General features: G+C 61.9%; 35 protein-coding genes and 3 pseudogenes (1 of these 38 cut by a window edge). 25 read left to right on the plus strand and 13 right to left on the minus strand.

Annotated elements, in window-relative coordinates; all coding sequences use genetic code 11:
• Positions 1-39 precede the first annotated feature (39 nt).
• From JH25_RS01430 to JH25_RS01420, 3 genes are all read left to right on the plus strand, one after another.
• Positions 40-780: a hypothetical protein gene (locus JH25_RS01430; protein ID WP_005789034.1), complete on the plus strand. Its 741-nt coding sequence runs from the start codon at positions 40-42 to the stop codon at positions 778-780.
• Positions 781-912: 132 nt separating this feature from the next.
• On the plus strand, positions 913-1,182 hold the full coding sequence (locus JH25_RS01425) for a hypothetical protein (RefSeq protein ID WP_050549417.1): 270 nt from the start codon (positions 913-915) through the stop codon (positions 1,180-1,182).
• Positions 1,183-1,317: 135 nt separating this feature from the next.
• Positions 1,318-3,435, plus strand: a complete 2,118-nt coding sequence (locus JH25_RS01420; protein WP_032880723.1) for a TonB-dependent receptor family protein — start codon at positions 1,318-1,320, stop codon at positions 3,433-3,435.
• 1 nt (position 3,436) lies between these two features.
• Here the strand turns inward: JH25_RS01420 and JH25_RS01415 are convergent, their stop codons facing one another.
• The gene (locus tag JH25_RS01415; RefSeq protein WP_032880724.1) at positions 3,437-5,251 is read right to left on the minus strand and encodes a sigma-54-dependent Fis family transcriptional regulator; all 1,815 of its coding nucleotides are present in this window, start codon (positions 5,249-5,251) and stop codon (positions 3,437-3,439) included.
• A gap of 351 nt (positions 5,252-5,602) precedes the next feature.
• Here JH25_RS01415 and JH25_RS01410 point away from each other — a divergent pair, with 351 nt between their 5' ends.
• From JH25_RS01410 to JH25_RS01360, 11 genes are all read left to right on the plus strand, one after another.
• Positions 5,603-6,697, plus strand: a complete 1,095-nt coding sequence (locus JH25_RS01410) for an ABC transporter ATP-binding protein (RefSeq protein WP_032880725.1) — start codon at positions 5,603-5,605, stop codon at positions 6,695-6,697.
• Positions 6,697-7,794, plus strand: a complete 1,098-nt coding sequence (locus tag JH25_RS01405; RefSeq protein ID WP_032880726.1) for an ABC transporter ATP-binding protein — start codon at positions 6,697-6,699, stop codon at positions 7,792-7,794. Before JH25_RS01410 ends, JH25_RS01405 begins: the two co-directional genes overlap by 1 nt.
• Positions 7,791-8,657 (plus strand): carbohydrate ABC transporter permease, encoded by an 867-nt coding sequence (locus JH25_RS01400; protein WP_005789024.1) that lies wholly within the window; start codon positions 7,791-7,793, stop codon positions 8,655-8,657. The genes JH25_RS01405 and JH25_RS01400 overlap by 4 nt, the downstream gene beginning before the upstream one ends.
• Before the next feature lie 10 nt (positions 8,658-8,667).
• On the plus strand, positions 8,668-9,468 hold the full coding sequence (locus tag JH25_RS01395) for a carbohydrate ABC transporter permease (RefSeq protein ID WP_003232361.1): 801 nt from the start codon (positions 8,668-8,670) through the stop codon (positions 9,466-9,468).
• Positions 9,469-9,479: 11 nt separating this feature from the next.
• The gene (locus JH25_RS01390) at positions 9,480-9,752 is read left to right on the plus strand and encodes a DUF2160 domain-containing protein (protein ID WP_003192011.1); all 273 of its coding nucleotides are present in this window, start codon (positions 9,480-9,482) and stop codon (positions 9,750-9,752) included.
• A 32-nt stretch (positions 9,753-9,784) separates the two neighbouring features.
• A complete protein-coding gene (locus JH25_RS01385; protein ID WP_003192009.1) occupies positions 9,785-11,527 on the plus strand; it encodes an ABC transporter substrate-binding protein in 1,743 nt (580 codons plus the stop codon).
• A 148-nt stretch (positions 11,528-11,675) separates the two neighbouring features.
• Positions 11,676-11,870, plus strand: a complete 195-nt coding sequence (gene relB, locus JH25_RS01380; RefSeq protein WP_032880727.1) for a type II toxin-antitoxin system RelB family antitoxin — start codon at positions 11,676-11,678, stop codon at positions 11,868-11,870.
• The gene (locus JH25_RS01375; protein WP_032880728.1) at positions 11,870-12,145 is read left to right on the plus strand and encodes a type II toxin-antitoxin system RelE/ParE family toxin; all 276 of its coding nucleotides are present in this window, start codon (positions 11,870-11,872) and stop codon (positions 12,143-12,145) included. The genes relB and JH25_RS01375 overlap by 1 nt, the downstream gene beginning before the upstream one ends.
• Positions 12,146-12,331: 186 nt before the next feature.
• A complete protein-coding gene (locus JH25_RS01370; protein ID WP_032880729.1) occupies positions 12,332-13,711 on the plus strand; it encodes an iron-containing redox enzyme family protein in 1,380 nt (459 codons plus the stop codon).
• Positions 13,712-13,722: 11 nt separating this feature from the next.
• A complete protein-coding gene (locus JH25_RS01365; protein WP_032880730.1) occupies positions 13,723-14,667 on the plus strand; it encodes a methyltransferase in 945 nt (314 codons plus the stop codon).
• A gap of 6 nt (positions 14,668-14,673) precedes the next feature.
• Positions 14,674-15,792: a carboxylate-amine ligase gene (locus tag JH25_RS01360; RefSeq protein ID WP_032880731.1), complete on the plus strand. Its 1,119-nt coding sequence runs from the start codon at positions 14,674-14,676 to the stop codon at positions 15,790-15,792.
• 29 nt (positions 15,793-15,821) lie between these two features.
• Here JH25_RS01360 and JH25_RS01355 read toward each other — a convergent pair whose 3' ends face one another.
• Together JH25_RS01355 and JH25_RS01350 are read right to left on the minus strand one after the other, a co-directional pair.
• A complete protein-coding gene (locus JH25_RS01355; RefSeq protein WP_032880732.1) occupies positions 15,822-16,253 on the minus strand; it encodes a hypothetical protein in 432 nt (143 codons plus the stop codon).
• A gap of 92 nt (positions 16,254-16,345) precedes the next feature.
• On the minus strand, positions 16,346-17,134 hold the full coding sequence (locus JH25_RS01350; RefSeq protein WP_032880733.1) for an AraC family transcriptional regulator: 789 nt from the start codon (positions 17,132-17,134) through the stop codon (positions 16,346-16,348).
• 85 nt (positions 17,135-17,219) lie between these two features.
• Between JH25_RS01350 and JH25_RS01345 the strand changes: the two genes are divergently transcribed.
• The 3 genes from JH25_RS01345 to JH25_RS01335 all read left to right on the plus strand — a co-directional run bounded on the left by JH25_RS01345 (position 17,220) and on the right by JH25_RS01335 (position 19,964).
• Positions 17,220-18,218 (plus strand): bile acid:sodium symporter family protein, encoded by a 999-nt coding sequence (locus JH25_RS01345; RefSeq protein WP_032880734.1) that lies wholly within the window; start codon positions 17,220-17,222, stop codon positions 18,216-18,218.
• Between the two features lie 86 nt (positions 18,219-18,304).
• Complete coding sequence (locus JH25_RS01340) at positions 18,305-18,667, plus strand: type 1 fimbrial protein (RefSeq protein WP_032880735.1); 363 nt, start codon at positions 18,305-18,307, stop codon at positions 18,665-18,667.
• Between the two features lie 112 nt (positions 18,668-18,779).
• Complete coding sequence (locus JH25_RS01335) at positions 18,780-19,964, plus strand: sugar transporter (RefSeq protein ID WP_032880736.1); 1,185 nt, start codon at positions 18,780-18,782, stop codon at positions 19,962-19,964.
• 152 nt (positions 19,965-20,116) lie between these two features.
• On the opposite strand, the gene JH25_RS01330 is transcribed toward JH25_RS01335, so the two are convergent.
• The 3 genes and pseudogenes from JH25_RS01330 to JH25_RS28835 all read right to left on the minus strand — a co-directional run.
• The gene (locus JH25_RS01330; protein WP_032880737.1) at positions 20,117-20,338 is read right to left on the minus strand and encodes a hypothetical protein; all 222 of its coding nucleotides are present in this window, start codon (positions 20,336-20,338) and stop codon (positions 20,117-20,119) included.
• Between the two features lie 248 nt (positions 20,339-20,586).
• A pseudogene (locus tag JH25_RS29155) lies at positions 20,587-20,739 on the minus strand (NAD(P)/FAD-dependent oxidoreductase); the annotation flags it as partial.
• Between the two features lie 35 nt (positions 20,740-20,774).
• Positions 20,775-20,921 (minus strand): annotated as a pseudogene (locus JH25_RS28835) (ABC transporter substrate-binding protein); the annotation flags it as partial.
• Positions 20,922-21,386: 465 nt separating this feature from the next.
• On the opposite strand from JH25_RS28835, the gene JH25_RS01325 reads away from it, so the two are divergent.
• The 4 genes from JH25_RS01325 to JH25_RS01310 all read left to right on the plus strand — a co-directional run bounded on the left by JH25_RS01325 (position 21,387) and on the right by JH25_RS01310 (position 48,889).
• Positions 21,387-34,304: a non-ribosomal peptide synthetase gene (locus JH25_RS01325; protein WP_032880738.1), complete on the plus strand. Its 12,918-nt coding sequence runs from the start codon at positions 21,387-21,389 to the stop codon at positions 34,302-34,304.
• Entirely contained in the window at positions 34,301-45,628 is an 11,328-nt protein-coding gene (locus tag JH25_RS01320) for a non-ribosomal peptide synthetase (RefSeq protein WP_032880739.1), read from the plus strand. Before JH25_RS01325 ends, JH25_RS01320 begins: the two co-directional genes overlap by 4 nt.
• A 147-nt stretch (positions 45,629-45,775) precedes the next feature.
• Complete coding sequence (macA, locus tag JH25_RS01315) at positions 45,776-46,927, plus strand: macrolide transporter subunit MacA (protein WP_032880740.1); 1,152 nt, start codon at positions 45,776-45,778, stop codon at positions 46,925-46,927.
• A gap of 3 nt (positions 46,928-46,930) precedes the next feature.
• Entirely contained in the window at positions 46,931-48,889 is a 1,959-nt protein-coding gene (locus JH25_RS01310; RefSeq protein ID WP_032880741.1) for a MacB family efflux pump subunit, read from the plus strand.
• A 131-nt stretch (positions 48,890-49,020) separates the two neighbouring features.
• Here JH25_RS01310 and JH25_RS01305 read toward each other — a convergent pair whose 3' ends face one another.
• Positions 49,021-49,692 carry a helix-turn-helix transcriptional regulator gene (locus tag JH25_RS01305; protein WP_177327439.1) on the minus strand — a complete coding sequence of 224 codons (672 nt, stop codon included), beginning with the start codon at positions 49,690-49,692 and terminating at the stop codon, positions 49,021-49,023.
• Between the two features lie 228 nt (positions 49,693-49,920).
• Positions 49,921-51,165: a methionine gamma-lyase gene (locus JH25_RS01300; RefSeq protein WP_032880742.1), complete on the minus strand. Its 1,245-nt coding sequence runs from the start codon at positions 51,163-51,165 to the stop codon at positions 49,921-49,923.
• Positions 51,166-51,288: 123 nt separating this feature from the next.
• On the opposite strand from JH25_RS01300, the gene JH25_RS01295 reads away from it, so the two are divergent.
• Positions 51,289-51,759 carry an Lrp/AsnC family transcriptional regulator gene (locus JH25_RS01295; RefSeq protein WP_005788981.1) on the plus strand — a complete coding sequence of 157 codons (471 nt, stop codon included), beginning with the start codon at positions 51,289-51,291 and terminating at the stop codon, positions 51,757-51,759.
• A gap of 29 nt (positions 51,760-51,788) precedes the next feature.
• On the opposite strand, the pseudogene JH25_RS29280 reads toward JH25_RS01295, so the two are convergent.
• Positions 51,789-51,893 (minus strand): annotated as a pseudogene (locus tag JH25_RS29280) (outer membrane lipoprotein carrier protein LolA); the annotation flags it as partial.
• Complete coding sequence (locus tag JH25_RS01290) at positions 51,884-53,320, minus strand: aminotransferase-like domain-containing protein (protein WP_032880743.1); 1,437 nt, start codon at positions 53,318-53,320, stop codon at positions 51,884-51,886. The pseudogene JH25_RS29280 and the gene JH25_RS01290, both read right to left, overlap by 10 nt.
• Before the next feature lie 172 nt (positions 53,321-53,492).
• Here JH25_RS01290 and JH25_RS01285 point away from each other — a divergent pair, with 172 nt between their 5' ends.
• From JH25_RS01285 to JH25_RS01275, 3 genes are all read left to right on the plus strand, one after another.
• On the plus strand, positions 53,493-54,125 hold the full coding sequence (locus tag JH25_RS01285; RefSeq protein ID WP_032880744.1) for a LysE family translocator: 633 nt from the start codon (positions 53,493-53,495) through the stop codon (positions 54,123-54,125).
• A gap of 80 nt (positions 54,126-54,205) precedes the next feature.
• Complete coding sequence (locus JH25_RS01280) at positions 54,206-55,264, plus strand: diguanylate cyclase (protein WP_032880745.1); 1,059 nt, start codon at positions 54,206-54,208, stop codon at positions 55,262-55,264.
• A 46-nt stretch (positions 55,265-55,310) separates the two neighbouring features.
• On the plus strand, positions 55,311-56,540 hold the full coding sequence (locus JH25_RS01275; RefSeq protein WP_032880746.1) for a M20/M25/M40 family metallo-hydrolase: 1,230 nt from the start codon (positions 55,311-55,313) through the stop codon (positions 56,538-56,540).
• Between the two features lie 155 nt (positions 56,541-56,695).
• Here the strand turns inward: JH25_RS01275 and JH25_RS01270 are convergent, their stop codons facing one another.
• The 3 genes in view from JH25_RS01270 to JH25_RS01260 are tightly spaced (at most 44 nt apart) and all read right to left on the minus strand, a layout consistent with a single transcriptional unit that may run on beyond the window.
• Complete coding sequence (locus JH25_RS01270; protein WP_032880747.1) at positions 56,696-57,112, minus strand: hypothetical protein; 417 nt, start codon at positions 57,110-57,112, stop codon at positions 56,696-56,698.
• Entirely contained in the window at positions 57,106-57,390 is a 285-nt protein-coding gene (locus tag JH25_RS01265) for a hypothetical protein (RefSeq protein WP_032880748.1), read from the minus strand. Before JH25_RS01265 ends, JH25_RS01270 begins: the two co-directional genes overlap by 7 nt.
• Before the next feature lie 44 nt (positions 57,391-57,434).
• On the minus strand, positions 57,435-57,671 hold the 3' portion of the coding sequence (locus JH25_RS01260) for a hypothetical protein (RefSeq protein WP_032880749.1). It continues 120 nt past the right edge of the window; the window shows 237 of its 357 coding nt (coding positions 121-357); the start codon falls outside the window, past its right edge — the gene reads right to left on this strand; its stop codon occupies positions 57,435-57,437.

Here is a 57,671-nt window from a genome sequence, read left to right on the forward strand (position 1 = left end):
GACTCCCGCACGTGGCCCACAGAATCAGACCCGGTGCCGATGGATCGAACGTCAACTGTTTTTACCTCTCTATGGCCGCTGTTGCTGGCTGCGCTGCTCGCGCTCTGCGCAGTGGGTTGCAGCCAGCAACAAGGCCGCGATATCGCCAGGCAATTCAGCGATGGCAAGCCCGATGAGTTCTTCCAGACCAGTGTCGATCGCATGGCCACCCTGGGGATGCGCGACAACCTGCAAAGCCTCTACCTGCTGATGAGCAAGCTTTACCTGCGCAATCCCAGCCAGTGGCGTCAGTCGGGCTATCCGGATGCGGTGAGCGCCGCCCGGGTCATTCGCCAGGCCATCGAAAACCGTCAACCCTTGCCCGCACTGGGAGACCGGCGTGATCTGGCCGCCCTGAGCTACTCCCTGAGCCCCGACTTTCGTGGCGACCGTGTCGGCGCGTTTATCTACGCGATTGGCAGTATGCTCGTGACCGCCCACGGCGGGCGTACGCAGTTTTATGTGACCGACTCGATCAACCCGCAGTTTGTCAGCAATGCGGCGCGCAATATCGAAAAGGCCACTTGGCTGCTCAGCCAGCGCCAGGATGCCAACGGTGTATTGCTGTTGTTCTCCAATGAAATATCGGAGGAGGGCAGTAACCTCAGTTTTGCCGTTGAGTTTGGCAAGATCGTTGCGCGCCTGGACTTACTTACCCAAATCCTCGATGAGCGTTACCGACGCATTGGCCTCAATTACGCGCAAAGTTTATTGCTGATGAACTTCCTGCCGGTGCAGTGAGGCGCATCCATCGAACAATCAGTGGGGTGTTTCCCTTTCTGCTGTAGGAAGGTGCCTATCTTGCCTCTCGCTGCTTGAAACGCTTGCCTGCGAGCAATAGCCTCGGATTTTTCTTAAACACGAGGCCCTCCCTTGGGTAAACGAAAAACGGTTTGGCCCACGGATCGCGAAATACGTTTGCGGTTTATCCTGTTCGCGGTCATCGACGCCGCGACTGCTCAGGGCGTCTCTGCCGAGTTGCTGTTGCCGGCGCACACGCTGCTGCGCAACTCACCCTCGCAAGCCCAGTTGCTGGATGCCCTGGACGAGATTCTGGCTACCGATGAAATGTACGGTTTCCGCTTTGCGCCGGGTTCCGATGCGGATGATCTGATGCGGGAATTGGCGAAGCCGGACGGCTGAAACCTGTCTGGTACTGTTTTGCCAGGGTCATGGTTCGTCAATAAGGCGTGACCTGACGGGCGTGCCTGCCTTCCCATCACTGTTCGCGTGGTGGGCCTGGCCTGCCACGTTCCGTAATCCCAAGGACCCGCCCCAATGCTGCTGCGCCACCCGCCCTTTCTTTTTGCCGCCCTGACTCTCAGCTCGCTGGTACAGGCCGAAGGCCTGCAACTGGCGCCAGTCGAAGTCACCACCACTGAAGCCAGTGCCGGCGAAATTGCCCAGGCACAGCTACAGCGCGTGCCCGGCGGCAGCAATTACATCGATATGAGCAGCGTGCAACAGGGGCGGGTGAGCAGTAACGAGGATGTGTTCAAGTACCAGGCCGGGGTGTACGCCAAGGCGGCGAATAACGAAGGCGTGAAGCTGTCCATTCGCGGTTCGGGCCTGAACCGCAGCCCGGGTGCCCACGCGTCCGGCCTGTATGAAATGTTCGACGGTCTGCCGCTCACGGGCCCGGGCGGTACACCTTATGAGCTCAAGGACCCGCTGTGGCAAAGCCGCGTGGAAGTGCTGCGGGGCGCCAATGGCTTCGATCAGGGCGCGTTGGCCCTGGGCGGTTCGGTCAATTACGTGACCCACACCGGCTACGACGCGCCCAAGCTGCAAGTGCGCTATGAGGTCGGTAGCCGCGGCTATGCTCAGCGGGAGGTCAGTTCCGGCCAGGTGCTGGGGGATGCCGATTACTACATCAGCCTCACCGATTCCGAGTCCGACGGCTACCAGCACCAAAGCGCGGGAACCGGCAAGGGCATCGCCGCCAACTTTGGCTACCGCTTCAACCCGGACCTGGAAACGCGCTTCTACCTGCGCTACCGCGAAACCACCAACGATTCCCCCGGCAAGCTCACGCGCTACCAGATCAGCCATGACCCGCGTGCCGCCAACAGCCTCAACGCCGCCCGCGATTCAAAACGCCTGCAACCGGGCTCTACCTGGATCGCCAACAAGACCACCTTGCAACTGGACGACAACGCCCGAGTGGAAGTCGGGCTGGCCTATCACGACTACCCGATGGATCTGCGCGAGGGCACCAACCGCCTCAAGGTCGCCTACACCGATATCAGCGGCACCCTGAACTACATCCGTCAGGACAGCCTGTTCGGCCATGCCAGCAAAACCACCTTCGGCCTGCGTACCACCCAGGCGATGCCCAATAACGGCGCGTCGGAATATGTACGCATCCCCGCAGGCAACACCGCCATTTATGCCCCCGGCACCAAAACCCGCGACTACAGCTACCTGGGCTCCGACACCGTGCTGCATGTAGGCAATGAGCTGGAACTGCTGGAGGATCTGTGGCTCACCACCGGCCTTGCCGCGATCTACACCCGCCGCGAAACCCAGGTGACTTACCCCGATGGCCAGGCGCCGCTCAGTCAACATGACTGGGATTACGCACCGCGCATCGGTCTGCGTTACGACTTCACCCCGCAATTGCAGGTATACGCCAACCTGAGCCGCTCGGTAGAACCGCCGCACGCCTGGTCGATGATCTGGGGTTCCAACAAATACTTCGGTCCGGGCAGCGGCGCGGCTACGGGGCTACAGCGCGAAGGTGTGAAGTTACGCAATCAGACCGCCACCACCCTGGAAATCGGCGGGCGCGGCGAAGCGTGGCTCGGCCAGTGGGACCTGGCCCTCTACCGCTCTGAAGTACGCCACGAACTGCTTTCCGTGGAAACCCAGGCCCAGACTGCCAACAGCAGCGCGATCATCGCCGAATCCAACGCCAGCCCCACCATGCACCAGGGCGTGGAACTGAGCCTGCTCAGCCCGCTATGGGACGGCGGCCGCAACGGCAAGCTCGACCTGCGCCAGGCCTATACCTTCAGCGACTTCCACTACCGTGACGATGACCGTTTCGGCGACAACACCTTGCCCGGCATCCCCAAGCATTACTATCAGGCGCAGGTGCGCTACAGCCACCCGACGGGTTTCTACACCAGCCTCAACACCGAACATGCCTCGCGGGTAGCGGTGGACTACGCCAACTCCTACTACGCCGCGGCCTACACCACCCTCGGCGCCACGTTCGGCTATGACGCGCCCAAGCAAGACTGGCAAGCCTGGGTCGATCTGCGCAACCTGACCAACCGTCGCTATGCCAATACCGTTACGCCGGGGTACGACGACAAAGGCGTGGACGCAGCACGTTCTACCCCTGCCGATGGGCGGGGTATCTACACCGGCGTGTCGTGGAGCTGGCGTTAAATCAACCTTCGTGCTGGCGCAGGCGCTTGTACAGGGTGTTGCGGCTCACTCCCAACTCCCGCGCAAGGTGGGAAATATTGCCGCCCACGGCTTGCAGGCGTTGGTTGAGGTCAAGGTTTTCATCCAGGCGCTCGCAGGTGGGCAGCGGCGCCGTTTGCTTCAAATCGGTAAAAAAATCATCGGGCAGATGTTCTGCGCGGATCGGCTGCTCCTCGGCCATCGCCAGCGCCACCTGTAACACGCTGCTCACCTGACGCAAATTGCCCGGCCACGGATGTTGCTCGAATAAGCCCAGCACCTCGGCACTCAGCCCGGCCCACTGGTTCGGCTCGCGATGTTGCTGCCACAGTTGCTGGAATAACGCTTGCTTGTCGGTGCGCTCGCGCAATGGCGGCAACTCCAGGGTCAGGCCACCGATGCGGTAGTACAAATCCTCGCGAAAGCGCCCGGCCTGCACCAGCTCGCGCAGTGCGCGGTTGGTCGCCGAGATGATGCGCAAATCCACCGGGAACACCTCACTGCTGCCCACCGGTTGCACACAGCGCTCCTGCAACACCCGCAACAGGCGGGCCTGGGTCGGCAAGGGCATATCACCGATCTCGTCGAGAAACAGCGTGCCCTTGTCCGCCTTGCGAATCAGGCCAATGCTGCCTTTCTGATTGGCGCCGGTGAAGGCGCCTTTTTCGTAGCCGAACAGTTCCGATTCCACCAGCTCAGCGGGAATCGCCGCACAGTTCACAGCGATCAATGCCTGTCGGCTGCGCGAGCTGGCCTGATGCAGGGCTTTGACGAACACCTCTTTGCCCACCCCAGTCTCGCCGTGAATCAGCAATGGAATGTCCTTTTCCAGCAGGCGTTCGGCCTGGCGCACCGCTTTCTCCATGCGCACATCGCCAAAGTGCAGGGTCTTGAGGTTGATCGAGGGCAGCGCTGGCGGCGGTTGGCTGAACACCCGGGCCTGCACTGGCATCTGCCTGGGTCGCTTCAACAGGCACTGGAAGCGGTTGCGCCCAGCCGCCTGCAACGCAAAGGGCAACCCTTCGGGCTGGTTGAGCAACTCCAGCAGCGACACCTTGAACAGACTGTCGATCATCACCCGCGACAGGCTGATGCCCAGCAGGTTATCCGCACGCCGATTGGCTGATAGTACCTGGCCGCTTTCATCAAAGATCAGCAGGCCGGCCCACTGGCTGTCGAGGTTGCTCAAGCCGGTGTTGAAGGTCAGTTGGAAATGTTCGCCACGGAACAGGTTGAGGATCAGCCGGTTTTCCACGGTCTGACTCATCATCTTGACCATGCCCAGGGTATGGGAGGGCGGCAGGTAGCTGTCGCTGGACACATCCAGCACCGCGATGATTTCGCGCTGGGCGTCGAAGATAGGCGCCGCTGAACCGGTCATGAAACGGTTGGCCTTGAGGAAGTGTTCATCGTGCTCGATATGCACAGCCTGGGCGCAGGCCAGTGCGGTGCCGATGGCATTGGTGCCGCTGGCACGTTCCATCCAGCTGGCGCCGGGGCTGAAGCCACGGGCCAGCTTGGGTTCGATAAACCGCTGGGTGCCCCACGACGTCAGGACCTGGCCCTGATTGTCAGCCAGCATGATCAGGCAGTTGGAGTTGCTGAGGATGTTCTCGTAGTAGGGCAGTACTTCCTGGTGCGTGGTCTGCACCAGTGAATGCTGGCTTTCCAGGAGTTGACTGATGCCTTCGGCGGGCAGTTGGTCAAAGCTTGGCGTGCTCTGGTGGTCCAGGCCGAAGGCGCGGCAACGGCGCCAGGATTCCTGGATAAGGGTGTCGTGTGCCAGTGGTTCGGCCATGGTGCGACCTTCATTTTTATTGTTATTGGATGTGCACATTCAACCATTGAAATGGGTTCAAGTGTGGGAGGGGGCTTGCTCCCGATAGCGGTGTGTCAGTCAGCATTTTTTCACTGACACACCGCTATCGGGAGCAAGCCCCCTCCCACATTTTTATCTTGTGTTGGTCATGAGAGTGTTGTTCAGAACTGTTCATTGTCAACCCCGAAAGTGTTCAGTTGTTCAGCCACTTTGTTCACTCCTGAACATCACCATTAACCCATTCCCTTACGCATCAAGCGCTTGCAGTTTTGGCACGAAACTCGCTCTGACACCTGGCCAGATTCATTCCAATAATAAAAAGGTCGTGTCATGTCATTGACCCTGGAACATGTCTCCCGCGTTGTCGACGGCCAAACCTGGATCGACGACGCCAACCTGCGTTTTGAAGCCGGCTCTTTCAACGTCTTGCTCGGTCGCACCCTGTCCGGCAAAACCAGTCTGATGCGCCTGATGGCCGGTCTGGACAAGCCCGACAGCGGCCGCATCCTGATGAACGGCGTAGACGTTACGCAAAAGCCGGTACGCCTGCGCAATGTGTCGATGGTCTACCAGCAGTTCATCAACTATCCCACCATGACCGTATTCGAGAACATCGCCTCGCCGTTGCGCCAGGCCGGTGTGTCCAACGAGCTGATCCAGAGCAAGGTGCTGGAAACCGCCAGGATGCTGCGCATCGAGAAGTTCCTGCAACGCCACCCGCTGGAACTGTCCGGTGGCCAGCAGCAGCGCACCGCCATGGCCCGCGCCCTGGTCAAAGACGCCGAACTGATTCTGTTCGATGAGCCCCTGGTGAACCTGGACTACAAACTGCGCGAAGAGCTGCGTCAGGAAATGCGCGAACTGTTCAAGGCGCGCCACACCATCGCCATTTACGCCACCACCGAACCCAACGAGGCTCTGGCCCTGGGTGGCACCACCACCATTCTTCACGAAGGCCGGGTGATCCAGAGCGGCAGGGCCGCCGAGGTCTATCACCAGCCGCAAACCGTGCTGGCCGCTGAGCTGTTCTCCGAACCGCCGATCAATCTGATGCCAGGGCGCATCAGCGGCAACGAAGTGAGCTTCGCCAATTTCGTGCATTTCCCACTCAACGTCGACCTGCGCCCCATCGGCGAGGGCGAGTTCCGTTTCGGCGTGCGTCCCAGCCATATCAGCCTGGTACCGAGCAATGACGATGACCTGGAGTTGGCGGTGACCGTGGAAGTCGCCGAGATCAGCGGCTCGGAAACCTTCCTGCATGTGCGCAGCGAGCACTTCCTGCTGGTGCTGCACCTGCCGGGGGTGCATGAGTACGATGTGGACGCGCCGATCCGCGTGTATATCCCCACCCATAAACTGTTTGTGTTCGATGGCCAGGGCCGTTTGGTCCAGGCCCCCGGGCGCCGTGTTGCGAGGGTTGCCTGATGGCCGAGATCCATTTGCGTAACCTTGCCCATAGCTATAGCCCCACGCCAAAAGGGCCTGACGACTACGCCATTCGGGAAATGAACCATGTGTGGGAGCAGGGCGGTGCCTACGCGTTGCTCGGGCCTTCGGGCTGCGGCAAGTCCACGCTGCTCAATATCATCTCCGGCCTGCTCAGCCCCTCTGAAGGCCAGGTGCTGTTCGATACCCAGGTGGTCAACGACCTCACGCCGGAGAAACGCAATATCGCCCAGGTGTTCCAGTTCCCGGTGGTGTACGACACCATGACGGTGTTCGACAACCTGGCCTTCCCGCTGCGAAACCAGGGCATGGCCGAGGCGAAAATCCACAGCAAGGTGCAGGAAATTGCCGAAGTGCTGGACCTGGAAACCCTGCTGAGCAAAAAGGCCCGCAACCTCACCGCCGACGAAAAACAGAAAGTCTCCATGGGCCGTGGCCTGGTGCGCGATGACGTGTCGGCGATCCTGTTCGACGAGCCGCTGACGGTGATCGACCCGCACCTGAAATGGAAACTGCGGCGCAAGCTCAAGCAGATTCATGAGCAGTTCAATATCACTATGGTCTACGTCACCCATGATCAACTGGAAGCCTCCACCTTCGCCGACAAGATCGCGGTGATGTACGGCGGGCAGATTGTGCAGTTCGGCACCCCGCGTGAATTGTTCGAGCGGCCGAGTCATACCTTTGTCGGCTATTTCATCGGCAGCCCTGGGATGAATCTGATCGAAGTGCAGGCCAAGCCTGGCGGCGTAGGCTTTGCCAACACACTGCTGCCGTTGTCCGACGCGTTGCAGCAACGTATCCATGCGACCGACTGCAAAAAACTCCAGGTTGGCATCCGCCCGGAATTTATCCATGTATGGGATGACCACAACCCTGACGCCCTGCAAGCCGACGTCACGCATGTGGAGGACTTGGGCACCTACAAGATCATGACCCTCAACCTCGACGGCGCCACGCTCAAAGTGCGTCTGGCCGAAGACAAACCGGTGCCGGAGGGCAGGGCGTCCATCAGCTTCCCCGCGCAATGGCTGATGCTTTACGCCGACGATTACCTGCTGGAGGTGGCGCCATGAACAAGGTGCAGAACAACAAGGCCTGGTGGCTGGTGTTGCCGGTGTTCCTGCTGGTGGCGTTCAGTGCGGTGATCCCGATGATGACCGTGGTCAATTACTCGGTGCAGGATATTTTCGACCAGTCCAGCCGCTACTTCGTCGGGGCCGACTGGTACAAGCAGGTGCTGCTTGATCCGCGCCTGCACGACTCGTTGCTGCGCCAGTTCATCTACTCGGCCTGTGTGCTGCTGATTGAAATCCCGCTGGGCATTGCCATCGCCCTGACCATGCCGACCAAAGGACGCTGGTCATCGCTGGTGCTGATTATCCTCGCCATTCCGCTGCTGATTCCATGGAACGTGGTCGGCACCATCTGGCAGATCTTTGGCCGTGCCGACATCGGCCTGCTGGGTTCGACCCTCAACGCCATGGGCATCAGCTACAACTATGCGGCCAACACCATGGACGCCTGGGTCACCGTGCTGGTGATGGATGTGTGGCACTGGACCTCGTTGGTGGCGCTGCTGTGCTACTCGGGTTTAAGGGCCATTCCGGATGTCTACTACCAGGCCGCGCGGATTGATCGTGCATCGGCCTGGGCAGTGTTCCGACATATCCAGTTGCCGAAGATGAAAAGCGTGCTGTTGATCGCGGTGATGCTGCGCTTCATGGACAGTTTCATGATCTACACCGAGCCTTTCGTACTAACGGGGGGCGGGCCGGGGAACGCCACCACCTTCTTGAGTCAGACGCTCACCCAGATGGCCGTAGGCCAATTCGACCTGGGCCCGGCAGCGGCGTTTTCGCTGGTGTATTTCCTGATCATCCTGTTGGTGTCCTGGCTGTTCTACACCGCCATGACCCATTCCGACGCCAACCGCTGAGGCCGCCAACATGAGCAAGCGCAAGCTTATTCCGTTACTGATTTATATCCTGTTCCTGCTGGTGCCGATCTACTGGCTGCTGAACATGTCGTTCAAGAGCAACACCGAAATCCTCGGCGGCCTGACCCTGTTTCCCCAGGATTTCACCCTGGCCAACTACAAAGTGATCTTCACCGACCCGAGTTGGTACACCGGCTACCTCAACTCGCTGTACTACGTGAGCCTGAACACGGTGATCTCTCTGAGCGTGGCGCTGCCGGCAGCCTATGCGTTCTCGCGCTACCGCTTCCTGGGTGACAAGCACCTGTTCTTCTGGCTGCTGACCAACCGCATGGCGCCACCTGCGGTGTTTTTGTTGCCGTTTTTCCAGCTGTATTCCTCTATCGGCCTGTTCGATACGCACATCGCCGTGGCCCTGGCTCACTGCCTGTTCAACGTGCCGTTGGCGGTGTGGATCCTTGAAGGCTTCATGTCCGGCGTGCCCAAGGAAATCGACGAAACCGCCTACATCGATGGCTATAGTTTTCCCAAGTTCTTCGTGAAGATCTTTATTCCGTTGATCGGCTCCGGCATCGGCGTCACGGCGTTTTTCTGCTTTATGTTTTCCTGGGTCGAACTGCTGCTGGCGCGCACCCTGACCTCGGTCAACGCCAAGCCCATCGCGGCGGTAATGACCCGCACGGTCTCTGCGTCGGGTATTGATTGGGGCGTACTGGCGGCAGCGGGGGTATTGACTATCCTCCCGGGCATGTTGGTGATCTGGTTTGTTCGCAACCACGTGGCCAAGGGCTTTGCCCTGGGCCGGGTCTAGAGGAATCGATGATGGAATGGATGGCCTGGACCACCCCCACTGCGCTGTTCTTTGGCGGCATCGCCTTGATTCTGGCGGGCATGACCACCTGGGAACTACGCTCGCCGAGCATCCCACGGCGCGGGTTGCTGCCGATCAGCACCACCCGTGGTGATCGCTTGTTTATCGGTCTTCTCGGCAGCGCCTACCTGCATTTGCTGGTCATCGGCGTTACCGACTGGAGCATCTGGGTGGCGTCCGCGCTCTCCCTGTTATGGCTGTTGAGTGTGATGCGTTGGGGCTAATGCCCTTATGAATAAACAACCAGGAGGTCTCTATGTTGAATAAAAACAATAAGCTGCGACATAGCATTTCATTGGCCGCCGTACTGGCCCTCAGCGGTTTGAGCGCTTCGGCCTGGGCCGATGCGTATGAAGATGCCGCGAAAAAATGGATCGGCAGCGAGTTCAAACCCTCGACCCTCACCGAAGCCCAACAGCTTGAGGAGTTGAAGTGGTTTATCAAGGCGTCGGAGCCCTTCCGTGGGATGAAGATCAACGTGGTGTCGGAAACCCTCACCACCCACGAGTATGAATCCAAGGTACTGGCCAAGGCGTTCAGTGAAATTACCGGGATCAAGCTGACCCACGACCTGCTGCAGGAAGGCGACGTGGTGGAGAAGCTGCAAACCCAGATGCAGTCCGACAAGAATATCTATGACGGCTGGGTCAATGACTCGGACCTGATCGGTACGCACTTTCGCTACGGCAAGACCGAGTCCATCACCGACCTGATGGCCAACGAAGGCAAGGACTTCACCTCGCCAACCCTGGACCTCAAGGACTTTATCGGCCTGTCCTTCACCACCGCGCCGGACGGCAAGATCTATCAGCTGCCCGACCAGCAGTTCGCCAACCTCTACTGGTTCCGCGCCGACTGGTTCGAACGCCCGGAGCTGAAAGCCAAGTTCAAGGAAAAATACGGCTACGACCTCGGCGTCCCGGTGAACTGGTCGGCCTATGAAGACATCGCCAAATTCTTCAGCGAAGACGTCAAGGAAATCGACGGAAAGCGCATCTACGGGCACATGGACTACGGCAAGAAAGACCCGTCCCTGGGCTGGCGCTTTACCGATGCGTGGTTTTCCATGGCCGGCGGCGGTGACAAGGGTTTGCCCAACGGCTTGCCGGTGGACGAGTGGGGCATTCGTGTGGAGGACTGCCACCCGGTGGGTTCCAGCGTGACCCGCGGCGGCGACACCAACGGCCCGGCGGCGGTGTTCGCCACACAAAAATATGTGGATTGGATGAAAGCCTACGCGCCGCCGGAAGCGGCGGGCATGACCTTCTCTGAATCCGGCCCGGTGCCGTCCCAGGGCAACATTGCCCAGCAGATCTTCTGGTACACCGCGTTTACCGCCGACATGGTCAAGCCGGGCTTGCCGGTGGTGAATGCCGACGGTACGCCGAAATGGCGCATGGCGCCGTCGCCGGTCGGGCCGTACTGGGAAAAGGGCATGAAGAAGGGCTATCAGGACGTAGGCTCCTGGACCTTCCTCAAGTCCACGCCTGAGAAACAGAAACTCGCGGCCTGGCTGTACGCGCAGTTCGTGACCTCCAAAACCGTGTCGCTGAAGAAGACTATCGTTGGCCTGACGCCGATTCGGGAGTCTGATATCAACTCCCAAGCCATGACCGACATGGCGCCCAAGCTCGGTGGCCTGGTGGAGTTCTACCGCAGCCCGGCGCGCACCGAGTGGTCGCCAACCGGCACCAACGTGCCGGACTACCCACGCCTGGCGCAATTGTGGTGGAGCAACATCGCCGCCGCCGCCAGCGGCGAGAAAACCCCGCAACAGGCGCTGGACAATCTGGCCAAGGAGCAGGACGCGATCATGACGCGCCTGGAACGCTCCAAGGTGCAACCGGTGTGCGGCCCGAAAATGAACCCCGAGCGTGACGCGCAATACTGGTTCGACCAGCCGGGCGCGCCGAAGCCGAAACTGGCAAACGAGAAGCCCAAGGGCGAAACCGTGAACTACAACGATCTGCTCAAGCAGTGGGAGGCGGCGCGCAAGTAACAGCGCTGAGTGAGTACGACGCAACGGCACGTTTACGTGCCGTTTTGTTTGAAGCTTGAAGTGCGACACCCTGCATTTCATCCGGTGGTTCGAGACAGCCTGCCAGGTTACGACTAAACTGCTGAGCATTCATACAGGAGGTTATCTGATGGGTGTTCCACTTTCCCCAATTGTTTCCGAGTTTGAAACCGAAGAGCAGGCGAGTAGTCATGATCTCTGGTTTCGTAAAAAAGTCGAAAAAAGCTTGGCCAACCCCGGCCCCGGTGTACCTCATGACGAGGTCATGGCACGAGTTGAGGCGATTATTCTGCAAGCAGAGCTTGAGCAGCGGGCCAAGGCTTGATGTTGGCCGTTGTTTGGCTTGACGAAGCCATCGGCGACCTGATTGATATCGTGACTTTTATCGCAGCAGAAAACCCCGGCGCTGCACGACGCATCAAGACCCGCCTGGAAGGCGCGCCTCTACCATTGGCTGAGCACCCCTATCTGTATCCGTGCGGCCGGGTCCCAGGTACTCGTGAGGTGGTTGTACATCCCAATTATGTGCTGGTGTATAGAGTGACTGCTGAGCGGATCGAAATAGTCAACGTATTGCACGCCCGGCAAGAATATCCCTGAGCCTCCCGCCTTCGTATTTCATCAGCGAGCGCCTTCACTGCGACCGCTTATCCCCCCCTTCATAACCTCATTTGAATTTTCCGCACGCCCCGACGCTCTGCATTCTAGAAGCGCGTGAAGTTGAGCGCTCTTGCGGGGCCACCTTGTGGAAGGCCCGTTGTAACGGACTTTGCGGAAACTGCCATCATGACACTCCTTACAGCGCTGTCAGGCCAGCCGGCCTCTCTCACCGACTCGGCCCAAGGCCACCATCAACGGGTGTATCGACAGCTGTACGGCGAAACGCCAGACGCCGCCGAACTGGCGCGTGACTACCTGCAGGATCAATTGGCCCAGGTAGAGGAAACCGACTGCGACTTGCCTGAAGCGCCCGAACACCTGGCGGCCTGGGTCGAACAGCGCTGCGCCGTCGTGGCCCAGGCCTATGCCGACTACCTTGAGCAGCGCCAGCAAGGCCGGCCACGGCGTTATTTTCACAACAAAGCCCACGCGTTGTATGTCCTGCAGCGTGTGGCACCGACCAAACTGGTGGACGGCGCCTGGCTCTACGGCCTGCTGCACTATTGGCAAGACCAGCGCTTCGACGGCTTGCTCACTACCTATCTGGAGGAATTGGGCGACGGTGAGGCCGCGCAGAACCACGTGGTGATCTATCGCAAGTTGCTCAGCGACCACGATGCCGACAGCGAAGCCGGCCTTGAGGATGAGCACTACCTGCAAGGTGCGCTGCAACTGGCCCTGGGCCTGTGCGCCGACCAATTCCTGCCGGAAGTCATCGGCTACAACCTGGGCTACGAACAGTTGCCGCTGCACCTGCTGATCACCGCTTACGAACTCAGCGAACTGGGCATCGACCCCTATTACTTCACCCTCCACGTGACCATCGATAACGCCAGCAGCGGCCACGCCAGCAAGGCCGCGCAATCGGTGTTGGGCCTGCTGCCGCTGGGCGAGGGCAGGGCCGCGTTCTACCGCCGCGTCGCCGCTGGGTATCGCCTCAACGATCTTGGCCCGGGTACCACGGCTGTCATCCAGCAGTTCAACCTGCACGACGAAGTAGTCGCGATGCTTGAGCGCAAGCGCACCTTCGGCCAGCACATGCACTCGGACTACTGCCGCTTCGAAGGCCAGACCGTCAACCAATGGCTGGCCAAGCCGGGGCAGATCGGCGATTTCCTCACCGCCTTGCAGGACAAGGGCTGGATCAAGCGCAACCAGGACCCTGCCGACAGCCGTTTCTGGCAGTTGATCGAGGGGGCCGGCGCGGCGATGTTCGGGGTATTCAGCGCGGCGGAAAAACAGCTGCTGCATGACTGGATCGCCGGTGACTGGGCCAGCGGCCAGCGCGTGCCGCCGGTTCGACCGGGGCGCGGCAGTCGGCTTGCCCGCGAGCAGCAATGCCCGGCGGACCCCGACACCCAGGCCCTGGCCGATTCACTGTGGAACCTGCCCGACGAGCAACAGCTCAGTGCGCTGATCCCATGGATGTCAGCGCGGCGCCACAGCAGTCCCGCAGGCTTGTACGCCACCCGCCGCTTTATCCAACTGCGTGCGCGTTTGCGCTAAGGAATGTGCCTATGTCTGCCCAACAACTCGCTGATCGTGCCTTGCTGAACCTGGGCCGGGGGTTGAAGGAAAGCGGTTACCGCTTCATTACGCCGACGCCCTTGACCCATGAGCGCGTCTACCGGCGTTTGGCGACGCCGCTGGCGATGACGCTGCGCGACGTATTCGGCTGGTCGATGCCGTTCGACCACGACCTGTTGCCCGAGGCGTTTCGCGAAGAGTTGCAGCAAGCCGATGTGATCGAAAAGCACGATGCCTTATGGCGCAGCACGGTGCGTTGGTCGAGCCTCGACGATCTGCTGTTCGCCCATTCGCCGTATCCCACGGTACAAGCGGACGCGGTGTTCTTCGGCCCCGACAGCTACCGTTTTGCCCAGGTGATCGAAGCCCATTTGCAGCAGCGTTTCGAACCGCTCAAGCGTGCGGTGGACATTGGCTGTGGCGCCGGTGTGGGTGCCTTGGTGGTTGCCCGGGCCAGGCATGACGCTCAGGTGCTGGCGGTGGACATCAACCCGCGTGCCCTGCGCCTGACCGCCGTGAACGCCGAGCTGGCCGGGTTGAATAATGTCAGCGTGTACCACAGTGACGTGCTGGCCAGCGTCGAAGGGCAGTTCGACCTGATCGTCGCCAACCCGCCGTACATGAACGATGACCGCCAGCGTGCCTATCGCCATGGTGGCGGGGCGTTGGGGGAGCAGCTGTCGGTGCGCATCGTCAGCGAATCCCTCGCACGCCTGGCTCTGGGCGGCAGCCTGTTGCTGTATACCGGAGTGGCGATGGTGGCGGGTGGCGATCCTTTCCTTGACGCGGTCAAGCCGTTGCTGGGCCGTGATGCCTACGGCTGGACCTACCGCGAACTGGATCCTGATGTCTTCGGCGAGGAGCTGGAAAAACCTGGCTATGAACGTGTGGAGCGCATCGCGGTGGTTGCGCTCACCGTCACCCGACTGCGTTGACCCCCGATGCTCACTTTCGGCATCGAAGAGGAATACTTCATCACCGATCTGCACACTCGCCGGATGCTCGGCGAGCCTTCGGCAGCGGTGCTGGCGGCGTGTCGTGAGGCGATCGGCGCGGGCTTTGCGTATGAAATGTTCCAGGGCCAGATCGAGGTCGCGTCACCGGTATTCAGTGCCAGCGCTGAAGCCGCGGATTACCTGGCGACAGTGCGCCGCAATCTGGCGCAGCGCCTGGGTGAATTTGGCCTCGGCGTGGTGTGTGCCGGCAGCCATCCGTTGGCCGACTGGCGCGAACAGCGGCCTACTGACCAAGCCCATTTCCAGCAGTTGTTCGACGATATTCAATACGTAGCGCGGCGCAGCGTATTGTGCGGGCTGCATGTGCACGTGCAGGTGCCGCACACCCATGACCGCATCGCCGTGATGAACCAGGTGTCACCGTGGCTGCCGCTGCTGTTGCTGCTCAGTTGCTCCTCGCCATTGTGGGATGGCGCGCCCAGCGGCTTTATGAGCTACCGCCAGGCCGCTTGTGATGAATGGCCGCGCATGGGCGTGCCGGAACATTTCGCCGATTGGAACGAATACCTGCGCTACCTCGCGTTGCTGCATCGGATGGGTGCAATCAAGGCCGATGGCAACGGCTGGTGGGGCATCCGCCCGGCGGCGCGTTACCCAACCCTCGAACTGCGCATGACCGACGCCTGCCCGCGGTTGGCGGATGCCCTGGCCCTGGCCACGCTGTTTCGCGTCATGGTCACCCATGCCTGCGGCCTGGAGCGACCCGGCGCCGGGTTCTGTGCGCAAACGCGCTGGCTGCTCAAGGAAAATCGCTGGCAGGCCAAACGCTACGGCGCGGGCGGTCACTTTGCGTTGGACGACACAGGCGCCATGGGCAGCGCCGAACAGTGGTTGCACTGCGCGCGCCAGACGTTCGGTGCCACCGCAGAGGCCATGGGCGAGCCGCGGCTGTTCGATACGCTGCAAGCGCTGCTGCGGCGCGGCAACAGTGCCACCGAACAGTTACGTTGGTACGCCCAGGCCCGCGCCGACGGTGCCGATGAGGTGGGCAGCCTGGGCAGCGTGGTCGACCACTTGCTCGCTCAGAGTCGCGGCGACCATTGATGGGCTGCGCACAGGCGCCTTTTGATGTGTCAGGCCATGGCTTGCGGCTGAATACGCAACTCGCCGTCCACATCCTTGACCAAGCCACTGGCCACGAACAACGGCGCCAGGCGCTTGTGCAACTGCGGCTCGACAAACTCCTTGACCGTGTCCAGCACCAGCACGCCACTGAGCGGCAACTCGGCCTTGGTGTACGACAGCCATGCCTTTTTCGACGCCATCAACACATCGCTGCCCGCCGTCGAAGCGAAACGGCGATGCACCGGCTTGGCGTCGAAGGCGAAGGTGTGCTGGAACTCATAGCCGCTTTCGTCACCGTCACTGGCAGCGCAACGCACGCACGTGCAGGGGCCATCGCCGAAGGCGCTGCGCAGGTAGGCGTTGAAGTCCACCACGGGCTTGAGTGACAGGCGCTTATCGACCTCGAACAGGTCCCCGGTCATTTTTTCGTCAGTGTTCAACGTCCATTTCCTCGCAGTCGGTTGCTGTGTTTCAAAGCGCGGCACAATACCAGCCGAGCGTGGGTTTGGGGATTATTTGCGTCGTGGGAGGGTCAGCGGAAGAACTCACCGGGGGTGGAATCGAACTGCTGACGAAATGCATTGATAAACGCTGAGGTCGATTCATAGCCACACCCCAATGCCACATCCGTCACCCGCTCGCCTTGTTCCAGGGCGGGCAGGGCGCTCAACAGGCGCAGGCGCTGGCGCCACGCGCGGAACGTCAGCCCAGTGTCCTTGAGGAACAAGCGGCTGAGGGTCTTTTCGCTGACGCCCAGCCTGGGGCTCCAATCCCCCAGGGTGGTCTGCTGCTCGGGGTGCAGGTTCAAGCTGCGGTAAATCTGCCGCAGCCGCGGGTCATGGGGTAGCGGCAACATCAAATCCACCTGGGGGGCGGCTGCAAGTTGGTCGAGCAGCACCTGGGCCAGGCGCCCATCCGGCCCATCTTCAGCATATTCCACCGGCACCTGGCTGAAATTACGGATCAACTCGCGCAACAAACTGCTCACTTCCAGCACCTGACACCGTTCGGCCGCCCAGGCGGTGACGCTGCAATCGAGGTACAAGCTGCGCATTTCGGTATGGGGCGAACTGAACACCCGATGGGGCATGCCTGCCGGAATCCAGACGGCGCGCTGCGGGGGCGCGACGAAACGGCCGACGCTGGTGTGGATCTCCAGCACCCCGGAAATCGCGTAGGACAACTGCACCCACGGGTGGCTGTGCCGTCTTGTCAGCGCCCGATTGGGCAAGGACTCGGTACGCCCATACACCGGCCGTGGCAGGCTGGAAAGCCCGGGCACACTGCGCCGCACGGTTTTTTCATGTCCTTTTGGCGGCATTTACTGGCTCATTGGCGTTAGTCGGTAAAGGATCGTTACGTTAGAGTCGCCGGGACGCTCTTGGCAACCCCTGGAAGATTTGCTTATGACCCGCCCGCGCTTTCTGCCCGACAACTTCACCCTGACCCTGATCGCCACAGTGATCCTTGCCTCCCTGCTGCCGGCCAGCGGCCAGACCGCCGTGGCCTTCGGCTGGGTGACCAACCTGGCCATCGCGCTGCTGTTTTTCCTGCACGGCGCCAAGCTGTCGCGCCAGGCCATCGTCGCCGGCGCCGGCCACTGGCGCCTGCATCTGTTGGTGTTCAGCCTGACCTTTGTGCTGTTTCCGTTGCTGGGCCTGGCGCTCAAGCCGGTGCTGTCGCCGCTGATCGGCACTGAGCTGTACATGGGCATGCTCTATCTGTGCGCGTTGCCGGCCACTGTGCAATCAGCGATTGCCTTCACGTCCCTGGCCCGCGGCAATATCCCGGCGGCGATTTGCAGTGCGGCGGCTTCCAGCCTGTTCGGTATCTTCCTGACCCCGCTGCTGGTGGCGCTGCTGCTGAACGTACACGGCGATGGCGGTTCCACCGTCGACGCGATCCTGAAGATCAGCGTGCAGTTGCTGCTGCCATTCATTGCCGGGCAAATCGCCCGCCGCTGGATCGGCGACTGGGTCGGGCGCAACAAATCCTGGCTGAAATTTGTCGACCAGGGCTCGATCCTGCTGGTGGTCTATGGCGCATTCAGCGAAGCGGTCAATGAGGGCATCTGGCACCAGATCCCTCTGTGGCAACTGGGCGGTCTGGTAGTTGCCTGCTGCGTATTGCTCGCGTTGGTGCTGGTAGCGTCCACGTTGTTGGGCAAGGCATTCGGTTTCAGCCAGGAAGACCGCATCACCATCCTGTTCTGCGGCTCGAAGAAAAGCCTGGCCACCGGCGTCCCTATGGCCCAGGTGCTGTTCGCCGGGGCGAGCATGGGCGTGCTGATTTTACCGTTGATGCTGTTTCACCAGATCCAGCTGATGGTGTGCGCGGCGCTGGCTCAGCGTTATGCCCAGCGCCCGGAAAGCATCCCTGAGTTGATGGGGCAGGTGGATCCGTGATGCACCTCTCATTCCCAGACAAATAAGCTCAAGTTAACCGCTGCGCCGACGACTAACTTCTTACTAACCCAAGAAGGAGTCTCGGCATGAACGTTCGTCGATTTGCGGTAGTGACAGGCCTTCTTTGCCTATGGGCAAGCACCTGCGGCGCGGCGCAGACGGTGGGGCAGGGCACCATCAGGTTCACTGGCGCCATCGTCGAGCCGGGGTGTGCGACAAATGCGCGCAGCGGGTCGGTGATGGAACTGCGCGGCTGTGCCAGAGTGAGTCGCGGTAGCCGCTTCGAGGTGCGCAATGTGGCGCCGGTGGCCAGCGTCAACGCGGCCCACGTGCGGCTGGTGGCAGACAGCGGCGAGGGGCGCTATTACGACCAGCGCTATCTGCTGGTAGACGCCGCCGGCAAGCCCATTCAGTCCGGCAACTACATCATTACCATGACGTCGCCATAAGCCATCGGGCGACGATCCGCATCAACAGCCGTGCGAGAAACCTATAGAATGCTCGGCGGCGGCGCTTGTCCTGGGTGGCCGCTTGATCATCGCCAGAGTACCCCGCCCGTCAATGAGCCTTTCAGCCGCAACCCCCCAAGCCAATTGGCAACCGGTCATCGCCCTCGCGCTGGCCGCGTTTGTGTTCAATACCACCGAATTCGTGCCTGTCGGGTTGCTCAGCGCCATTGGCGCCAGCTTCGACATGCCCGTGGCCAGCGTCGGCCTGATGCTCACCATCTATGCGTGGATCGTGTCCCTGACCTCGCTGCCGGTGATGCTGCTGACCCGCAACGTCGAACGGCGCAAGCTGCTGATCGTACTGTTCGGTCTGTTTATCGCCAGCCATATTCTCTCTAGCGTGGCCACCAGCTTCGGTTTGCTGATGGTCAGTCGTGTCGGCATTGCCTTGGCCCACGCGCTGTTCTGGTCGATCACCGCCTCGCTGGCCGTAAGATTGGCGCCCGAAGGCAAGCAGGTGCAGGCCCTTGGCCTGTTGGCCACGGGCACGTCCCTGGCGATGGTGCTCGGCATTCCCTTGGGACGCCTGCTTGGTGAGGCCATGGGCTGGCGTACCACGTTTCTGGTGATCGCCGCGTTCGCCGCCGCCCTGGTGTTCTGGCTGGCGCGCACCTTGCCGCTGTTGCCGAGCCAGAACTCCGGTTCCCTGCGTAGCCTGCCGCTGCTGTTCAAGCGCCCTGCACTGGTGGCGCTCTACGTGCTGACCGCGATGACCGTCACCGCGCAATTTACCGCTTACAGCTACATCGAACCCTTCGTCGAAGGCGTCGCCGGGCTGGGTGGCAGTGCGGTGACGTTGATTCTCTTGGTGTTTGGTGGTGCCGGCATTATCGGCTCGTTGTTGTTCAGCCTGGTGCACCGCTTCAACCCGCACCTGTTCGTGATCGGCGCAGTATTCATCCTCGCCGCGTGCCTGGCCCTGATGCTGCCGTTGAGCGGCGCCGAGTCTTACCTGGTGGTGCTGAGCATTTTCTGGGGCATGGCAATCATGGGCTTTGGCCTGGCCATGCAGTCCAAAGTGCTGGTGCTTGCACCGGACGCCACCGACGTGGCCATGGCGATGTTCTCCGGTATCTACAACATCGGCATCGGCGGTGGCGCGTTGATGGGCAGTTGGGTCGGCAGCCACTTCGGCTTCGCCTGGATCGGCGCGGCGGGCGGGTTGCTGGCGGCGCTGGCGTTGGTGGGATATTGCCTGGCGATTCGGCGGTTTGGGACGGGTGTGGTGACGCAATAGTGGGATTCAAGTGTAGCCAGGCATTCCTCATGTAGTGAGGCACCTAGAGGGCAGTGAAGTAAGCGCGGTGCATACAAATACCACAGGGGATTTATCAATAGATAAAATCCCCTGTGGTTGTTTTTGGGGTAAGGACCACTTTGCTTGGTGTATCAATATTCGTCTCTATCTCTTGGTTCGTCGTCGTCTTGAGCTTCCCAATCGTCAATGACTTGCTCGATGCGGCTTAGGGAATCGTAAGTTAGGGTGCTAGCTTCCCCATCTTTTTCAAAGCGGTAAGCTTCTGATTGGTCGACTAATTTGTCGCCTTCATAACGCCCTCCTGTTAGATCTTTATGTATGTCATATCCTTTATAGTTTTTTACAAATGCCATGTCAGTACTCCTTGTATAAGGCTTGGTTGAAGTGAACGGCTATTCAGTTATAAATCTTCAATAGGTAGTGAAGTATTGAAGTGATTTAAAGGTAGAGGGAGTAAGTGTGGTTGGGTACTGTCATAATTGACAGTTTTTTATATGGTTTAGCTATATTAGGGTTATTCATACACAGGCGACTATACGGCTGCAAAGGGGCCGAGCCGGGATTAGAGTCCGGCGCGGTCTCTCGGCGGAACATAATGCTTCACCCCGCCGGCATCCACCGAGGCCACCGAAGTATTCAGTATCCATTGCAGTCCCAATTCCCGGCTGGCTTCGATGATTGACGGGCGTGTGCCATCGCCCATGGATGCTGCGATTTGCGGGCCGCGGTCCACCACGATTACCCGAATATCGGCCAGCTGACGTCGATGTGGTCGGCGTTGAGGGCTTATTCCAGGGTGCCCTGGGTTTTCAGCAGGGTGATCAGGGTTGAGGATTTCTGATAGCCGATACGCAGGGTCTCCTGGGCGTCGGCGCTCACGGCGATGGAGAAAACCAGCGATCCTAATACAGCAGCAAACGGGCGGCGAAGGGTCATGAGCGGCTCGATATTCAACGGAATGAGCCGAAGCATAAGGTTCTGAAAACCGGTTGATAAATACCCTTTCGATCTGAGCTTAAGGACACTTGGGGCATTCTCCATTGACTGACTGTGCATCTGCCAGATCGGGCCATGAGCAATCATTCGTTGAGGCGACACAGGCCAAAATGTGGGAGGGAGCAAGCTCCCTCCCACAGGTGTGACATGGGCGATCATCGCCGCAGTACTGGTAAAACTCAGCAAAGTTGAAGAGCCGCGAGCAAACACGGGAACCCTCCCACCCGACACGTGTCCCCGCTTCCCATGTCACCCTCCACCGCGCAAATCCCTTAATTTTTCAAGCCTGCCGGAAGCCCCTCCAGGCCCCCGGCTGCGCCCGTTGTTTTTCAAGGGCGCCGCGCCTAGCGGCAAAACTGAATACGGACATTCTCTTAAACCGTGACTTATCAGGCAGGTTACCCCATGCAGTTCAGCGACTTACTGGCAGCGATCTCCACCCATGCGATCCGTCTGCAAACTGAAGAAGGCGACCTGATCGTCCTGGGCGATGACGAGGCGTTGGATGACGCGCTCTGGGATCAATTGATCGCGCATAAACCCCAGTTGCTGGCCCTGGTCGCCGAGCATGGCGGTGACTGGCTGAGCCCGGCTTATCGCATCACCCCGGACATGCTGGCGCTGGTCAACCTCGACCAGCCGGCCATCGACCGTATCGTCGCGTCCATCCCAGGCGGCGCGGCGAATGTGCAAGATATTTACCCCCTGGCGCCGCTCCAGGAAGGCATGCTTTACCACCATCTTTCTGCCGCGCAGGGCGACCCCTACGTGCTGCACGCGCAGTTTGTGTTCGACAGCCGCGCACGCCTGCAAACCTTTGCCGAGGCGCTGCAATGGGTGATTGACCGCCACGATATCCTGCGCACCTCCATGGTGTGGGAGCGCCTCGACGAGCCGCTGCAAGTGGTGTGGCGCAAGGCGCATCTGGCGTGTGAAGAAGCGCATTTTGATGGCGGCGACCGTCTCGCTCAATTGCTCGCGCGCTACGACGCCCGTGCCTATCGCATGGACCTTGGCCAGGCGCCGCTGCTGCGTCTGGTGTTCGCCGAGGACCCGCCCAACCAGCGCGTGGTGGCGATGCTGTTGTTCCACCACACCATTCTCGATCACACCGCCCTGGATGTGGTGCGCCATGAAATCCAGCTGTACCTGGCCGGTGAGCACGCGCAAGCGGGCACGCCGGTAGCGTTTCGCAGCTACATCGCCCAAGTGCGCCAGGGTGTGAGCGAACAGGCCCATGAGGCGTTCTTTCGCGACATGCTCGCCGATATCGATGAACCGACGCTGCCGTTCGGCCTGCAAGATGTGCAGGGCGATGGTCAGGGCATTGATGAAACGCGCATTCCCGTCGATAGCGCCCTTGGTCGTCGCCTGCGCAGTGTGGCGCGGCCGTTGGGGGTGAGCGTGGCGAGCCTGATGCACCTGGCGTTGGCGCGGGTGTTGGGCGTGGTTTCCGGTCGCGAGGCGGTGGTGTTCGGCACCGTGATGCTCGGGCGCATGGGCGCAGGCGAGGGCGGTGAACGGGCCTTGGGCATGTTCATCAACACCTTGCCGTTGCGGGTTGATGTTGGCGCGCAAAGCGTGCGCACTGCGGTGCAAGTCACCCACGAGCGTCTTACGCGCCTGCTCGATCACGAACATGCGTCCCTGGCACTGGCCCAGCGCTGCAGCGGGGTGGCAGCACCCACACCGTTGTTCAGCGCGATCCTCAACTATCGCCATAGTGCGGCCACCGACATGGCCGCCGTGATCGAGGTTGCCGACGGCATTCGTGTACTGGGCGCCGAGGAGCGCACCAACTACCCGCTGACGGTCAACGTCGATGACCTGGGGCAAGACTTCGCGCTGACGGTGATGGTGGATGCGGCCATTGGTGCACAGCGGGTTGCCGGCTATCTGCACACCGCGCTGCAAAGCCTGGCCGACGCCCTTGAGCAGCGACCGGACAAGCCGCTCTGCGGCCTGAACATCCTGCCCGACGCTGAACGCCACGCCCTGTTGCATACCTTGAACCACAGCCCCACGCACTACGCCGATACCGCGTTGATCCACCAGCAAGTCGAAACCCACGCCGCCGCCCAGCCTGAAGCCATTGCCTTGCGCTTTGAGCAGCAGCGCCTCACCTATCGTCAACTCAACGAACGCGCCAACCAGGTCGCCCATGCACTGCTGGCCCAGGGCGTGGAGCCTGACAGCCGCGTGGCGATCTGCGTGGAGCGCGGCCCGCAGATGATTATCGGCCTGCTCGGTATCCTCAAGGCCGGTGCCGGCTACGTGCCGATAGACCCGGCTTACCCGCAGGAACGCATTGCCTACACCCTGGCCGACAGTCAACCGGTGGTTGTGCTGGTACAGGCCGGCACTCGTCACCGGGTAGGCGAACTGGCGCAGCTTGACCTCGACAGCCTGGGCCAGTTGCCCATCACCGATCCACGGCTGCACCTGAGCCCGGCCAATCTGGCCTATGTAATTTACACCTCTGGTTCCACCGGCCAACCCAAGGGGGTAATGATCGAGCATCGTCAGGTGGCGCGCCTGTTCAGTGCCACTCAACACTGGTTCGGGTTCAACCCGCACGATGTATGGGCACTGTTCCACTCCTTCGCATTCGATTTTTCTGTGTGGGAAATCTGGGGCGCGCTGATGCACGGCGGCCAGTTGCTGATCGTGCCGCAACTGGTCAGCCGCTCGCCGGATGAGTGCTACACGCTGCTCTGCGAAGCCGAAGTGAGCATCCTCAACCAGACGCCGAGCGCGTTCCGCCAATTGATCGCGGCCCAGGGCCACAGCACCCAGGCGCATTCGTTGCGGCAGGTGATCTTTGGCGGTGAGGCCCTTGAACCGGCCATGCTCAAGCCATGGTATGCGCGGGCGGTGAATGCCGGTACGCAGCTGGTAAACATGTACGGTATTACCGAAACCACCGTGCACGTGACCTATCGTGCGCTGGAGGCGGCGGATGCCCAACTGGTGGGCGTCAGCCCGATTGGCGTACGCATCCCCGACTTGCAGCTGTATGTGTTGGATGAACAACACGAGCCGTTGCCATACGGTGTGGTGGGCGAGCTGTACGTGGGCGGCGCCGGGGTGGCGCGCGGTTACCTGAACCGCGAGGCACTCAACGCCGAACGCTTCCTCGCGGACCCGGCCACCGGCCTGCGCATGTACAAGACCGGTGACCTCGGCCGCCTGCTGGCCGACGGCAGTGTCGAGTACCTGGGGCGTAACGATGACCAGGTCAAGATTCGCGGTTTCCGTATCGAGCTGGGCGAAATCCAGGCACACCTGGCAACCGCCCACGGCGTGCGCGATGCGGTGGTGATCGCCCGTGAGGATGAGCCGGGTGACAAACGCCTTGTGGCCTATGTGATCACCGAGGGTGAGCCCAGCGTTGCCGCCTTGCGCGATCACTTGCTACAGAGCCTTGCCGAACATATGGTGCCCAGCGCCTTCGTGCGCCTGGAGGCGTTCCCCCTGACCACCAACGGCAAGCTCGACCGCAAAGCCTTGCCCGCACCCGATGCCGAGGCGTTGGCCCGGCGCAGTTATGCCGCGCCCCAAGGTGCGGTGGAAAACGCCATTGCGATGATCTGGCAGGACCTGCTCAAGCTCGACCGGGTGGGGCGTGATGACAACTTCTTCGAGTTGGGTGGGCATTCGCTGCTGGCGGTCAAGCTGATCGAACGCATGCGCCAGGTAGAGCTGAGTGCCGATGTACGCGTGCTGTTCGGCCAGCCGACCCTGGCAGCCCTCGCAGCGGCGGTGGGCGGGCACCATGAGGTGCAGGTCCCGGCCAATCTGATTCAGGAACACAGTGAGCACATCACGCCGGACATGCTGCCCTTGGTCGAGCTGGACCAGGCCGCCATCGATCACATCCTCCAGGCCGTGCCCGGTGGCGTGGCCAACGTGCAGGATATCTACGCTCTCGCGCCTTTGCAGGCCGGTATTCTCTACCACCACCTGGCAACCAGCGAGGGCGACCCCTACGTGTTGCAGGTGCAGTTGCGCTTTAACGACCAGGGCGCGGTGGATGGCTTTATTCAGGCGCTGCACAGTGTCATCGAACGCAACGATATCCTGCGCACTGCGGTTCTCTGGGAGGGCCTGGAGGAACCGGTGCAAGTGGTGTTGCGCCAGGCGCCGCTGGCCGTTGAGCGCTTGGACACCCAGGGCACCGATGCCTTGGCGCAGTTGCAACAGCGTTTCGACCCTCGCCACTACCGCCTGGATCTGTCTCGCGCTTCGCTGATGCGCCTGGCCTACGCTGAAGAGGCGGACGGCTTGGTCGGCATCCTGCTGCTGCACCATATCCTGCTCGATCACACGGCGCTGCAAGTGCTGGTCGAAGAAATGAGCGCCAGCCTGCACGGCAACCGCGTGCAACTGCCTGATGCGGTGCAGTACCGCAACTACGTGGCCCAGGCGCGGCTGGGCCTGAGCCAGGCGCAGCACGAGGCCTTCTTCAGCCAGATGCTCGGCGATATCGACGAGCCCACCCTGGCCTTCGGCTTGCAGGATGTGAACGGCGACGGCAGCGGCATCCATGAGGCCCATCTGCCGCTGGAACCGGCCCTCAGCCTGGCCCTGCGCGAACAGGCGCGGCAACTGGGCGTCAGCACGGCGAGCCTGGTGCATCTGGCATGGGCCCAGGTGCTGGGCCAGGTGTCGGGCCAGCAGGACGTGGTGTTCGGGACGGTCTTGCTGGGGCGTATGCAGGGCGGCGAGGGCGCCGACCGCGCGCTGGGGATGTTCATCAATACCTTGCCGCTGCGGGTCAGCCTTGGCAGCGTCGGCGTGCAAGCCGGCGTGCGCGCCACCCATGCGCGCCTGGCGCAGTTGCTCGCGCATGAACATGCAGCGCTGTCCCTGGCCCAGCGCTGCAGCGGCGTGCCGGGTTCGTTGCCGTTGTTCAGCACCTTGCTCAACTACCGGCACAGCGCACCCGATGAAGCGCCGGGGGACAACCCCTTTGCCGCGTTCGGTATCCAGATCCTCAGCTCCGAAGAGCGCAGCAACTACCCGCTGGTACTCAACGTCGATGACCTGGGCACGGGGTTGGCCCTGACGGTGCAAGGTGTCGCCCATCTGGATGTGCAACGTGTGGGTGAGTACATGCTCACCGCGTTGCGCCATGTGGTGAGCGCGCTGCAACACGCGCCCACCACCGCCCTGCACAAGGTGTCGATTGTGCCGCCCGCCGAGCGGCGCTTATTGCTTGAAGACTTCAATGCCAGCGCCCGGGAATACCCGTCGCAGCTCACCGTAGCTCAACTGTTCGAAGCCCAGGCACTGGCCCGGCCTGAAGCCGTGGCGGTGGTGCATGGCCCGCTGTCGCTGAGCTACCGTGACCTCAATCGCCGCGCCAATCGCCTGGCCCATCATTTGATTGGCCGTGGCGTGCGGCCAGGTGAAGCGGTGGCCCTGGCGCTGCCGCGCTCCATCGACCTGGTCGTCAGCCAGTTGGCGGTGCTCAAGTGTGCGGCGGTGTACGTACCGCTGGATGTCAACGCGCCGCTCGAACGTCGAACCTTCATGGTGCAGGACAGCGGCGCCCGCCAGGTGCTGGACAACCTTGCCGAACTGGACCTGGCCGACCTGCCGGCGGACAACCCGGGGCTGGCCCGGTCTGCGCAGGACGTGGCGTACATCATGTACACCTCCGGCTCCACCGGCCAGCCCAAGGGCGTGCTGGTGCCCCATCGCGGTATCACGCGCCTGGTCATCAATAATGGCTATGCCGACTTCAACGCCAGCGACCGCGTGGCCTTCGCCTCCAACCCGGCGTTCGATGCGAGCACCATGGATGTGTGGGGCGCATTGCTCAACGGCGGGCAAGTGCAGGTGATCGACCATGCCACCTTGCTCGACCCGTTGGCGTTCGGCGCCGAGCTTAAGGGCGCGACGGTGTTGTTCGTGACCACCGCACTGTTCAACCAGTACGTGCAATTGATCCCCGAGGCGTTGGCCGGTTTGCGCATCCTGCTGTGCGGCGGTGAGCGTGCTGACCCGGCGGCATTTCGCAGCCTGTTGGCGCGTGCACCGACGCTGCGCCTGGTGCATTGCTACGGGCCGACCGAAACCACCACCTACGCCACCACCCACGAAGTGCGCGAGGTCGGTACGGATACCGACAGCGTGCCGGTGGGGCGGCCCATTTCCAATACACAGATCTATGTGCTCGATGCACAGATGCAACCGGTGCCGCTGGGCATCACCGGTGAAATCTGCATCGGCGGCGATGGCGTCGCCCTGGGCTATTTGAATCGCCCCGAGCTGACGGCTGAAAAGTTTGTGCAGGACCCCTTCAACCCGGGCGCCTTGCTGTACCGCACCGGCGACCTCGGGCGCTGGACGCAAGACGGCTTGCTCGAATGCCTGGGTCGCAACGACGACCAGGTGAAAATCCGTGGCTTTCGTATCGAGCTGGGTGAGATCGAGGCGCGCCTGGCCAGTTGCCCGGGCATCCAGGACGTCGCCGTGTTGGCCAGGGAAGATATGCCAGGTGAAAAGCGCCTGGTCGCCTACTTCACCTGGGCCGGGGCAGACCTGGGCATTGAGCTGGTCCACGCCTACCTGCAAGGGCAGTTGCCGGACTATATGCTGCCGTCGGCCTATATGCCGCTGGCCAGTCTGCCCCTGACCAACAATGGCAAGCTCGACCGCAAAGCCTTGCCGGCACCGGACCCGTCGGCCTTGCTCAGTCGTGGCTACGAAGCCCCGCAAGGCGAGGTGGAAACCCTACTGGCGCAGATCTGGCAAGACGTGCTCAAGCTCGAACGCGTCGGGCGTCACGATCATTTCTTCGAGTTGGGCGGGCATTCGCTGCTGGCGGTGAGCTTGATCGAACGTATGCGCCAAGTGGGCCTCAGTGCCGATGTGCGGGTGCTGTTCAACCAGCCGAGCCTGGCAGCGTTGGCGGCGGCGGTGGGCAGTGGTCGCGAAATCGTGGTGCCGGCCAATGGTATCCCGGCCGGTTGCACACAGATCACACCGTCCATGCTGAGCCTGGTGCAGCTCACTCCGGATGCCATCGAGCGTATCGTCGCCAGCGTGCCGGGTGGCGCGGAGAATGTGCAGGACATCTACCCGCTGGCGCCGTTGCAGGAAGGCATTCTCTACCACCACCTCAGCGCCGAACAGGGCGACCCGTACCTGCTGCAATCGCGCATGGCGTTCGACAATCTCGACCGCTTGCACGGGTTCATGGCGGCGCTGCAACAGGTGGTTGCCCGCCACGATATCCTGCGCACGGGCGTAGTCTGGGAGGGCCTGGACAGCCCGGTGCAAGTGGTGTGGCGCAAGGCGCAACTGGGGGTGCAGGAGGTTCATCTGGACCCGGCCGACGGCGGCATCATCGAACAACTGCACGCTCGCTTCGATGCCCGGCACTATCGGCTGGACATCACCCAGGCGCCGTTGCTGCGCATGGTCTATGCCCAGGACCCGACGCACAACCGTGTTGCGGCGATCCTGCTGTTTCACCACCTGGCGCTGGACCACACAGCCATGGAGGTGGTCGGCCAGGAAATGCGCGCCTTCATGTTCAACCAGGCCCAGGACTTGCCCGCTGCCGCGCCATTTCGCAACTATGTGGCCCAGGCGCGCCTGGGCGTCAGTGTGGCCGAGCATGAGCAGTTCTTTCGCGACATGCTCGCCGATGTGGATGAACCAACCTTGCCGTTTGGTTTGCAGGATGTGCAGGGCGATGGCCGTGCCATCGAGGAGGCCGGGCTGCCATTGGACGCCGCGCTGGCGCAGCGGGTCCGCCAGCAGGCGCGACAGTTGGGTGTGAGCGCCGCGAGCCTGATGCACCTGGCCTGGGCCCAGGTCGTGGGGCTGGTGTCGGGCCGCGATGACGTGGTGTTCGGCACGGTGCTGATGGGCCGTATGCAAGCCGGTGAGGGTGCAGACCGCGCGCTGGGGATGTTTATCAACACCCTGCCGCTGCGGGTTGATGTTGCCGCCGGGGCGTCAGCGGCGGTCAAGGCCACCCATGCACGCCTGAGCGCCGTGCTCGGGCATGAACATGCCTCGCTGGCCCTGGCTCAGCGTTGCAGCGGTGTGCCGACCAGCACGCCATTGTTCAGTGCCTTGCTCAATTACCGTCACAGCAACCCCGCCGAGATGGCCCGCGACGGCCACGGCATCTGGGAGGGCGTGCAGCTGCTGGGCGGTGAGGAGCGCAGTAATTACCCATTGACCCTGAGCGTGGATGACCTGGGCGACGGCTTCGGGCTGAGCGTGCTGGCGGTGCCACAGATCGGTGCGCAACGCCTGTGCGACTACATGCACAACGCTGTGGCGCAGTTGCTCACAGCCTTGGAGTGCACGCCGGACACGGCACTCAATCGTTTGCCGATCCTGCCCGCGGCGGAGTGTGAAACCCTGCTGCGCGAATTCAATGCCACGGCCCAGGATTTCCCCCGTGGCCACACCGTGCACGGCGCATTTGAGGTACAGGCTGAGCGCCAACCCCACGCCATTGCCGTGCAGCAGGGCGGCGAGGCGCTGACCTATCAGCAGCTCAATCAGCGTGCCAACCAACTGGCCCATCACCTGTTGGCCCTCGGCGTGCAACCGGATGACCGCGTGGCGCTGTGCTGCCGTCGTGGCCCGCAGATGCTGGTGGGGCTATTGGGCATTCTCAAGGCCGGCGCCGGCTATGTGCCGATTGACCCGGCGTATCCCGCCGAACGCATCGCTTATTTGTTGCAGGACAGCGCCCCGGTGGCAGTACTCGCTGAGGCCAGTACCCGTGACCTGCTGGACACGATCATGCTGGTCGACTTGCATGACCCCGACTGGCAGCACCTGCCTGTCAACAATCCACAGCTGCCCGCACTGACGCCTGCGCACCTGGCCTACGTCATCTACACCTCAGGCTCCACCGGCCAGCCCAAAGGCGTGATGGTGGAACACCACAACGTGGAGAACCTGGTGCATTGGCACTCTGAAGCCTTTGGCCTGGCCGCTGCGAGTCACACCAGCAGCGTGGCCGGGTTTGGTTTTGACGCGATGGCCTGGGAAGTCTGGCCGGCCTTGTGCGTCGGTGCGACCCTGCACCTGCCGCCCGCCGAAGTGGGCAATGAAAACATCGATGAATTGCTGGCCTGGTGGAGGGCGCAGCCGCTGGACGTGAGCTTTTTGCCCACGCCGGTAGCCGAGTACGCGTTCAGCCAACACCTGCAACACCCCACCTTGCGCATCCTGCTGATTGGCGGCGATCGCCTGCGCCAGTTCACTCAGGAACGGCGCTTTGCCGTGATCAACAACTATGGCCCCACCGAGGCCACGGTGGTTGCCACCTCCGGTCGCGTGCGGGCCGGGCAGGCGTTGCATATTGGTCGACCCATCGCCAATGCCGGCAGCTATGTGCTGGATGCGCAGTTGCGCCCGGTACCGGTCGGTGTGGCCGGTGAGCTGTATGTAGGCGGCAGCGGTGTGGCACGGGGTTACTTGAATCGCCCGGACTTGACTGCCGAACGCTTCCTGCAAAACCCGTTCAGCCCGGGGCGCATGTACCGCACCGGCGACCTGGTGCGCTGGTTGCCCGACGGCAATCTGGAGTATCTGGGCCGCAACGATGACCAGGTCAAACTGCGTGGTGTGCGGGTTGAGCTGGGCGAAATCGAAAGCCGCCTGGCCGCGCTGGACGGCATTCGCGAAGCGGTGGTGCTGGTGCGCGAAGGTCGGCTGCTGGCCTGGTTCACCGAGCAACGCGCACTCTCCATTGAGACCTTGCGCGCGCAATTGCAGGCCCAGCTTCCCGATGCGCTGGTGCCGGTCGCCTACATGCGCCTCGATGTGTTGCCCCTGACCGCCAACGGTAAGCTGGACCGAAAGGCACTGCCCGATCCCGATCAGGCCGCCGTGCTCAGCCGCGAGTACCAGGCCCCCCAGGGCGAGGTCGAAACCACCCTGGCGCGTATCTGGGCCGAGGTACTGCAAGTGGAACAGGTGGGCCGTCATGACCATTTCTTCGAACTGGGCGGCCATTCATTGCTGGCCGTCAGCCTGATCGAGCGTATGCGCCAGGTTGGCCTCAGCGCCGATGTGCGCGTGCTGTTCAGTCAGCCAACCCTGGCCGCGCTGGCCGCTGCTGTTGGCAGTGGTCGCGAGGTGCAAGTGCCGGCCAACCGGATCAGTGCCGAGTGCCAACGTATCACCCCCGACATGCTGGCGCTGGTGACCCTCGACCAGTGTGCGATTGATCAGGTAGTCGCCCAGGTGCCAGGCGGCGCTGCCAACGTGCAGGACATCTACCCGCTGGCGCCGCTGCAGGAAGGCATTTTCTACCACTACCTCACGGCCGCGCAGGGCGACCCGTACCTGCTGCAATCGCACCTGGCGTTTGACAGTGTCGAGCGTCTGCAAGCCTTCGCGCAGGCGCTGCAACAGGTGATCGACCGCCATGACATTCTGCGCACCGGGGTGGTGTGGGAGGGGCTGGCGCAACCGTTGCAAGTGGTGTGGCGCAAGGCGGCGTTGAGCGTTCAGGAGCTGCATTTGCACGGCGACGTGCTTGCCGGCCTGCATGAGCGTTTAGACCCGCGCCACTACCGCGTCCCGATGTCCAAGGCACCGCTGGTGCGTCTGGTATTCAGCCATGATCCAAGTCGGCAGCGGGTGGTCGCGATTCTGCTTTTCCATCACATCGCTCTTGATCACACTGCGCTTGAGCGAGTGCGGCAAGAGATGCAAGCCAGTTTGCTGGGGCAGGAACAGGATGCTGATGAACCTATTCCTTACCGCAACTACGTGGCGCAGGCTCGTTTGGGGCTCAGCGAGCAGGAACACGAAGCGTTCTTCGCCAACATGCTGCGTGACGTCAATGAGCCAACCCTGCCGTTCGGTCTCCAGGATGTGCAGGGAGACGGCAGCGCTATTGAAGAGCACCAGCAGTTTCTGGAGCCGTCCTTGAGCCTGCGTCTGAGGGCTCAGGCACGACTATCAGGTGTGAGTGCCGCCAGTCTGTTTCACCTGGCGTGGGCTCAGGTGTTGGCCTGCACCGCCAACCAGCCCAGTGTGGTGTTCGGTACGGTCCTGATGGGGCGTATGCAGGGCGGAAAAGGTAGTGACCGTGCGTTAGGTATGTTCATCAATACGTTGCCTCTGCGTGTGGAGATTGATGATATCGGCGTGCGTGCGGCGCTTGTGCAAACCCATGAACGCCTGACGGCACTGCTCGGTCACGAACACGCGTCACTGGCCTTGGCGCAGCGTTGCAGTGGTGTCGCCGCACCGCTGCCATTGTTCAGCGCGATGCTCAATTATCGCCACAGTGACAGTCAGCAGGCATCCGCATCACAAGCGTGGCAAGGCATCCAGACCCTTAGCAGCGAGGAGCGTACCAACTACCCGTTGACCCTGAACGTGGACGATCAGCGCGATGGTTTCCGCTTGACTGTCATGACCGCGGCGCACATCGGCGCAGAGCGTGTCTGCGGTTATATGCAAACGGCGTTGCATGGGTTGGTCGAAGCGTTGGAGCAATCGCCCCATCTGGCGGTCAACCGTGTATCTGTAGTGGGTAAGCAGGAGCGCGAGCAACTGTTGAATGGCTTCAATGCGACAGTAGTCGATTACAACCTTGACCAGACACTGCATTCAATGTTCGAGGCCCAAGTTGCGAGCACACCGGATTGCGTGGCGGTGAAATCGGGCGAGCAACAACTGACCTACCAACAGCTCAACGAGCACGCCAACCGCCTGGCCCATCACCTGCGTGAAAGGGGCGTGCAGCCGGACTCACGGGTAGGCATTTGCCTGGAGCGTGGCCTGGACATGGTGATCGGCCTGTTCGCCATCCTCAAGGCCGGTGGCGGTTATGTGCCGCTGGACCCGGCCTACCCGCAAGAACGCATCGCCTACATGCTGCAAGACAGCGCGCCGGTGGTGGTGCTGGCGCAAGCCTCCACTCGTGCCTTGCTGGGCGACGTGGCCGTGATCGACGTCGGCCACAGCACTTGGCACCAGCAGCCTTGCGTCAACCCGCAGGTCGCGGACCTCACTGCCCGGCACACGGCCTACGTGATCTACACCTCCGGTTCCACTGGCCAGCCCAAGGGCGTGATCAATGAACACGCCGGGGTGGTCAACCGCCTGTTGTGGATGCAGGACGCCTATGGCCTCAAGGTCCATGACGCGGTCTTGCAGAAAACCCCGTTCAGCTTCGACGTGTCGGTGTGGGAGTTCTTCTGGCCGCTGTTTACCGGCGCACGCCTGGTGATGGCGCGCCCGGGTGGGCACAAAGACCCTGCGTACCTGTGCGAAGTAATCGAGGCAGAAAACATCACCACCCTGCACTTTGTGCCGTCGATGCTTGACGTGTTCCTGGCCCATGGTGATGTGAGCCAGGCGGCCGGGTTGGTGCGCGTGATGTGCAGCGGCGAGGCGCTGCCGGGCAGCCTGGTGCGTCGGTTCAAGCAGCAGTTGCCAGGCATTGGTTTGTACAACCTGTATGGCCCCACGGAAGCGGCGGTGGACGTGACGGCCTGGAACTGCGCCCGCCCGGACGTGCCGGACAACACCCCCATCGGCAAGCCGATTGCCAACACGCGCATGTACGTGCTGGACGGGCAGTTGCAGCCGGTGCCTCTGGGGGTGGTCGGTGAGCTGTTCATCGCTGGCGTGCAAGTGGCGCGGGGTTATCTGAACCGTGCGCAGCTGACCGCCGAGCGCTTCCTCGATGACCCGTTTGCGCCTGGCCGGATGTACCGCACCGGTGACCTGGGCCGCTACTTGCCGGACGGCAATATCGAATACCTGGGGCGCAACGATGACCAGGTGAAAATCCGTGGCCTGCGCATCGAGCTGGGGGAAATCCAGGCGCGGCTGATCGAGCATCCGGCGGTCAACGACGCGGTGGTGGTGGTTCGTGATGAGCGCCTGGTCGCCTATTACACTGGCCTGCCAAGCGACATCGACGGCCTGCGCGCCCAGCTGTTGCAGCACCTGCCGGACTTTATGGTGCCCGCGCTGTTCGTGCACCTGCCCGTCATGCCCCTGAGCCCCAACGGCAAGCTCGACCGCAAAGCGTTACCCGCACCGGGTATGGACGCACTGACGGTGCGTGAGTACGAAGCACCCCAAGGCGATACCGAAATCCTGCTGGCCCAGTTGTGGTCCGAGCTGCTCAAGGTGGATCGGGTAGGCCGGCATGACAATTTCTTTGAACTGGGCGGGCACTCGCTGCTCGCTGTGAGCTTGATCGGACGCCTGCGCCAGGAAGGCATGGAAGCCGATGTGCGGGCGTTGTTCGAACAACCGACCCTGGCCGGCTACGCCGCAATGACCGAACGAATGGAGATCGTCCTGTGAACATCCTCGAGCTGCTGGCAACCCTGAAAACCAAGGACGTGCAACTGGCGCTCAAGGGCGAACAGTTGTCGGTGAACGGCAACCGGCAAGCCTTGAGCGACCCGGCAATATTGGCCGCCTTGCGCGAGCACAAACCGGCGCTGATCGAGCTGATCAAGGCCGGTGAGTACTCGGCTGCCAAGGTTGGTGAAGTGGCCGTACCGGCCAATGGCATTCCCGCCAACGCCGAGCGCATCACCCCCGACATGCTGACCCTCTCGACCCTGAGCCAGGACGAGATCGAGCGCATCATCGCCACCGTGCAGGGCGGTGTGGCGAATATCCAGGACATCTATCCGTTGGCGCCATTGCAGGAAGGCATTCTGTTTCACCATGCCAGCGCCGAGCAGGGCGACCCCTACGTGATGCAGTCGCAGTTCGCGTTTGACAGCCTGGAGCGCTTCGAGGCGTTTGCCCAGGCGCTGCAAAGCGTGATGGACCGCCACGACATTTTACGCACCGGGGTGGTCTGGGATGGCCTGGCGCAACCTTCGCAAGTGGTGTGGCGTCAGGCGCGCCTGCCGGTGCAAGCCTTGATGCTCGACCCGGCCGACGGCGATATCGCCGCACAGCTGCATGACCTATTCAATGCCCGTCATTATCGCCTCGACGTGACCCAGGCACCGTTGTTGCGCCTGGTACATGCTGAAGACCGGACCCACCAGCGCATCGTCGCTACCTTGCTGTTCCACCATATGGCGATGGACCACAGCGCTCTGGAAGTGGTACGCCACGAGATGCAGGCGTTTTTGCACGGTCACGCCGCTCAGTTGGGCCTTGCCGTGCCGTTTCGCGACTATGTCGCCCAAGCGCGCCTGGGTGTTACCGAGCAAGAACATAAAGCATTTTTCCAACAGATGCTCGGTGATGTGGTTGAACCGACCTTGCCCTTTGGTTTACAGGATGTACAGGGCGACGGCAGGGGGATCGCTGAACTCGACTGGCCTTTAGCGAACTCCCTCAGCCAACGCTTGCGCGCACAGGCTCGTGTGCTGGGCGTGAGCGTTGCCAGTCTGTTCCACTTGGGGTGGGCCCAAGTGCTGGGCAGGGTGGCAGGCAAGTCCCAGGTGGTGTTCGGTACGGTATTGATGGGACGTATGCACGGCGGGCATGCGACGGATCGCGCCCTGGGTATCTTCATCAATACGCTACCGTTTCGCGTCGACATTGGCAGTGAGGATCTGCGCAGCGCTGTCAAGGCCACTCACATGCGCTTGACTAGCCTGCTGCGGCATGAATATGCGCCATTGGCTCTGGCTCAGCATTGCAGTGGCGTCATTGCGCCGTTGCCGCTATTCAGTGCGTTACTCAACTATCGTCACAGTGGCACCGGTACTCGCAGCGAGGCGATTGCGGCCTGGCAAGGTATCGAAACGCTGCGTTCCGAGGAGCGTACTAACTATCCGCTCACACTCAGTGTGGACGATCTGGGCGACGATTTTATCCTGCGTTTGTTGGCCAGCACCCAGGTCGACCCCCACCGCGTCTGCGCCTACTTGCACACCGCGCTGGAAAACCTGGTTACCGCGCTGGAGCAGGCGCCGCACACTGCGCTTGACCAACTTTCGGTAGTGCCCGCCGCCGAACAGCGCCTGCTGTTGCAACAGTTCAACGCCACCCAGACCGTGTTCCCGCAAGGCACCACCTTGCACGGGCGTATCGAAGCCCAGGCTGCGCTCACGCCGGACGCCATCGCCGCCGTGCACGAAGGGCGGCAACTGACCTACGCCGAACTCAACCAGCAAGCCAACCTGCTGGCCCATCATCTGCTGGCGCTGGGGGTTCGGCCCGATGATCGCGTGGCCATTGTGGCGCGGCGCGGGCTCGACACCTTGGCCGGGCTGCTGGCGATCCTCAAGGCGGGTGCCGGTTATGTGCCGGTAGACCCGTCCCACCCGGCCGAGCGTTTGAGCTACTTGCTCAGCGACAGCGCCCCGGTGGCGGTGCTCACCCAACACGCGTTGCTGGCTCGTTTGCCCGAGCTCGAGGTGCCGGTGATCAACCTCGATCGATTCACCTGGCAGCATCACTCGGCGAGCAACCCCAAGGTCGCCGTCGGCCCGACGAACCTCGCGTATGTGATCTACACCTCGGGTTCTACCGGCTTGCCCAAAGGTGTGATGGTGGAGCACCACACCGTCGCCAACCTGGTGGACTGGCATTGCAGCGCTTTTGACCTGCGCGCCGGGCGGCATACCGCCAGTGTCGCCGGTTTCGGCTTTGATGCGATGGCCTGGGAGGTCTGGCCGGCGCTGTGTGTGGGCGCCACCCTGCACCTGCCGCCGGCCCATGACGGTGCTGAAGATATCGACGCGCTGCTGGCCTGGTGGTGCGCACAGCCTTTGGACGTAAGCTTCCTGCCCACGCCGGTGGCCGAGTACGCGTTCAGCCAGACTATCGAGCACCCGACCTTGCGCACCCTGCTGGTCGGCGGCGATCGCCTGCGCCAGTTCGGCCGGGCGCAGCGCTTTGAATTGATCAACAACTATGGTCCCACCGAAGCCACGGTGGTCGCCACGTCGGGCAAGGTCGAGGCGGGCCAGCCGTTGCATATCGGCAAGCCCATCGCCAATGTCACCGTCTACGTGCTCGATGAACATCAACGCCCGGTGCCACTGGGGGTGGCGGGGGAGTTGTACGTAGGCGGCAAGGGCGTGGCGCGAGGTTACTTGAACCGCCCGGAACTGACCGCCGAGCGCTTCCTGCGCGACCCATTCAACCCCGGGCGCATGTACCGCACCGGCGACCTGGTGCGCTGGTTGCCCGATGGCACGCTCGACTACCTGGGGCGCAACGATGACCAGGTCAAAATCCGTGGCGTGCGCATCGAACTGGGCGAAATCGAAACCCGGCTCAACCAATTGCCTGGCATCCTGGAAGCGGTGGTGCTGGTGCGTGAAGAGCGCCTGGTGGCCTACTTCACCGAAAACCCGCAACTTGACGCGCTGACGGTAGGCGAAATCCGCGCTCACCTGGTGGCGCAGTTGCCGGACTACATGGTCCCGGTCGCCTTCATGAAGCTCGACGCGCTGCCGCTGACCACCAATGGCAAGCTCGACCGCAAGGCTTTGCCAGTGCCGGACATGGCCGCAGTGTTTACCCGCGAATACGCAGCGCCCCAGGGCGAGATCGAAACCGTGCTGGCGCAGATCTGGGCCGAGGTGTTGCAAGTGGAACGGGTCGGGCGGCGTGACCATTTCTTTGAGTTGGGCGGGCACTCGCTGCTGGCGATGCGCATGGTCTCCCAGGTCCGCCAGCGGCTGGGGGTCGAGTTGGCGCTGGGCGACCTGTTCGCCAACGCCGAACTGGCAGCGGTCGCCGAACAGGTCGCCCAGGCCGGGCGCAGCACCTTGCCGGATATCCTGCCGGCCAATCGTGATGAAGAGATGCCGCTGTCGTTTGCCCAGCAGCGCCTGTGGTTCCTGGCGTTGATGGAGGGCGCCAACACCGCCTACAACATTCCTATCGGCCTGCGTTTGCGCGGGCAGTTGCATGTGCAGGCACTGCAACGGGCGCTGGCGCGGATCGTGGCGCGGCATGAAACCCTGCGCAGCCGCTTTGCCCAACACGGCGACCAGGCCCAGGTGCTGATCGTGCCGGCCGAGGAGGTGTTACCGCTGCAGGTGCAAGACTTGCGTCGCCACGCGCAACCGCAACAGGCGCTGGACGCGCTGATCCACGGCGAAGCCTCGGCGCCCTTCGACCTGGAGCGTGGCCCGTTGCTGCGCGGCCGCCTGGTGGTGATGGCCGACGATCACCATGTGCTGCTGCTGACCCTGCACCATATCGTCTCCGATGGCTGGTCCATGGGCGTGCTGACCCGTGAACTGATGGCGCTGTACCAAGCCTTCAGCCACGGCCAATCCGACCCACTGCCACCCTTGCCGATCCAGTACGCCGACTTTGCCGTGTGGCAACGCCTGTGGCTGAGCGGTGAAGTGTTGCACCGCCAAAGCACCTATTGGCAGCGGACCCTGGCCGGCGCGCCGGCGTTGCTGACCCTGCCCACCGACCGCCCGCGCCCGGCGCAGCAGGACTACGCCGGCAGCAGCGTCGAAGTGCGCCTGGATGAACGCCTTACTGCCGGGCTCAAGGCCTTGAGCCAGCGCCATGGCACCACCCTCTATATGACCTTGATGAGCGCCTGGGCTTCGTTGCTGGCGCGCTTGTCCGGGCAGCCGGAGCTGGTGATCGGCACGCCGGTGGCCAACCGCACGCGCACCGAGGTGGAAGGGCTGATCGGTTTGTTCGTCAACACCCTGGCGCTGCGCATCGACACCTCGGGCGAGTTGAGCACCGAGGCCCTGCTGGCTCGGGTCAAGGCGCTGACACTGGCGGCCCAGGCCCATCAGGATTTGCCGTTCGAACAGGTGGTGGAAATCACCCGGCCGCCGCGCAGCCTGGCCCATAGCCCGCTGTTCCAGACCCTGCTGAGCTGGCAGGACAGCAGCGCGCCAACCCTGGCGTTGGGCGACCTGGCCCTGGAAGGCATTGTCGAAAACAGCCACTTCGCCAAGTTCGACCTGTCGCTGAACCTGGGGGAAGTGCAGGGCAGTATTCTCGGCGCGCTGGAATATGCCGTGGCGCTGTTCGATGAATCGACGATACGGCGTTACCTCGGCTACTTCACCCGCGTGTTGCAGGCCATGGTCGCTAACGACCAGGCGGTGCTTGCGCATGTGCCGCTGGTGGATGAGCGTGAGCGCAAGCAGTTGCTGGTGGATTTCAACGCTACCACTGTGGACTACCAGCTCGACCAGACCCTGCACGGGATGTTCGAAGCGCAGGTACTGCGCACGCCGCAGGCCGTGGCGGTAAAGGCCGGCGAGCAGCAACTGACCTACGCCGAACTGAACGCTCGCGCCAACCAACTGGCCCACCACCTGCAAGCCCTCGGCGTGCAGCCGCAGGCGCGGGTGGCGATCTGTGTGGAGCGTGGCCTGGACATGGTCATTGGCCTGTACGCGATCCTCAAGGCCGGCGCCGCCTATGTGCCGCTGGACCCGGCGTACCCACTGGAGCGTATCGCCTACATGCTGCACGACAGCGCGCCAGCGGTGGTGCTGGCCCAGGGCAGCACCCTCGGGCTGCTGGGCGAGGTGCCGGTGGTCGATCTGGACCAGCCCACCTGGCAGCACCAGCCCATCACCAACCCAGCGGTGGCCGGGGTGGCCGCCTATGTGATCTACACCTCCGGCTCCACCGGCCAGCCCAAAGGTGTGATCAACGAACACCCCGGGGTGGTCAACCGCCTGCTGTGGATGCAGGACGAATACCGGCTCACGGGAGGCGATACGGTGTTGCAGAAAACCCCGTTCAGTTTCGATGTGTCGGTGTGGGAATTCTTCTGGCCGCTGTCCACCGGAGCACGCCTGGTGATGGCGCGCCCGGATGGGCATAAAGACCCTGAGTACCTGTGCCAGGTGATCGCAGCCGAAGGGGTCACGACCTTGCACTTCGTGCCGTCGATGCTTGATGTCTTCCTCGCCCACGGTGACGTCAGCCAGGCGGGCGGGCTGGTGCGGGTGATGTGCAGCGGCGAAGCCTTGCCGGGCAGCCTGGTACGCCGCTTCAAGCAACAGTTGCCGGGCAGCCAGCTGCATAATCTCTATGGGCCCACCGAAGCGGCGGTGGATGTCACTGCCTGGCACTGCGCAGGCTTTGACGTGCCCGACAACACCCCCATCGGCAAGCCAATCGCCAACACGCGCATGTACGTGCTGGACGGGCAGTTGCAGCCTGTGCCGTTGGGCGTGGTGGGCGAATTGTTTATCGCGGGGGTGCAAGTCGCACGGGGTTACCTCAACCGTGCCGAACTGACCGCCGAGCGTTTCCTCGATGACCCGTTTGCCCCTGGGCGCATGTACCGCACCGGTGACGTCGGGCGCTACTTGCCGGATGGCAACATCGAGTACCTGGGGCGCAATGATGACCAGGTCAAGATCCGTGGCCTGCGCATTGAGCTGGGCGAAATCCAGGCACGCCTGACCGAGCATCCGGCGGTGCAGGAAGCCGCCGTGATTGCCCGCGAGCAGCGCCTGATCGCTTACTACACCGGCGTGCCGAGTGAAATTGAAAGCCTGCGCGCCCATTTGCTGCTGCACCTGCCGGAGTTCATGGTGCCGGCCAGCTTCGTGCACCTGGAGGCGCTGCCGCTGAGCCCCAATGGCAAACTCGACCGCAAGGCATTGCCGGCACCGGGCGTGGAGGCGTTGGTGGTGCGCGAGTACGAGGCGCCGCTGGGCGACACGGAAATCACCTTGGCCGCGCTGTGGGCCGAGTTGCTCAATGTGGAACGCGTGGGCCGGCACGACAACTTCTTCGAACTGGGCGGCCACTCGTTGCTGGCGGTCAGCCTGGTCGGGCGTATGCGCGGCCTGGGCTTGTCGGCGGACGTGAAAGTGCTGTTTGGTCAACCGACCTTGGCTGCCCTGGCGGCAGCTTTGGGCGGCGGGCGTGAAGTGGCGGTGCCGGCCAATGGCATTGCGGCCGATTGTGCGCGCATCACGCCAGACATGCTGGCGCTGGTCAGCCTGGATCAAGCAGCCATCGAGCGCATCGTCACCAGCATCCCCGGCGGTGCGGCGAATGTGCAGGATATCTACCCGCTGGCGCCGTTGCAGGCCGGCATCCTGTATCAGCATCGCGCTGCGCAAGGTGATGACGCCTATGTGTTACAGGCGCAGTTTGCCTTTGACAGTCGCGCACGCCTGGATGCCTTCGCCAGCGCATTGCAGGCGGTGATCCAGCGTCATGACATCCTGCGCTCATCCTTGCATTGGGAGGGCCTGGAAGAACCTGTGCAGGTGGTGTGGCGCCACGCCCGGCTAAGTGTTGAGAGCGGTCCGCTGCCGTCACGCCTGGACCTTGGCCAGGCGCCGCTGATGCGGTTGGTGTACGCCGAGCAATCGCAACTGGTGGTCGCGACGTTGCTGTTTCATCACCTGGTGATGGACCACGTTGCCCTGGATATCCTGCAACACGAGCTGCAGGCGTTTCTGCTGGGCACTCAGGACACGCTGGCCGCGCCCGTGCCGTATCGCAACTACGTGGCCCAGACCCGTTTGGGCGCTGAGGATCACGAGACGTTTTTCCGCGAGATGCTCGGTGAGGTCGACGAACCCACCGAGGTGCCCAATCTGGGGGCCGAGGAAAACGTGCGCGTGGGTCTCGACCTGTCGCTGAGCCGACGCCTGCGCAGCCAGGCCCGCCAGGCGGGGGTCAGTGCGGCCAGCGTGATGCATTTGGCCTGGGCTCACGTACTGGGCAAGGTTTGCGCCCGCGAGCAGGTGGTGTTCGGTACGGTGATGCTCGGCCGCCTGCAAGGCGGCGAAGGCGCCGAGCGGGCCATGGGCGTATTTATCAATACCTTGCCGCTGCGAATCGACCTGGGGGAACACTCAGTGCTGACGGCACTGCGTACCACCCATGGGCGCCTGACTCAGCTGCTCGGTCATGAACATGCGCCCCTGGCGTTGGCCCAGCGTTGCAGTGGTGTGCCGGTGGCGACGCCGTTGTTCAGCGTATTGTTCAACTATCGTCACAGCGCACCCCAGGCCGGTGGCGTGGCCGAGGCGTGGCAGGGGATCGAGTTGTTCAAGGCCGAGGAGCACACGCACTACGGCGTGGCGGTCAGCGTAGATGACCTCGGTGAAGGGTTCAGCCTGACCGTCATGGGGCAGGGCGCCCGGCGCTTGTGCGACTACCTGGAAATCGCGCTGGCGCAGGTGGTGCAGGCCCTGGAAGGTCATCGCGATATCGCCATCAACCGCTTGCCGATTCTGCCGCAGGCCGAACGCCAACGGGTGCTTGAGCACTTCAACGCCACTGCCCGTACATTCGCGCGTGAGCACACGGTGCAGCGCCTGTTCGAAGCCCAGGCCATGGCGCGTCCCGACGCGGTGGCGCTGGTGCACAACGAGCGGCGGGTGAGCTACGGCGAACTCAATACCCGCGCCAACCGCTTGGCCCATCACTTGCTCGGCCTGGGTGTGCGCCCTGGCGATCACCTGGCGATCCTGCTGCCGCGTTCGCTGGAGTTACTGGTCAGCCAATTGGCCATCCTCAAATGCGCCGCCGCGTATGTGCCGTTGGACGTGAATGCACCGGCTGAACGCCAGGGGTTCATGCTGCAAGACTGTGGCGCGGCCTGGTTGCTGACCCGCAGCGATTGCGTCATAGAGAGCGGGGTGCGTCGCCTGGACCTGGACACGCTTGGCCTCGCCCCGCAACCGAGCCACAACCCGGACCTGTCGCAACCCTCGGACAGCGTGGCGTACATCATGTACACCTCCGGCTCCACCGGCCAGCCCAAGGGTGTGCTGGTGCCCCATCGCGGCATCACGCGCCTGGTGCTCAACAACGGCTATGCCGATTTCAATGCCGCCGACCGCGTGGCCTTTGCGTCGAACCCAGCGTTCGATGCAAGCACCATGGACGTGTGGGGGCCACTGCTCAATGGCGGCCAGGTGCAGGTGATTGACCACGCCACCTTGCTCGATCCGAGCGCTTTCGCCCAGGCGTTGCAGGGCGTGACGGTGCTGTTTGTCACCACCGCGCTGTTCAACCAATACGTGCAGTTGATTCCCCAGGCCCTGGCTGGCTTGCGCATCCTTTTGTGCGGCGGGGAGCGCGCCGATCCGGCGGCGTTCCGCACGCTGTTGGCGCAGGCACCCGCGTTGCGCCTGGTGCATTGCTATGGGCCGACCGAAACCACCACTTACGCCACCACCTGCGAAGTGCACACGATTGCCGATGATGCCGACAGCGTGCCGGTGGGGCGGCCGATCTCCAACACCCAAGTGTATGTGCTCGATGCGCAGCAGCAGCCGGTACCGCTGGGTATCATCGGTGAAATCTGCATTGGCGGCGATGGCGTCGCCTTGGGCTATTTGAATCGCCCCGAGCTGACGGCTGAAAAGTTTGTGCAGGACCCGTTCAACCCAGGCGCCTTGCTTTACCGCACGGGCGATCTCGGGCGCTGGACGGCCGACGGCCTGCTGGAGTGCATCGGGCGTAATGACGACCAGGTGAAGATCCGAGGTTTTCGTGTTGAGCTGGGTGAAATCCAGGCGCGACTGGCGACGTTCGCAGGCATCCAAGATGCCGTGGTGCTGGCCCGTGAAGAGGTTCCGGGGGACAAACGCCTGGTGGCCTATTTCACCTGGGCGGGCGAACCCGTTGCTGTCGAGTCGGTGCGGGCTTACCTGCACGCGCACTTGCCCGAGTACATGGTGCCGTCCGCCTACGTCGCGCTGGAGCAATTGCCGTTGACCGCCAACGGCAAGATCGACCGTAACGCCTTGCCGGTGCCTGCCTGGGACGCCTCGACCAGCCGCACGTTCGAAACGCCGGCCGACGCCCTGGAGCAGACGTTGGCGCAACGCTGGGCCGAGGTGTTGAAACTCGAACAGGTGGGGCGGCATGACAGCTTCTTTGAACTGGGCGGGCATTCGCTGTTGGCGATTCGCCTGGTCAACCTGCTGGACGAGGCCGGTTTGCCGGTGTCGTTGGCCGAGCTGTTCCAACATGCCAGCGTGGCCGGCGTCGCGGCGATGCTGCGTCAGCGCGGGGATGATGTACTGCCCGACACCCGCGTAATTACCGTGCGCAGCAGCGGGGCGCAGGCACCGTTGTTTCTGGTGCATGAGTTCAGCGGCATGGACGTGTATTTCCCGGCGCTGGGCCAGCACCTGCCGGGTGATTATCCGATCTACGGCCTGCCGGGGCTGGCGCTGGGCGAGGCCCACCTGAACAGCATGGAAGGCCTGGCGGCGCGCATGGTCGGGCTGATCCGCGAGATTCAGCCCCACGGTCCCTATCGGGTAGCGGGCTGGTCTTTTGGTGGGGTGCTGGCCTACGAAATCGCCATGCAACTGCTGGGGCTGGATGAAAGCGTGGCCTTCCTCGGTTTGATCGACAGCTATGTGCCGCGCCTGACTGACCAGGGCAAAGCACGCTGGAGCGGGCCGGATGCATTCAAGCGGCACCTGTTGCTGCAATGCACGGCTTATTGGAAAGCGCAGGGAGGTGTAAATGAGCTGGCAAGCCTTGAACAGCTGGAGGCGCGGATTGGACAGCTGGACTTTGCGAATCTGCTGCAACGCTGTCGCGATCAAGGTTTGCTATACGCGCAAATGGCGGCGGCGTCGGACGCGGACCTGTTGAGTTTTCTTCAGCGCGAAGTCGGGCACGGGCACGCCCTGGCCCACTACAGCCTGTTCCCGCTGCCGATTCCGGTGCACTTGTTCAGCGCCGAGCAGCGCCCCACCGAACTGTCGCAACGCAGTATGGCGTTGGGCTGGGACACGGCTTTGGCGCCCGGGCAACTGCGCCAGGTGCAAGTGCCTGGGGATCACCAGAGCATGATGCAGGCGCCGCATATCCAGGGCCTGGGCCGGGCGATGACCGAGGCGCTGGCGACGAGTACGCCGGTGAGTTGCGCGGCCCATCAGCCGTTGTTGCGCATCCAGACTGGGCGCGCCGGCTATGCCCCGGTGTTCTGCGTGCCGGGAGCAGGTGACAGCGTGACCGGTTTCGTGGGCTTGAGCGACGCGCTGGGACGTGATTGGCCGCTGTATGGCCTGCAGCCCCGTGGGTTGGATGGCGAGGCGGTGCCCCATAGCCAGGTGGAAGCGGCGGCGCGGTGTTATCTCACGGCGTTGGAGCAGGAGTGCCCGGACGGGCCGGTGCATCTGGTCGGGCATTCGTTTGGCGGCTGGGTCGCGCTGGAAATGGCCCTGCGCTTGCAGGCGATGGGGCGCGAGGTGGGCTCTTTGACAGTGATCGACAGTGAGGCGCCGGGGCGTGATGGCAAGCCCTATACCTCGACGGCGGCGCTGTTGCGGTTGATCGAGGCGATGCAGTTGGCGGCCGGGAAGTCGCTGGGGATTGATCCGGTGGACTTCGCCGGGCGCGATGAGGTGGCGCAGCGACAGTGGCTGCATACGGGGATGGTCGGTGTCGGGTTGCTGCCGGCGCGTGCTGCCGTGGATGCAATGGATGGGCCTGCGCGTACTTATGCGGCGGCGTTGCGCACGGTTTATCGGCCGCAGGCGCGGTATGACGGGGTGGTGCGCCTGGTGCTGGCGCAGGATCCGGCCTTGGATGCGGCGGGGAACCAGCGTGAGCAGGGGTTGATGGTTGAGGGGTGGCGGGGGCAGGGGACTGGGTTGGAGGTTTGGTATGGCGGGGGTAATCACTTCACCTTGCTCAAGGTGCCGAATGTTTCGGGTTTGGCCAAGTGGTGGGTGGAAGGGGTTGGGGTTGGGGAGGTGGTGTCTTGAAGGCTGCACATCGATCCAAATGTGGGAGGGAGCAAGCCCCCTCCCACATTTTTAAGCTGTGCAAGTCAATGAAACCTCACTCTGCTTTTGCAACCCGATGCCGCGTCTACCCGGCCAACGGATCTGTACTCAATCAAGAAGCCAACCATGCAAACGTCTAAATTCCGCAAAATCGGCCTCCTGGCAGCATTGGCCGTCGCCATCGGCCTGATCATCTACACCGTAAAGGCCCCCGCCGACGCCCCCCAATACCTCACCGCCACCACCGAACGCGGCGATATCGAAAACGCAGTATTGGCCACCGGCCTGCTCGAAGGCATCAAGCAGGTCGACGTCGGCGCCCAAGTCTCCGGCCAGCTCAAATCGCTGAAAGTCAAAGTCGGCGACAAGGTAAAAAAGGGCCAGTGGCTCGCCGAAATCGACCCGCTGATCCTGCAGAACACCCTGCGCAAAGCCCAGGTCGACGAAGAAAACCTCCAGGCCCAACGCCGCGCAACCGCCGCGCAGCTCAAGCAGGCCAAGTCTGTCTATGAGCGCTACAAGGGCCTGCAGGCCGACGAATCGGTGTCACGCCAGGATTTCGAAGACGCCGAATCAAGCTTCCAGGTGCAGCAGGCCAACCTGCTGTCCCTGGACGCACAGATCAAAAGCGCACACATCCAGATCGACACCGCCAAGGTCAACCTGGCCTACACCCGCATCAACGCGCCCATCGACGGCGACGTAGTGGGCATCGTCACCCAGGAAGGCCAGACCGTGATCGCCAGCCAGCTCGCACCGGTACTGCTCAAGCTGGCGGACTTGGACACCATGACCGTCAAGGCCCAAGTCTCGGAAGCGGATGTGATTCATATCAGCCCCGGCCAGCAGGTGTACTTCACCATCCTCGGCGAGGCGGACAAACGCTATTACGCCAAACTGCGCGGCACTGAACCAGCCCCGCAGAACTTCCTCGAAACCCAGACCGCCGGCACCCCCAAGCAGAACACCGCGGTGTTTTATAACGCGCTGTTCGACGTGCCCAACCCTAACCACCGCCTGCGCATCGCCATGACCGCACAGGTGCGCATTGTGCTCGACACCGCCGAGGCCGCGTTGATGGTGCCGGTGGCGGCGCTGGGAGCACGCAATGCCGACGGCAGTTACCCGGTGCGGGTGCTGGATGCCAAGGGCAAAGCGGTAGAGCGCAACGTCAGGACCGGCATCAATAACAACGTCAAAGTGCAGATTCTGGATGGCCTGGCCGAGGGCGACAAGGTGGTGATCGGCGACGCCACACCCGCCGTGGCAGGGAGCTGATCCATGACTCAGCCTCTGTTGGAACTCAAGGGCATTACCCGTAGTTTCATGGCCGGCGAGCGTGAATTCATCGCGCTCAAAGGCATCGACCTGACGATTCATGCCGGGGAAATGCTGGCGATCATCGGCGCCTCGGGCTCGGGCAAATCGACCCTGATGAATATCCTTGGCGGCCTGGATTACGCCACCGCCGGCAGCTACAAGATCAATGGCATCGAAACCCGCTCCCTGGGCGATGAGCAACTGGCTGAGCTGCGCCGTGATTACTTCGGCTTTATCTTCCAGCGCTACCATTTGCTTGCTCACCTGAGCGCCTTGCACAACGTGGAAATGCCAGCGATTTATGCCGGTACTCCTGAAAGCCAGCGTCACAGTCGTGCGCGGGAGTTGCTCCAGCGGTTGGGCCTGGCGAGTCATATCTCCCACCGGCCCAGCCAGCTGTCCGGCGGGCAACAACAGCGCGTGAGTATCGCGCGGGCCCTGATGAACGGCGGCGAAGTGATCCTCGCCGACGAACCCACCGGCGCCCTCGACACCCACAGCGGCAAGGAGGTGATGCGTATCCTCGCAGAGCTGCACGCGGCCGGGCACACGGTGATCATCGTCACCCACGACCCCAAGGTCGCCGCGAATGCCCAGCGCATTGTCGAGGTGTGTGACGGTGAGATCGTCAGCGACAAGGTCAATGACAGCGTTGACCTGGAGCTGCCCAGCGAAGCGCCGATCGAGCCCAGGCGCAGCGGAGCGCGGCGCCTGGTGGCGAGCCTGGGGCTATTCAAGGAAGCCTTCAACATGGCCTGGGTGGCGCTGATTTCGCACCGCATGCGCACCTTGCTGACCATGCTCGGCATTGTGATCGGGATCACCTCGGTGGTGTCGATCTCGGCCATCGGCGAAGGCGCCAAGCGCTATGTGCTCAAGGACATCCAGGCGATCGGCAGCAACACCATCGATATCTTTTCCGGCACCAGCTTTGGCGACAGTCGCGCCTCGGCGATCCAGACGCTGATGCCCTCGGATGTGGACGCGCTGAACCAGCTGTATTACGTCGACAGCGCCACGCCGGTGGTGGGCCGCAACCTGTTGCTGCGCTTTGGCAACATCGATGTGGATGCCCAGGTCAACGGCGTCAGTGATCGCTACTTCAAGGTCAAGGGCCTCAAGCTGGAAGCCGGCATTGCCTTCAGTGAAAGCGATGCGCGACGCCAGGCCCAGGTGGTGGTGATCGACCACAACACCCGCCAGCGGCTGTTCGGGCCGAACATCGACCCGCTGGGCCAGGTGATCCTGGTGGGCAACCTGCCGTGTACGGTGATCGGCGTGACGGCGGACAACAAGAACATGTTCGCCGCCAGCAAGGCGCTGAACGTGTGGGTGCCGTATGAGACGGCGGCGGGGCGCCTGTTGGGCCAGCGTCATCTGGACAGCATCACCGTGCGCATCAAAGACGGCCAGCCGAGCAAGGTGGTGGAAGACAACGTCAACAAGCTGATGCTGCAACGTCACGGCACCAAGGACTTCTTCACCAACAACCTCGACAGCATCATGCAGACGGTGCAAAAAACCAGCCGTTCCCTGGCGCTGCTGTTGTCGTTGATTGCGGTGATTTCATTGCTGGTGGGAGGCATTGGCGTGATGAATATCATGCTGGTGTCGGTCACCGAGCGCACCCGCGAGATCGGTATCCGCATGGCGGTGGGGGCGCGCCAGTCGGATATTCGCCAGCAGTTTCTGGTGGAGGCGGTGATGGTGTGTTTGATCGGCGGGATCATCGGGATCTCGTTGTCCTACGCCATCGGTTATCTGTTTTCGCTGTTTGTGAAGGAGTGGGAAATGGTGTTTTCGGTGGGCTCGATCATTACCGCGTTTGCCTGCTCGACGCTGATCGGCATTGTGTTCGGTTTTGTGCCGGCGCGAAATGCGGCGCGGTTGGACCCGATAGAGGCATTGGCAAGGGACTGATCCCTATCTGCTAATGAGGACCTCATGTGGGAGGGGGCTTGCTCCCGATAGCAATTTTTCAGTCAAAGATGTCATGGCTGATACACCGCTATCGGGAGCAAGCCCCCTCCCACAGTTTGATCTGCGTCCGCCTAGAAACGGGTGCTGTCTTGGGTCGAGTACATCCACCGCAACAACGAATGCCGCCCACTGATCCCCAGCTTGATCGCCGCGCGCTTGAGGTAGCTTTCGATGGTGTTGACCTTCAATGCCAGTTGTTCGGCCAGCTCCGGTGCGGTGCGCCCGGCCAGCAGGCCCACGCACACTTGCAGTTCACGGTTGGACAGGGTCAGCCCCGATTGCACCAGGCGCTCCTGGATGCGTCGGCGTAGGGTTTCGATGCCCTGGTGCTGTGGCACTGCCGGTGGGCTGTCCTGACGGCCAGGCTGGATCGCGGTGATGTGTTTTTCCACCATGGGCAGCAACAGCGTGGAGAAGTCCTGCAACATGCTGCGCTCTTGGGCGGAAAAACTCTGCGAGGGGTGCGAGCGGTACACCGACAGCACGTAGCGCACATCGTCCTTGTGTCGGGTGAGGTGCAATTGTGCGGCGGGTTGCTCGGCCCCCAGGGTTGCCACCGAGTCGGTGTAGACCGGGCTGATCTTGCGGCGGCTGTGGCCTTCGCTGTTGACCTGCAGCTGGGTGATATGGGTGGCGTCCACGGCCAGTTGGGTGAGGATGAGGTCATGCAGCATACGTGGGAAATGGCGGCTGCCGGTGCTGGCGATGACCTTGCCTATATGTGGGAACAGGTGTGAGTTCATCAATTCGTCCATGAGTTTCGGGTACAGGTATTGGGCGTTATAGCGGCGGGAGTCAACAAGGTAACCGGTATGAATAACCTGCACAGATAATCCTCCCCGCCGCCACCATGCTAGTACAGGCTGGCAAAGGCAGGGGGATCCAATCGATAAAATTCAGATTAAAAACGCATAACGGTAGTCGGATCCGTCCGACCACCGCCAGGATAAAAATCACTTTACGTATAGGCGCTATCTCACAGCAGAGGGCGCTGTCGCGGCCTGACGCACCGTGTTGCGGCCGCACTTGGCCAGGGCCTGATGCACATCCGCCAACAGGTCGGCGACGTCTTCAAGCCCCACCGACAAACGCACCAGGCCCTCGCTGATACCGTGCTGCGCAAGTTGCTCGGGGGTATAGGTGGAGTGGGTCATGCTCGCCGGATGTTGCGCCAACGATTCGGCATCCCCCAGGCTGACCGCACGGGTGAACAGTTGCAGTGCGTTCATAAAGCGCCGCCCCGTCTCGATCCCGCCCTTGAGTTCAAAGGCAATCATGCCGCCGGGCAGTTTCATTTGCCGGGTCGCCAGTTCGTACTGTGGGAAGGACCGCAGCCCGGGGTAGATCACACTCTCCACGGCCGGGTGCGCCTGTAAGGCTTCGGCCAGCGCCTGGGCATTGCTGCAATGGCGGTCCATGCGCAGGGCCAGGGTCTTGAGGCCGCGCATCAGCAACGACGCGTCCTGGGGCGACATCACCGCGCCGGTCAGGTCCTTGAGCCCTTGCAGGCGAATGCGCTGTGCCAGCGCCTGGTTGCTCACCGCAATGCCTGCGGTGATGTCGCCATGGCCGCTGAGGTATTTGGTGGCCGAGTGCACCACCACATCGGCGCCCAGTTCCAGGGGCCGTTGCAGGTAGGGCGTGCAGTAGGTGTTGTCGACCACCAGGGTGACATTCGGCTGTTGATGGGCAAGCCTGGCCACGGCGGCGATGTCGATCAGGCGCAGGTTGGGGTTGGCCGGGGTTTCGCAGTAGATCATGCGGGTCGCCGGGGACAAGGCCGCTTGCAGGGCGGCCAGGTCGGTCAGGTCAACATGCCGCACCTTGATGCCGAATTCGCCGATGCCGTGGTGCAACAGGGCGAAGGTGCAGCCATACAGGGTCTGGCTGACGATCACCTCGTCGCCCGGGCGTAGCAGGGTCCAGAACGTCGCGGCAATCGCGCCCATGCCGGAGCTGAAGGCCACCGCCGCTTCACCGTTTTCCAGGGTGGCCATGCGTGATTCCAGCAGCGCCAGGGTCGGGTTGGAAATGCGCGTGTAGAAGTGGCCGCTGGCTTCGCCGGCAAAGCACGCGGCGCCGTATTCAACCGTGGGAAAGGCGAAGGTGGCCGACAGGTAAATCGGCGGTACGAGCGCGCCGTGGTGGTCCTTGGGGTCATAGCCGTGGTGAATGGCACGGGTGGAAAAGCCGCAGGTGTGGTGTTTATTGGTCATGTCGGGCGCTCCTTATTTCCTACAATGCTATGCTCATAACCACGGACGAACCTTGCAAAAACTGCTGGAAAAACCCGCGTTTGTGAATCAAACACCGATAAAAATAATGATTAGAGGCACGTTATGCCCATCAAGCTGGACCGCACCGACAAAGCCCTTTTAAACGCATTGCAGGGCAACGCCCGCCTGACCGTGGCCGAACTGGCCGAGCGGGTCGCCTTGACGACCTCACCCTGCTGGCGCCGGGTGCGCACCCTGGAGGAAAGCGGGGTGATCAGCGGCTACCAGGCGATCCTCTCGCCCAAGGCGCTGGGCTATGGGGTGACCGCGTTTGTCAGCATCATGATGGACAGCCACACCCAGGAAATCGCCCGCGCGTTCGAGCAGCGCCTGTTGGAGATTCCGGAAATCGTGGCGTGCCATAACGTGTCGGGCCGCTATGATTTTTTGCTGGAAGTGGTGGCCAAGGACCTGGAATCGTTTGGCGAGTTTGCCCGCGAAGTCTTGCAGACCTTGCCCTGCGTCAAGGAAATCTATTCGAGCTTTTCGTACAAGTCGGTGCGGCCGTTGCGGGTAATTCCGTTGCCGGGGTGAACGGCTCAAAACACCTCAATTGGCTTTTCTGTAGGAGCGAGCTTGCTCGCGAAAAACCTGAGAGCGCCGCGCTTGGGCTGTAAACCCGCGTCATCGTTGACGACCTTCGCGGGCAAGCCCGCTCCTACAGGGATTCGCGCCCGGCATGGGCATTGCTCTGCGCCACTTCATGCAACAACGCCTCAAACACCCGCTGCACCCGTGGCTCATCACTGTGGGCCACATTGAAGCGCATCGAGTCGCGATGGGCCGGGTCGTAGCCAAACAGCGCACCGGGCGCCAGCACCATGCTGCGTTTCAACGCTTCCTGGGCCAGCAATTCGCCGTTCACCCCCTTCGGCAGACGCGCCCAGATAAACATTCCGCCTTCATAGGCCATCGGCAGTTCGCAGCCGCAGCGCTTGAGCCATTGTTCGATGCGTCCACCGGCCTCCATCAGGCGTTGCACCATGCGCTTGCGATGCTTGGCATAACTGCCTTCGGTGAGCATACGGTAGACGATCTGTTCGAACAGTTCGGAGGTTACGCCGCCGCTCATCAACTTCATATTGGTGAGGTTGGCGGCCAGTTGCGGCGCGGCCACGACGTAGCTGACCCGGGTGTTGGCGCTGAGGATCTTGGAGAACCCTGACAAGTAGGTAACCTGATCGAGCCCGGCGACGGCAGCCAGGCGCGGGGGAGGGTTGGGGTGCAGGTCACCATAAAGATCATCCTCGACGATATGGCAGTGGTATTGCTGGGTCAGTTGCAGCAGGCGAAACGCTTGGCTGGGGCTGAAGGTATGCCCGGTGGGGTTATGCAAAACGCTGGTGGTCAGGTAAAGGCTGGGGCGGTGTTCGGCCAGCAACTGTTCGAGGGCCGCGAAATCGAAACCGTCGGGGCGGCGCTCAATGGTAACGACCTTGACCCCATGCAGCGCCAGGTTGGCGTGGAAGTTGAAGTAGCACGGCGCGTCGAGCAACACCGTGTCGCCAGGTCGGGCCAGCAGGCGCATAAGCATGTCCAGGCCCTGCACAGTGTTGGGCGTGGTGATGATCTGTTCTACGGGCACCGACAAACCTTCACCGTGCAGTTTCTGTTGCAGCGCCTGGCGCAACGGCAGCAGCCCGGCTGGCGTGCCCAAGCCTGCGATGCGCAGCGTTGGCGCACGCACCACGCTGCGCATGGCCTGGCGAATCGCTTCGCCATTGAGCCACTCCTCCGGCAAGTGCCCACCGCCGGGGCGCAGTTCGCCACTGGCGGTGACCAGCGGGCGACGCAATATGCTGAGCAGGTCCTGGGGCAGCAAGTCGACCCAGGTCGCCGTTGCCGGCCGGGCGCTGTCCATCGCCACGAAGTAGCCACGGCCCTGGCTGGAGGTGAGCAAATGGCGCCCGCGCAGGCGGTTCAGCGCCTCATTGAGGGTGAACTTGCTCACGCCCAGGGTCTGGGTCAATTCCCGTACCGACGGCAACTTGCTGCCCGGCGCCCATTCGCCGTTCTCGATGGCCTGGCTGAACGCCTCGACGATCTGCTGGACCTTGGGGGTGCCCTCCACAAAAGCGATGGCGGATACAAACATGACGGGTCCTTGTGTTTGCCGGTAATTTTACCGGTGAAGTCAGGCCGAATTAGGCATCACTTTACCTGCCTTGTGCAATGCCGCTGCCCTAGACTGCGCCGTAACCAGACCGCCAAGACCGCCCTGGGGCGGGCGCTTGAGGCGTGTTTCTTTCCATTCAAGGTCCGCGGCCATGACAAGTGCATTAACCCTGTCTTCGTTTCTCTACTTCCTGCTGTTTTGCGCCACGATGACCTTCAGCCCCGGCCCCATGACCCTGCTGTTGCTGAGCCTGGGCTTGAAGGACGGCCTGCGCAGTTCGATCCCGGCGCAGATCGGCGCCAGTGTGTCGTACCTGATTTCCATCCTGATTTTTGCCGTCGGTTTCTCGGAACTCATCAAGGGCAACCTTGCCATTACCCAGACCATCCAGTTTGTCGGGGTAGCCTATATTCTCTACCTGGCCTACAAGCAGTGGACCAACAGCGGCGTGTCGATCAACAGCGCGGGCGCCGTGGAAGGCTCGCGCAGCCTGTTTGGCAAAGGGCTATTGACCGGGTTTTCCAACCCCAAGACCATCATCATGTTCAGCGCGGTGTTCCCGCAGTTTGCAGGCGCGGGGGAGCACAGTTCGGCGGCGGACATCGCCATCCTCGGGGCGACCTTCCTGTTGCTGCAATTTGCCAGCGGGTGCCTGTATTGCTATTTCGGCCAGCGCATCAAGCATGTACTGGAAAACCCCAATCGGCGGGTGTTGTTGCAGCGGGTCACCGCAGTGCTGCTGTTGGGCGTTGCATGGATGCTGGCGCGTGGCTTTTCACACTGAAGGATTAGCGTGTAAGCAGTAGTGGCGATTTGACGTTACCCTGTTAGACTCCAGGCACTCACTCAGGATTGCACCCCACCATGCCAGCCGTAGGAGGAAAGGGACTTCCGCTTGCTTCGCGCTTGTACAAATCTCGTCTTCTGGGGCTGAGCCTCGGCTTCATCTGCGTGGTGTTTGCCATGTATCCGCTGAGTCCTTCCCTTTGGGTGTGGGCCTGGATGCTGATCAACGCTTTTGTGTGGCCGCATGTGGCTTTTCAGTTGTCTTTGCGTGCAGCCCATACCCTGCGCAGTGAGCGCCGTAGCCTGTTGTTCGATTCTTTTTGCGGCGGGTTTTGGGTCGGCGCGATGCACTTCAACCCACTGCCCAGCGTCACCACCCTGTCGATGATGACCATGAACAACGTGGCCATCGGTGGCACGCGCTTTATGCTGGCGGGGTGGGCGGCGCAGGCGCTGGGGCTGGGCGCGGCGCTGCTGATTTTTGCGCCTGGTTTTATCGCCGTGACCACCCAGGCCCAGTTGTATGCCTGCCTGCCGATCCTGATGCTGTATCCCCTGGTGCTGGGCTGGATCTGCTACCGCCAGGCCGTGACCCTGGCCCGGCACAAGCGTGAGCTGTTGGCCTTGAGCCGCACCGACAGCTTGTCCGGCCTGCTCAACCACGGTGCCTGGAAAGACCACCTGGACATCGAGTTCCAACGCTGCCGCCGAAACCAGGCGGGCGCCGCCATCGCGCTGATTGATATCGACCACTTCAAGACCATCAACGACACCTACGGCCACGTGACCGGCGATATCGTCCTGCGCCAATTGAGCAAAGTGCTGCGTCAGAACCTGCGCGCCACCGATCTGGCCGGGCGTTATGGCGGCGATGAGTTCTGCGTGATCCTGCCGGACATGCCCCTCAATCGCGCCACCGAAGTGATGGAGGCCTTGCGCGATCGCTTCAACGCCTTGGCCTATGCCCAGGAGCCGGCATTGCGCGTCAGCTTGAGTATCGGCCTGGCGCCGTACCAGCCGACCCACGCTGACTCCATCGGTTGGCTCAACGATGCCGACCAGGCGTTGTACGAAGCCAAGAGCAGCGGGCGCAACCGGGTGAACGCCGTGCAGGAGGGTTGGTTGCGGTCGGTCTAGTGAGATAGGGTGTGGGGAGCCCATTCCAACAAAAAAGGATCGCTCCATGCTCTTCACTTTCCCGCGTACCCTGCTGGCCGCCACCCTGGCGTTGTCCTTCGTCATGCCGGCCTACAGCGCCGAACCTCACAAGCAGATCCAGGCGGATGCCGAGCAGTACAAGGCCCAGGCCCTGAAGCTGTTGGAGCGCCTGGTAAATATCGACTCGGGGTCAGGTTACGAGCCGGGCCTGACCCAAGTGCGTGACATCGCCGTGGATGAGTTGAAGCAATTGGGGTTCAGCATTGAATTGGTACCGGACAAGGCGGCCAATAACAGCCACGTGGTTGCCACCCTCAAAGGCACCGGCAAGGCCAGGATCCTGCTGATGGCGCACATGGACACTGTCTTCAAGGAAGGCTCGGCCGCCGAGCGCCCGTTCCACATCAAGGATGGTCGTGCCTATGGTCCCGGCGTGATGGATGACAAGGGCGGCATCGTCGCCGGCATCTACGCGCTGAAAGTCCTGAAAAACCAGGGCTTCAAGGACTACGCACAGATCACCTTCCTGCTCGACGCCAGCGAAGAAACCGGCTCTGAGGCTGCCTCGGAACTGATCCGTAAAACTGCCAAGGGCCATGACGTGACCCTCAACCTGGAACCCGGCCGCCCAGCGGACGGCCTGGTGGTATGGCGCAAAGGCAGCGCGACCGCGGTGGTCGAAGTCAAAGGCAAATCCGCCCACGCCGGCGTCGCCCCGGAACTGGGCCGCAACGCCGCCATGGAGGCCGCGCACCAGATCCTGCAACTGGGCAAGCTCGGCGATGAGGAGAAGAAGACCACCATCAACTTCACCGTGCTCAAATCCGGTGACCGCACTAACGTTATCCCCGACCAGGCCACTGCCAAGGCCGACGTACGTGCGGCGGTGCCGGAAGAGTTCGATCGAATCGAGAAGGATCTGGCGCGGGTATCAGCCAACAAGTTGATCCCCGACACAGAAGTGAAAACCAGCCTGCAACGTGGTTTGCCACCAATGCCGCAAACGGCCGAATCGGATAAGTTGGTGGCGATCGCCCAAGGTATTTATGGCGAGCTGGGGCGCAAATTGACCATCGAAGGCAGTGGCGGCGCGGCAGATGCCAGCTTGTCGGCCGGGGTAGGGACGCCGACGTTGGATGGGTTTGGGATTGTGGGGGGCAATATCCACACGGCGGAGGAATATGCCGAGGTGGAGAGCGTGGCGCCGCGGGTTTATCTGTTGAGCCGGATGATTATGGAGCTGGCCAAGCGCTGATCGGAGCGTTGGATTGAAGCACTGAAGAGATTCAAATGTGGGAGGGGGCTTGCTCCCGATGGCGGTGGATCAGCTTGCATATGCTTTGGCTGACCCACTGCTATCGGGGGCAAGCCCCCTCCCACATTGGATATTCAGTGTGGTCAAGATTCGGGTCACCATGTGGCAGGGTCTTCGAGGCTGGCTTTTTGGAGGTCTTCTTTCCACCACTCATTAGCTAATCTATAAATTTCTTCGAAAAAACCTTTTGGATTGTCCATGTCACTCCATCCCCAAGGCAGGGTGCAGTAATAGCCGGGAGCCTGTCTCAATAAGTGCGAAAAATTATAGGTTTCGTCGCTAAGTGCAGCCCCCAATTTGTCGCATAAGACCTTGCGATGTCGATAGCTTAGATCTGAAGATTTCTCAATTATGTATTTTTTGATCAGTCGTCTTCTGTCTGTGTAAAGGTTGATGTCGTAACGTGCAAACTCTTCACCTAAAGTCTCTTCGCGATCATAAATATCGAACGGACTGAGTAAGTGTCGAAGTTTCGGTGCGTAAGGGATATCTAGAAAAGGGTGTTTCAGCATTGGTCATTGCTCACAGGGAATACGGTATAAAGTTCTTTGGTTTCGCGATCGAATTTCGCGATCGCTGCATCCATATTTTCATCAAGTATTGGATTGTTTCGGTCAGAAGGGTTTGGTATGTATCCTCTTCCGCAACCCTGCATTTCGATTCGGACAACTGGGTTGCCGTAGTAATCTTCCCCGGTAAAAGGCGGTAGATTGCGTTCTGCTCTTGTGGTCGCCTCATTTAATACAGCGAATTGCGCTCGATGACTTTTAAATTGTGTGCTTAGCTGCATTGGGTTTTTCCTTTTACTGGGGGTTGTTTATTTGTTTAGGGTCGTTAGCTCGCATCGGACTCTATATTGTAGTGCTGTAAGCAGCGTAACAGCACAGCCATGAATTGCCGGTGATCAATTATTTCGTCATCAAAATAGGTGTCGAAAAGATAAAAAACAGAATCAAAGTTTTCATCTGTATTTAAATAGTAGTGAAGCGTGTCGATATGCCACTGTTGGATTTCAGGCTTATATGATAAAAATTCTGGTTTAGTCAATTTTTCAAAAAGCTCGGCGAGTTC

This window comes from Pseudomonas sp. BRG-100 (assembly GCF_000737955.1).
Lineage (GTDB): Bacteria > Pseudomonadota > Gammaproteobacteria > Pseudomonadales > Pseudomonadaceae > Aquipseudomonas > Aquipseudomonas synxantha_A.

Excerpts from the sequence above, each read along its gene's own strand:
- JH25_RS01280 (WP_032880745.1), top strand. The coding sequence starts at position 54,206 with ATGCCAGCCGTAGGAGGAAAGGGACTTCCGCTTGCTTCGCGCTTGTAC.
- JH25_RS01300 (WP_032880742.1), bottom strand. The coding sequence starts at position 51,165 with ATGACCAATAAACACCACACCTGCGGCTTTTCCACCCGTGCCATTCAC.
- JH25_RS01375 (WP_032880728.1), top strand. The coding sequence starts at position 11,870 with ATGTTGGCCGTTGTTTGGCTTGACGAAGCCATCGGCGACCTGATTGAT.
- JH25_RS01275 (WP_032880746.1), top strand. The coding sequence starts at position 55,311 with ATGCTCTTCACTTTCCCGCGTACCCTGCTGGCCGCCACCCTGGCGTTG.
- JH25_RS01325 (WP_032880738.1), top strand. The coding sequence starts at position 21,387 with ATGCAGTTCAGCGACTTACTGGCAGCGATCTCCACCCATGCGATCCGT.
- JH25_RS01360 (WP_032880731.1), top strand. The coding sequence starts at position 14,674 with ATGCTCACTTTCGGCATCGAAGAGGAATACTTCATCACCGATCTGCAC.
- JH25_RS01400 (WP_005789024.1), top strand. The coding sequence starts at position 7,791 with ATGAACAAGGTGCAGAACAACAAGGCCTGGTGGCTGGTGTTGCCGGTG.
- JH25_RS01365 (WP_032880730.1), top strand. The coding sequence starts at position 13,723 with ATGTCTGCCCAACAACTCGCTGATCGTGCCTTGCTGAACCTGGGCCGG.
- JH25_RS01305 (WP_177327439.1), bottom strand. The coding sequence starts at position 49,692 with ATGAACTCACACCTGTTCCCACATATAGGCAAGGTCATCGCCAGCACC.
- JH25_RS01420 (WP_032880723.1), top strand. The coding sequence starts at position 1,318 with ATGCTGCTGCGCCACCCGCCCTTTCTTTTTGCCGCCCTGACTCTCAGC.
- JH25_RS01430 (WP_005789034.1), top strand. The coding sequence starts at position 40 with ATGGATCGAACGTCAACTGTTTTTACCTCTCTATGGCCGCTGTTGCTG.
- JH25_RS01310 (WP_032880741.1), top strand. The coding sequence starts at position 46,931 with ATGACTCAGCCTCTGTTGGAACTCAAGGGCATTACCCGTAGTTTCATG.
- macA (WP_032880740.1), top strand. The coding sequence starts at position 45,776 with ATGCAAACGTCTAAATTCCGCAAAATCGGCCTCCTGGCAGCATTGGCC.
- JH25_RS01285 (WP_032880744.1), top strand. The coding sequence starts at position 53,493 with ATGACAAGTGCATTAACCCTGTCTTCGTTTCTCTACTTCCTGCTGTTT.
- JH25_RS01295 (WP_005788981.1), top strand. The coding sequence starts at position 51,289 with ATGCCCATCAAGCTGGACCGCACCGACAAAGCCCTTTTAAACGCATTG.
- JH25_RS01385 (WP_003192009.1), top strand. The coding sequence starts at position 9,785 with ATGTTGAATAAAAACAATAAGCTGCGACATAGCATTTCATTGGCCGCC.
- JH25_RS01395 (WP_003232361.1), top strand. The coding sequence starts at position 8,668 with ATGAGCAAGCGCAAGCTTATTCCGTTACTGATTTATATCCTGTTCCTG.
- JH25_RS01410 (WP_032880725.1), top strand. The coding sequence starts at position 5,603 with ATGTCATTGACCCTGGAACATGTCTCCCGCGTTGTCGACGGCCAAACC.
- JH25_RS01415 (WP_032880724.1), bottom strand. The coding sequence starts at position 5,251 with ATGGCCGAACCACTGGCACACGACACCCTTATCCAGGAATCCTGGCGC.
- JH25_RS01345 (WP_032880734.1), top strand. The coding sequence starts at position 17,220 with ATGACCCGCCCGCGCTTTCTGCCCGACAACTTCACCCTGACCCTGATC.
- JH25_RS01405 (WP_032880726.1), top strand. The coding sequence starts at position 6,697 with ATGGCCGAGATCCATTTGCGTAACCTTGCCCATAGCTATAGCCCCACG.
- JH25_RS01265 (WP_032880748.1), bottom strand. The coding sequence starts at position 57,390 with ATGCAGCTAAGCACACAATTTAAAAGTCATCGAGCGCAATTCGCTGTA.
- JH25_RS01370 (WP_032880729.1), top strand. The coding sequence starts at position 12,332 with ATGACACTCCTTACAGCGCTGTCAGGCCAGCCGGCCTCTCTCACCGAC.
- relB (WP_032880727.1), top strand. The coding sequence starts at position 11,676 with ATGGGTGTTCCACTTTCCCCAATTGTTTCCGAGTTTGAAACCGAAGAG.
- JH25_RS01390 (WP_003192011.1), top strand. The coding sequence starts at position 9,480 with ATGGAATGGATGGCCTGGACCACCCCCACTGCGCTGTTCTTTGGCGGC.
- JH25_RS01350 (WP_032880733.1), bottom strand. The coding sequence starts at position 17,134 with ATGCCGCCAAAAGGACATGAAAAAACCGTGCGGCGCAGTGTGCCCGGG.
- JH25_RS01335 (WP_032880736.1), top strand. The coding sequence starts at position 18,780 with ATGAGCCTTTCAGCCGCAACCCCCCAAGCCAATTGGCAACCGGTCATC.
- JH25_RS01290 (WP_032880743.1), bottom strand. The coding sequence starts at position 53,320 with ATGTTTGTATCCGCCATCGCTTTTGTGGAGGGCACCCCCAAGGTCCAG.
- JH25_RS01340 (WP_032880735.1), top strand. The coding sequence starts at position 18,305 with ATGAACGTTCGTCGATTTGCGGTAGTGACAGGCCTTCTTTGCCTATGG.
- JH25_RS01270 (WP_032880747.1), bottom strand. The coding sequence starts at position 57,112 with ATGCTGAAACACCCTTTTCTAGATATCCCTTACGCACCGAAACTTCGA.
- JH25_RS01330 (WP_032880737.1), bottom strand. The coding sequence starts at position 20,338 with ATGGCATTTGTAAAAAACTATAAAGGATATGACATACATAAAGATCTA.